We start from the raw sequence: 55,908 nt of genomic DNA on the forward strand, positions 1-55,908 counted from the left end.
GCCCCTGAACAAGCTCCTGAATAACAAGAACGGTGAAGCGCATGACAGGCGACAGCCTTGAATTTTCGTTCGGCAGCTGGCTGAACGCACCTGCCCACAGTGCCTGGTTGATGGACGAAGGACGGCGCCTGCTGGCGTTCGCCAGGGCCGCCAGGCTCGATGAAGGATTCGGCAATCTCGACGGCCAGGGGCGCCTGCCGGCCCACGCCATGGCCGAGACCATGAATACCGCCCGCATGACCCACTGTTTTGCCATGGCCCATGTCCAGGGCATTCCCGGCTGCCTGCCGCTGGTCGAGCACGGTGTCGCCGCGCTCTGGGGGCCGCTGCGCGATGCGACCTTCGGTGGCTGGTACGCGGTACCGGAACATCGCGATGGCAACAGTGGCAAGGCCGCCTACCTGCATGCCTTCGTCGCGCTCGCCGCCAGTTCGGCGGTGGTCGCCGGCAGCCAGCAGGCCCCGGCCCTGCTGGCCGAGGCGATCCGGGTGATCGACACGCATTTCTGGAGTGAGGAGGAGGGCGCACTGCGCGAGTCCTTCGCCCGCGACTGGAGCAACGAGGAAGCCTATCGCGGCGCCAACAGCAACATGCACGGCACCGAGGCCTTCCTCGCCCTGGCCGACGTGACGGGCGACAGTCGCTGGCTGGACCGCGCCCTGCGGATCGTCGAGCGACTGATTCACCGGCAGGCGGCGGACAACGGTTTTGCGGTCATCGAACACTTCGACCGGCATTGGCAGCCGTTGCGCGAGTACAATCGGGACAATCCGGCGGACGGTTTCCGCCCCTACGGCACCACCCCGGGACATGCCTTCGAGTGGTCGCGGCTGCTGCTGCATCTTGAAGCGGCCCGCCGCGCAGCCGGGCTGGCAACCCCGGACTGGCTGCTGGAGGACGCCCGCGGACTGTTCGCCGCCGCCTGTCGCCATGCCTGGGCGGCGGATGGCCGGCCGGGGGTGGTCTATACCCTGGACTGGGACAACCGCCCGGTGGTCAGCGAGCGCCTGCACTGGGTGCACTGCGAGGCCAGCGCGACCGCGGCGGCCCTGCTGCGGCGTACGGGAGAGCAGCAGTACGAAACCTGGTACCGACGTTTCTGGGACTTCAACGAGCTGCATTTCATCGACCGGCAGTATGGCAGCTGGCATCACGAACTGGACGATCACAACCGGCCCAGCGCGCGGATCTGGGGTGGCAAGCCCGACCTCTATCACGCCTACCAGGCACTCCTGTTACCCTGCCTGCCGTTGGCGCCAAGCCTGGCAAGCGCTCTGGCCCGGCACTTTGCGTCGAAAACCGCGGTCTGACTCATGTAACCAGACGGTGACATTTGCGCGTCCCTTCGTTACCTGCGAGGGCACTCGCCTTTACTAGAATCCGATGCAGCGCAAGCACCAGACTTGCATGCATAACAACAAGAAAGGTACTTCAGATGAATTCGATTTCTCGCCTCGCCGCAATGATTTCCCTCGCCTCGTTGTTCCCCCTCAGTGCACTGGCTGCCGACTCCAAAGGGAGTGTGGAAGTGGTGCACTGGTGGACGTCCGGTGGGGAAAAAGCGGCTGTCGATGTGCTCAAGGCCCAGGTCGAAAAAGACGGCTTCACCTGGAAGGACGGGGCTGTCGCCGGCGGTGGCGGTGCCACGGCCATGACCGTGCTGAAAAGCCGTGCCGTAGCCGGCAACCCGCCTGGCGTCGCGCAGATCAAGGGGCCCGACATCCAGGAGTGGGCCTCCACCGGGCTGCTCGACACCGACGTCCTCAAGGACGTGGCCAAGGAAGAGAAGTGGGACAGCCTGCTCGACAAGAAAGTCTCCGATACCGTGAAGTACGACGGTGACTACGTCGCCGTGCCGGTGAACATCCACCGCGTCAACTGGCTGTGGATCAACCCCGAGGTCTTCAAGAAGGCCGGTATCGCCAAGGCGCCGACCACGCTCCAGGAATTCTACGCAGCCGGCGACAAGCTCAAGGCGGCGGGTTTCATCCCATTGGCCCACGGTGGCCAGCCTTGGCAGGACAGCACTGTGTTCGAAGCGGTGGTGCTCTCGGTGATGGGGGTCGATGGCTACAAGAAAGCCCTGGTCGACCTGGACAACGCTGCCCTGACCGGTCCTGAAATGGTCAAGGCCCTGACCGAGCTGAAGAAAGTCGCGACCTACATGGACGCCGACGGCAAGGGCCAGGACTGGAACCTGGAAGCGGCCAAGGTCATCAACGGCAAGGCCGGCATGCAGATCATGGGTGACTGGGCCAAGAGCGAATGGACCGCGGCCAAGAAAGTCGCCGGCAAGGACTACGAGTGCGTAGCCTTCCCGGGCACCGACAAGGCCTTCACCTACAACATCGATTCCCTGGCGGTGTTCAAGCAGAAGGACAAGGGCACTGCGGCCGGCCAGCAGGACATCGCCAAGGTGGTGCTGGGCGAAAACTTCCAGAAGGTCTTCAGCATCAACAAGGGTTCGATCCCGGTGCGCAACGACATGCTGGGCGACATGGCCAAGTATGGCTTCGACTCCTGCGCGCAGACCGCTGCCAAGGACTTCCTGGCCGATGCCAAGACCGGCGGCCTGCAGCCGAGCATGGCGCACAACATGGCGACCACGCTGGCTGTTCAGGGCGCGTTCTTTGATGTGGTGACCAACTACATCAACGACCCGAAAGCCGATCCGGCCGACGCGGCGAAGAAGCTCGGCGCAGCGGTCAAGTCCGCCAAGTAACCCGTAGGCAAGCCCTCCCCGTAGGAGCGCGGCTTGCCCGCGAAAGCGGTCTGTCAGCCTGTTCATCCGTTGACTGATACACCGCTTTCGCGGGCAAGCCACGCTCCTACAGGGGGCGCTGAAGCAGTTCCTTTTTTCCTGTAGTGGATTTTCCCATGAGCTCTGTTGCTGTGTTCAGCAAGGCCTCGCCGTTCGATTTCCTGCAGCGCTGGCTACCCAAACTGGTGCTGGCGCCGAGCATGTTCATCGTGCTGGTGGGCTTCTACGGCTACATCCTGTGGACGTTCGTGCTGTCGTTCACCAACTCGACTTTCCTGCCGACCTACAAGTGGGTCGGCCTGGCGCAATACGCGCGGTTGTTCGACAACGACCGCTGGTGGGTGGCGAGCAAGAACCTGGCGCTGTTCGGCGGCCTGTTCATCGCCATCACCCTGGCGATCGGCGTGATGCTGGCGGTGTTCCTCGACCAGCGGATCCGTCGCGAAGGCTTCATCCGTACCATCTACCTGTACCCGATGGCTTTGTCGATGATCGTCACCGGTACCGCCTGGAAATGGCTGCTCAACCCGGGCATGGGCCTGGACAAGCTGCTGCGTGACTGGGGCTGGGAAGGCTTCCGCCTGGACTGGCTGATCGATCCCGATCGCGTCGTCTACTGCCTGGTGATCGCCGCGGTCTGGCAGGCCTCGGGCTTCATCATGGCGATGTTCCTCGCCGGCCTGCGGGGCGTCGACCAGTCGATCATCCGTGCCGCCCAGATCGATGGCGCGAGCATGCCGAAGATCTACTGGAAGGTGGTGCTGCCCAGCCTGCGCCCGGTGTTCTTCAGCGCGGTGATGATCCTGGCGCATATCGCGATCAAGAGCTTCGACCTGGTGGCGGCGATGACCGCGGGCGGTCCCGGCTACTCGTCCGACCTGCCGGCGATGTTCATGTACTCCTTCACCTTCAGTCGCGGCCAGATGGGCATGGGCTCGGCCAGTGCGATTCTGATGCTCGGTGCGATTCTCGCGATCATCGTGCCTTACCTGTACTCCGAGCTTAGGACCAAGCGTCATGACTAGTCTCACCGACAAACCTTCCATCAGCCTGAGCCGCATCGCCATCCACGCGGTGCTGATCATCGCCGTGCTGCTGTACCTGGTGCCGCTGGTGGTGATGCTGCTGACCAGCTTCAAGTCGCCGGACGACATCAGCACCGGCAACCTGCTGAGCTGGCCGACGGTGTTTACCGACATCGGCTGGATCAAGGCCTGGGCCACGGTCAACGGCTACTTCTGGAACTCGATCAAGATCACCGTTCCGGCGGTGCTGATCTCCACCGCCATCGGTGCGCTGAACGGCTACGTGCTGTCGATGTGGCGCTTTCGCGGTTCGCAGCTGTTCTTCGGGCTGCTGCTGTTCGGCTGCTTCCTGCCGTTCCAGACCGTGCTGCTGCCGGCCTCTTTCACCCTCGGCAAGATGGGCCTGGCCAGCACCACCACCGGCCTGGTGTTCGTGCACGTGGTCTATGGCCTGGCCTTCACCACGCTGTTCTTCCGCAACTACTACGTGAGCATCCCCGATGCGCTGGTCAAGGCGGCACGCCTGGATGGCGCGGGGTTCTTCACCATCTTCCGGCGGATCATCCTGCCGATGTCGACCCCGATCATCATGGTCTGCCTGATCTGGCAGTTCACCCAGATCTGGAACGACTTCCTGTTCGGCGTGGTGTTCTCCAGCGGTGATTCGCAACCGATCACCGTGGCGCTGAACAACCTGGTCAACACCAGCACCGGGGTCAAGGAATACAACGTGGACATGGCGGCGGCGATGATCGCCGGGCTGCCGACGCTGCTGGTCTATGTGGTCGCAGGCAAGTATTTCGTGCGCGGGCTGACGGCCGGCGCAGTCAAGGGGTAATCATGGCAACGCTCGAACTTCGCAACGTAAACAAGACCTATGGCGCCGGCCTGCCGGACACCCTGAAGAACATCGAACTGTCGATCAAGGACGGTGAGTTCCTGATCCTCGTCGGCCCTTCGGGTTGCGGCAAGTCGACCCTGATGAACTGCATCGCCGGCCTGGAGAACATCACCGGCGGCGCGATCATGATCGGCGACCAGGACGTCAGTGGCATGAGCCCCAAGGATCGCGACATCGCCATGGTGTTCCAGTCCTATGCGCTGTACCCGACCATGAGCGTGCGCGAAAACATCGAATTCGGCCTGAAGATCCGCAAGATGAGCCAGTCGGCCATCGACGAGGAAGTCGCCCGGGTCGCCAAGCTGCTGCAGATCGAACACCTGCTCAACCGCAAGCCGGGCCAGCTCTCCGGTGGACAGCAGCAGCGCGTGGCGATGGGTCGGGCGCTGGCGCGGCGGCCGAAGATCTACCTGTTCGACGAACCGCTGTCGAACCTCGACGCCAAGCTGCGGGTCGAGATGCGCACCGAAATGAAACTGATGCACCAGCGCCTGAAGACCACCACGGTCTACGTCACCCACGACCAGATCGAGGCGATGACCCTGGGTGACAAGGTGGCAGTGATGAAGGACGGCATCATCCAGCAGTTCGGTACGCCGAAAGAGATCTACAACGACCCGGCCAACCAGTTCGTCGCCAGCTTCATCGGTTCGCCGCCGATGAACTTCATTCCGCTGCGCCTGCAGCGCAAGGACGGTCGCCTGGTGGCGCTGCTCGACAGTGGCCAGGCGCGCTGCGAACTGCCGCTGAACACCAGCCAGGCCGGCCTTGAGGATCGTGAAGTGGTACTGGGCCTGCGCCCCGAGCAGATCCTGCTGGCCAATGGCGATGCCGGTCTGCCGAGCATCCGCGCCGAGGTACAGGTCACCGAGCCGACCGGCCCGGACACCCTGGTGTTCGTCACCCTCAACGACAGCAAGGTCTGCTGCCGCCTGGCGCCGGATGTGGCGCCGCAGGTGGGCGAGACCCTGACCCTGCAGTTCGACCCGGCCAAGGTGTTGCTGTTCGACGCCGCGACCGGCGAACGCCTGGGCCAGGTGGTGCAGTCCCGGCCCCAGGCCAGTGGCGACAATGTGGCGCAATTCAAGGGCCGCTGAATTCAGGGCGGGCGGCTCGCCGCTCGTCGCGTTCGATGTAAACCACGTTCAATAAAGACTGTTAATAACAATAAAGACGAGGATGTAGGGATGAAAAAGAGGAACACCAACACCCGCTTGATCTGCCAGTTGTCAGCGGCGGCGGCCTTGGTCATGGCTGGCCATGCGGTGGCGGACGAGGCGTTCAGCGCCGACTCCAAGTGGATGACCGGCGACTGGGGGGGCGAACGTACCCGGCTCATCGAGCAGGGCATCGATATCAAGGCTGACTACGTCGGTGAAGTCGGTGGCAACCTGCATGGCGGCTACAACGACGACAAGACTGCACGTTACGCCGACCAGTTCGGCCTCGGCGTGGCGCTGGACCTGCAGAAACTGTGGGGCTGGGACAACACCCAGGCAAAGATCCAGCTGACCAACCGCAACGGCTACAACATTTCCAATGACCGGGTCGGTGACCCGCGTGCCGGCACCCTCAGTTCCTCCCAGGAAGTCTACGGCCGTGGCCACATGGTCCGCCTGACCCAACTGTGGATCCAGCACCAGTTCCTCGACGGCAAGCTCGACGTCAAGGCCGGTTACTTCGGCGAAGGCGAAGACTTCAACACCTTCCCCTGCGACTTCCAGAACCTGGCGTTCTGTGGCTCCCAGGTGGGCAACTGGGCAACCGGCATCTGGTACAACTGGCCGGTCAGCCAGGCGGCGCTGCGGGTCAAGTACCACATCACGCCTGAGCTGTATGCGCAGGTCGGCGCCTACAACCAGAACCCATCGCAGCTGGAGCATGGCAACGGCTTCAAGCTCAGCGGCAGCGGCACCAAGGGTACCGTGCTGCCGGTCGAACTGGTCTGGTCGCCGAAGCTGAACAACCTGCCGGGCGAATACCGGGTCGGCTACTACAAGAGCACCGCGCCGGCCAATGACGTGCGCGAGGACGTCAATGGTGCCGATGCCGCAACCACCGGCAACGCCTATCGCGTTCACGACAGCAAGCACGGCTACTGGTTCGTTGCGCAGCAGCAGCTGACCAGCCACAACGGCGACGCCTCCCGTGGCCTGAACATCGCCGCCAACGCGACCTTCCACGACAAGGACACCAACGTCGTCGACAACTATCAGTCGCTGATGCTGGTGTACAAGGGGCCGTTCGATGCACGTCCCAAGGATGACATCGGCTTCGGCGTCGCCCGTATCCATGTCAACGACGACGTGAAGAAAAACGCCGAGCTGGCCAACGCCGCCATCGGTGTCAGCGACTATGACAACCCGCTGTACTCGCCACTGCGCGAAACCGAGTACAACTACGAGCTCAACTACGGCATCCATGTCACCAACTGGCTGACCGTACGGCCCAACCTGCAGTACATCACCCATCCGGGTGGTGTGGATCAAGTCGACAACGCCCTGGTGGCCGGCCTGAAAATTCAGTCGGTCTTCTGAGGCGTCGGCTGATAAGCTCTCTCTCTATGTGCGCATCTTGCGGATGGTCACCCGACCGTCCGCTTTTTTTTGCGCATCAGGACGCGTTGGCTTCACGACGATAGAGATTCCAGGATTCGCGGCACATGCACGAGCAACCGCTACAACGTTTCTTCAAATCCCGGCGCGAACAGCCGGTGTTCCAGTGGGAGCGCTTCCAACAGCGTGAAGTGCTGGTGATCGACCATCCGCTGTGCCAGGCGGTGTTCAGTCGCCAGGGGGCGCAGTTGCTGCACTTCCAGCCGCGCGGGCAGAAGCCCTGGTTGTGGTGTGCGGCGAAGTGGCCGCAGGTCGGGGCGATTCGCGGCGGGGTGCCGGTGTGCTGGCCGTGGTATGGCCGCCATCCGAGCGAAAATGCCTGGCCGTCCCATGGCTGGGCGCGGCTGATCGACTGGAAGTTGCTGGAGAGCAGTTCCGACGAACAGGGGGTCAGCCTGCACTGGCGCCTGCAACTGTGCGACTGGCAGGTGGATCTGCAGGCGCGCCTTGGCGAAAGCATGGAGCTGCGCCTGAGCACCGAGCACCAGGACAGCGAACCTTGCCAGTTGAGTCATGCCTTGCACGCCTATTGGCGTATTGGCGACGTGGGTGAGGTAGCGCTGTCTGGGCTCGATGGCGCCGAGGGATACGACCATCTGAGTCGCCAGGTCTGCCGACAGCGCGGCGAGTTGCGGGTCGAGGGTGGCTGTCAGCGGGTGTTCCAGCACGAGGGCGAATTGCACCTCAAGGACCATGCCTGGCAGCGTGAGTTGTGCATCGATACCGGGGAGAGCGGCGATACCGTGGTCTGGCACCCGGGGCCGCGGCCGTTGCTCGGGGTGAGCTGGAACGAGGTGATGGGCTTCGTCTGTGTCGAAGCCGCCGGTGGCGGCACCGACAGCCTGTGCCTGGCCCCTGGGGAGCAGGCGCACCTGAGCCTGCAGGCGCGCGCGCAGGCTGTCGGTTCACATCGTCAGTCGTACTCGTCGCCCACCGGGTAACGGCTGGCGTTGAGGCTTTCCTTGATCTTGCGCAGGTGTGGCTGGAAGTCCACGCCGCGGCGCAGGGTCATGCCGGTGGCCAGCACGTCGAGCACGGTCAACTGGACGATCCGCGAAGTCATCGGCATGTAGATGTCGGTGTCCTCCGGCAACGGAATGTTCAGGCTCAGGGTGCTGGCCTTGGCCAGGGGCGAGCCGGCAGCGGTCAGCCCCAGGACCGAGGCGCCGTTGGCCCGGGCGATGCGTGCCACTTCCACCAGTTCCCGGGTGCGGCCGGTGTAGGAGATGATCACGAACAGTTCGCCGGTATGGGCCACCGAAGCGATCATGCGTTGCATCAGCACGTCGGCGTGGGCCGTGACCGCAATGTTGAAACGGAAGAACTTATGCAGGGCGTCCATGGCCACCGGTGCCGAAGCGCCGAGGCCGAAGAAGTGGATCTGCCGGGCCTGGGTCAACAGGTCGACGGCCCGGTTGACCTGCTCCGGGTCGAGCACTTTGCTGACGCTGTCGAGGGAGGCGATGGCGCTGGCGAAGATCTTCTGCGTGTAGGCCTCGGAATTGTCGTCGGCTTCCACCGCTCGGCTGACATAGGCCGCGCCGCTGGCCAGGCTCTGCGCCAGTTGCAGCTTGAGTTCCGGGTAGCCGCTGACGTCGAACGAACGACAGAAACGGTTGACCGTCGGTTCGCTGACCGATGCCGCCTGGGCAAGGGCGGCGATGCTGTAGCGGGTCGCCTGCTGCGGGTTGAGCAGGATGACTTCGGCGACCTTGCGCTCGGCCTTGTTCAGGTCTTCGAGGCGATTCTGGATCTGTTCCAGCAGATTTCGCACGCGGTCCATGTTGGTGTTCCTTGGTTCTGCAATGCATGGGAGAACGCGTTTTGGCAGTTCTCGGCGGTGGCCTATCCTACTGATGGCGCTTGTGGACCACCACTCGCAATCGTGATTTTGAAGAAATGTTGTGGTTATTACTACATTTTTTCCTTGAGTGATGCCTCGAAAAAAGGTATTTATCGTTTAACTTGATAAAAGAACAAACATCATGCCTTCGATAACGGTTGAACCGTGCACCTTTGCCTTGTTCGGCGCCCTGGGCGACCTCGCGCTGCGCAAGCTGTTTCCTGCCTTGTACCACCTGGATGGCGCCGGCCTGCTGCATGAGGACACGCGCATTCTCGCCCTGGCCCGTGAGCCGGGCAGCGTCGACGAGCACCTGGCGACCATCGCCAGCGAGCTGCGCGAGTTCGTCGAGGCGAAGGAGATCGATGAGGCGGTTGTCGAGCGTTTCCTCGGCCGCCTGAGCTACCTGCATGTGGACTTCCTCAAGCCCGACGACTATGTGGCCCTGGCCGATACCGTCGGGCGCAACGAGCAGCTGATCGCCTATTTCGCCACGCCGGCCGCGGTGTATGGCGCGATCTGCGAGAACCTGGCGAAGGTCGGCCTGGCCGACAACACCCGGGTGGTGCTGGAGAAGCCGATCGGCTCGGACCTGGAGTCGTCGCGCAAGGTCAACGACGCGGTGGCGCAGTTCTTCCCGGAGAACCGCACCTATCGCATCGACCACTACCTGGGCAAGGAGACGGTGCAGAACCTGATCGCCCTGCGTTTCGCCAACAGCCTGTTCGAGACCCAGTGGAACCAGAACTACATTTCCCACGTGGAAATCACCGTGGCCGAGAAGGTCGGGATCGAAGGCCGCTGGGGTTACTTCGACAAGGCCGGGCAACTGCGCGACATGATCCAGAACCACCTGCTGCAGCTGCTGTGCCTGATCGCCATGGACCCGCCGGCCGACCTGTCCGCCGACAGCATCCGCGACGAGAAGGTCAAGGTGCTCAAGGCCCTGGCGCCGATCAGCCCGGAAGGGCTGACCACCCAGGTGGTGCGTGGCCAGTACATCGCCGGGCACAGCGAAGGCCGCTCCGTGCCGGGCTACCTGGAAGAAGAGAATTCCAACACCCAGAGCGACACCGAAACCTTCGTCGCCCTGCGCGCCGACATCCGCAACTGGCGCTGGGCCGGCGTGCCGTTCTACCTGCGGACCGGCAAGCGCATGCCGCAGAAGCTGTCGCAGATCGTCATCCACTTCAAGGAACCGTCGCACTACATCTTCGCACCCGAGCAGCGCCTGCAGATCAGCAACAAGCTGATCATCCGCCTGCAGCCGGACGAAGGCATTTCCCTGCGGGTGATGACCAAGGACCAGGGCCTGGACAAGGGCATGCAACTGCGCAGCGGGCCGCTGCAACTGAATTTCTCCGACACCTATCACAGTGCGCGGATTCCGGATGCCTACGAACGTCTGCTGCTGGAAGTGATGCACGGCAACCAGAACCTGTTTGTCCGCAAGGACGAAATCGAGGCCGCGTGGAAGTGGTGCGACCAGTTGATCGCCGGCTGGAAAAAATCCGGCGATGCGCCCAAGCCCTACGCCGCCGGGTCTTGGGGACCGATGAGTTCCATTGCACTGATCACGCGGGATGGGAGGTCGTGGTATGGCGATATCTGAACTGAAACTGCCCAAGGGCGTGGTCGGGCACGAGTTCCGCACGCCGGTGCTGTTGGCCGAAGGCCAGGCCCTGGCCGTGGCGCAACAATTGCGTACGGCGATTGCCGCCCGTGGCGTGGCAACCCTGGTGGTTTCTGGCGGGCGCAGCCCGGTGGCGTTTTTCCAGCACCTGGCCAAACAGGATCTGGACTGGAGCAAGGTGGTGATCAGCCTGGCGGACGAGCGCTGGGTACCGGTCGAGCACGCCGACAGCAATGCCGGGCTGCTCAAGCGTTATCTGCTGCAGGGTGCGGCGGCCAAGGCGCGCTTCATCGGCCTGTACAACGCCGCGGCCAACCTCGACGAAGCGGCGCAGCAGGCCGACCAGTTCCTCGCCGAACTGCCGGACATCGACGTGCTGGTGCTCGGCATGGGCGATGACGGCCACACCGCGTCGCTGTTCCCGGACAGCCCGAACCTGCAGGCCGCCTTGCAGGTGGACGGCAGCCGGCGGGTCTGGCCGATGCTGGCACCGACCGTGCCGCATCAGCGGCTGAGCATGAGCCGGGCCTTGCTGGCTTCGGCGACCTTTACCGTATTGGCGATTTCCGGTCAGTCGAAACTGACCACCCTGAATGCCGCCCTGGCCGGCGATGACCTCGCCGCCATGCCGGTTCGTGCGTTTCTGCAACCCCCCCTAGAGATTTACTGGTGCCCATGAGCCAAGGATCAGCCGCTATGACAAAAAATGCCCCGACCGTCTCCATGGCAGACAAGGTCGCCCTGATCGATCAGTTGTGCACCCGTGCGCGGATCCTGCCGGTCATCACCATCGCCCGCGTGGAGGACGTGCTGCCACTGGCCGATGCCCTGGCCGCTGGCGGCCTGACCGCCCTGGAAGTGACCCTGCGCTCGCAGTTCGGCCTCAAGGCCATCGAGATCCTGCGGGAGCAGCGTCCGGAACTGGTGACCGGTGCCGGTACCGTGCTCGATCGCCAGATGCTGGCGGCAGCCGAGGCGGCGGGTTCGCAGTTCATCGTCACGCCGGGCATTACCCGTGATCTGCTGGAGGCTGGCGTCGACAGCCCGATCCCGCTGTTGCCGGGCATCAGCAGCGCCTCGGGGATCATGGAGGGCTACGCCCTGGGCTATCGCCGCTTCAAGCTGTTCCCGGCGGAAGTCAGCGGTGGCGTGGCAGCGATCAAGGCCCTGGGCGGGCCGTTTGGCGAAGTGAAATTCTGCCCGACCGGCGGCGTCGGTCCTGGCAACATCAAGAGCTACATGGCGCTGAAAAACGTCATGTGCGTCGGCGGCAGCTGGATGCTCGATCCGGAGTGGATCAAGAACGGTGACTGGGGGCGCATCCAGGAATGCACGGCCCAGGCCCTGGCTCTGCTGGACTGATTCACCCTTTACCGAATTCGTTGTGTGTTCTACGGCTTTACGGTGCGCTTGGTCGGCGCACCGTTTTTTTTTGCCTTGGGAAAGTGGCGGGGCTGTTCGCGGATGAGTCCGGCTCCCAGTGGCCAACCCGGTGTCGAGTGTACGCCGGTGGGCGTCGGACTCATCCGCGAACGGGCTTCACACCGACCCCAGGTCAGCCACTCAGTTCGGCCAGCGCCCTGATCAACTGACCCATCTCCTGCGGCGAAGTGGTAAAGCCCGGAGTAATCCGGATACAGGGCCCGCAGGCCGACCCGCTGCGCATCACGGTGAACAGGTTGTATTCCTTGAGCAACCGCTCGACCATCACCTGCTGGTTCGCCTGGCGGGTGAAGCGCAGCGAGGTGATCGCGCCATACAGCCGCGGATCGTCCGGGGTCAGCACCTCGATGCCGGGCAGCTGGCGTGCCTCGCTCACCCACAGGTCGCGCAGGTAGGCCAGGCGCGCACCCTTGGCCGCGGCGCCGCCGATTTCCCGATGCTCGGCGAGCACCGTCGGCAGGGTCATCAGTGCCGGAATGTTCGCTGTGCTGTGGGGCGTGCGCGAGCGTACGTCGGTGATGGGGAAGTGCGTTTCGCCCATGTCCGGGTCGATGTCGCCCAGGCGCTCGGGGGCGATGTAGAGCACCCCCAGGCTCAGTGGCGCGCCGATCCATTTCTGCAGGTTGAAGCCGGCGAACGCCACACCCAGTTCCTGCAGGTCGAAGTCGAGCTGCCCCAGGGCATGGGCGCCGTCGAGAATCACATCGACCCCATGCTCGGTGGCCGCTTCGACGATGGCCTTGACCGGCATCACCAGCCCGGTGCGGTGGGTGACATGGGTCAGCGCCATCAGCTTCAGGCGCGGGTAGCGGGCGAACGCCTCGCGATAGCTCGCGAGCAGGCTGTCGTAGCTGGCCGGATGCGTGTGCCCGATACGGACCACCTGCACGCCACGATGGCGCTCCAGCCAGTTCAGCGCGCCCTTGACCGTCTCGTATTCCAGGTCGCTGTACAGCACCTGGTCGCCTGGCTGCAGGCGGTTGTAGTTGCGGATCAGCACCTGCAGGGAATCGGTGGCGTTCTGGCTGAAGGTGATCGCCTGTTCGCTGACGCCCATGAGCTCGGCCAGCTCGGCGCGAATCGCCGCGCCCCCGGTCCTGTCGAAATGCTGGCGGACATGCACCGAGTTGCTGCGGTTGATGAAGTCGATATTGCGCTGGTACTCCTCGACCACCCGGCGGGTCATGCGGCCGAAGTAGCCGTTCTCCAGGTTGATCGGGCCCGGCTCGACGTCGTAGCGCCGGGCCACTGCCTGCCAGAAGTGTTCGTCGCGGGCGTTGTCTTGATTCCTTGGCATGCGTGCACTTTCCTTCGGGGGCGGGTTTCAGTGACGGGGTTTGGGCTTGCCGTGTTTGGCGCGCAGCGGGTCGAGCAGGTCGCCGAGGCCGTTGTGGTCGATCTCGTGCATCAGCGCCAGCAGGCCCCCGAGTTCGCCGTGGGGAAAGCCTTCACGGGCGAACCAGTTCAGATAGGGGCCGGGCAAGTCGGCGAGGATGCGTCCCTTGTACTTGCCGAAGGGCATCTCGCGCGTGACCAGCAGTTCGAGTTTTTCAGGGTTCATGCGGGCTTGCCTCAGGTGTTCAAGCAACGGGAAAAATACCGGCATTCTGCATGCAGGCCAATTGACAGATCATGCAAATAGCAGTGATACAGATTTTTCAGTTGTTTATAACTTGTTGAAAATAAAAGATAAAAATCCAGCTTCAAGGCTGGCATGCGCTCTGCAATGTACAACTCAACTTCCACCACCAGAAGGAATTGAGTCATGACCGACGTGAACAAAGAAGCCATTTCGATCCTCAACCACCTGATCGAGGTCAGCAAGGATGGCCAGGAAGGCTTCAAGACCTGTGCCGAGGATATCAAGCACCCTGAACTGAAGGCGCTGTTCGTCAAACGCTCCAGCGAATGTGCCGCCGCGGCGGCAGAGTTGCAGGCTGAAGTGCGCAAGCTGGGCGGCGACCCGGAAACCACCACCAGCCTTTCCGGTGACCTGCACCGGCGCTGGGTCGATGTGAAGGCGCTGTTCACCGGCAAGGGTGAGGAAGCGGTGCTCAATGAGGCCGAGCGCGGTGAGGACCATGCCAAGAAGGCCTATCGCGAGGCGCTGGAGAAGCTGGTCAAGCACAACATGCTGGGGCTGCGTGATCTGGTCGATCGCCAGTACCAGGGTGTGTTGCGCAACCATGACCAGGTCAAGGCGCTGCGCAACATCGCTCGCGCGAGCTGAGTGTCTGCCTGAATGAAAAACGCCGGCTCAGCCGGCGTTTTTTCATGGGTTCCCGGTAACGTTGAAGGGCTGTAGGCCGACCCTGGTATTCGCGGGCGGCCCGCGAAGGGGCCGGTCAGACGCCGCCGATGGTGATCGGTGGCGGGCTGGTCAGGGTTACGGTCTGCTGTTTACGCGGCGCCAGGATCTCCGCCTCCCCGTCCACCACCAGCTCATCGCGCTGGTTGAACACACGGGTGGCGATACGCACGCGGAACTTCGGCAGCTTCTCGAGGATTTCCAGGCGTACGGTCAGGGTGTCGCCGATTTTCACCGGCTTCTGGAAGCTCATCTGCTGGCCCAGGTAGATGGTGCCCGGCCCGGGCAGTTCGCAGGCGACCGCCGCGCTGATCAGCGCGCCGCTGAACATGCCGTGGGCGATGCGCTCCTTGAACATGCTGGCGGCGGCGAACTCGGCGTCCAGATGCACCGGGTTGTGGTCGCCGGACATCGCGGCGAACAGCTGGATATCACGTTCTTCCACGGTCTTGCTGTAGCTGGCGGTCTGGCCGACTTCGAGTGCCTCGTAAGGCGTGTTGGTCACCTGGGTCATCTGATACCTGTCCTTTGAAGAGATTCTTAAAATCAAACCATTGATTTTAAACGTTGGAAATTATTCGGCATGCCCCGGCCGACGATGCGCCAGGGTCTGTTCCAGCCACTGCAGCACGTCGGCGGTCACTTCGTCGCGGTTGGTTTCATTGAACAGTTCATGCCGCGCCTGTGGGTAGACGCTCAATTGCAGGTTCTGGCTACCTGCATTGCGCAATGCATCGGCAAGATCCTTCAGGCGCCTGCCTTCGCTCACCGGGTCATGTTCGCCGCCGATCACCAGCAAGGGCAGGCCGGGATCGATCTGCGCCAGGTTGCTGGCCTTGCTGATCTGCTGCAGGCCACCCAGCATGTCGATCCACATCTGGTTGGTGCAACGGAAGCCACAGAGCGGGTCGGCGACGTACTTGTCGACCTCCTCCGGGTCGCGGCTGAGCCAGTCGAAGGCCGTGCGATTGGGCTTGAAGGCCTTGTTGAAGGAGCCGAACGACAGCCAGTCGATCAATGCGCTGCGGCCGGTCGGTCCCTGGCGCCAGCGTTCGAAACGGGCGATGGCGCGGGCGGCGCGATAGAGCGCCACGGGCTGGAAGTTCGAGCCGCTGAGGATCGCCCCCTGCAGGCTGGCGCTGTGGTGCAGCAGGTAGGCCTGGGCAATATAGCTGCCCATGCTGTGGCCGAGCAGGATGATCGGCTTGCCCGGATATTCTTCGCCGATGCGCTGGTTGAGGCTGGCCAGGTCACTGACCACGGTACTCCAGCCATCCCGGTCGGCGTAGTGTCCGAGCACGCCCTGTTCGGCGGTTTTGCCATGCCCGCGCTGGTCGGGGGCATACAGGCCATACCCGGCCTCGCACAGCGCTTGGGCCAGGCGTGCATAACGCCCGCTGTGCTCGGCCATGCCATGGGACAGCATCACCAGCGCCACGGGCTCGCCCTGGGGCAGCCAACGATTGACGTAGAGGCGGCTGTGGTCACTCACGCTCAGCCAGAAAGTGTCATGGATCATGGCGGTTCCTTTGCACGGGACGAAACGGGGCAGGTGATGGAATACACAGTCGCCCCATTGTATAGCGCATCCTCGGTCAGGAAGCAGACCAAGCTGCACATTGGCGGCAAGATTCATGATGTTAATGAGTGTGTCCGGCATATTTGCCTGATTCCCCATTGCTGCTACCGTCCGCTAAGCAGCGCTTTTTCGCTTTGGCGAAGCGACTCCGGATAGGCTCAGGCAAGAGGACAAGAACAATGCAACCTGATTTCTGGAATGACAAACGCCCGGCCGGCGTACCCCTGGACATCGACGTGGGGCCTTCAGGTCGGTGGTCGAGGTTTTCGAGCGTTCCTGCAAGAAATTCGCCGATCGCCCGGCCTTCAGCAGCCTGGGCGTGACCCTCACCTACGCCGAGCTGGAGCGCTACAGCGCGGCCTTTGCAGGTTACCTGCAAGCCAACACCGACTTGCGTCCGGGCGACCGCATCGCGGTCCAGTTGCCCAACGTCCTGCATTACCCGATCGCCGTGTTCGGCGCCATGCGCGCCGGGCTGATCGTGGTCAATACCAATCCGCTGTACACCGTGCGCGAGATGCGCCACCAGTTCAAGGACTCCGGTGCCCGTGCACTGGTCTACCTGAACCTGTTCGGTGCGCGGGTCCAGGAAGTGCTGCCCGATACCGGCATCGAGTTCCTCATCGAGGCGAAGATGGGCGACCTGATGTCGCCGGCCAAGGGCTGGCTGACCAACCTGGTGGTCGACAAGGTCAAGAAGCTGGTGCCGCCCTACCAGTTGCCCCAGGCCATCTCGTTCAAGAGCGCCTTGCACATGGGCCGCGGCCAGAGCATCCGGCCGCTGCAGGTCGGCCTCGACGATATCGCGGTGTTGCAGTACACCGGCGGCACCACGGGCCTGGCCAAGGGCGCGATGCTTACCCACGGCAACCTGGTGGCGAACATGCAGCAGGCGCGGGCCTGCATGTCCCAGACGGGCACCGACGGCCATCCGCTGCTCAAGGAAGGCCAGGAGGTGATCATTGCGCCGCTGCCGCTGTACCACATCTATGCCTTCACCGCGAACTGCATGTGCATGATGGTCACTGGCAACCACAACGTGCTGATCGGCAATCCGCGGGACATCGGCGGCTTCGTCAAGGAGCTGAAGAAGTGGCGATTTTCCGCATTGCTGGGGCTCAACACGCTGTTCGTCGCGCTGATGGAGCATCCGGAGTTCAAGAACCTGGATTTCTCCGCACTCAAGCTCACCAATTCCGGCGGCACCGCACTGGTCAAGGCCACGGCCGAGCGTTGGCAGAAGGCCACGGGCTGCCGCATCACCGAGGGCTACGGGCTCACCGAAACCTCACCGGTGGCCTGCACCAACCCCTATGGCGAGCTTGGCCGCCTGGGCACGGTCGGCCTGCCGCTGCCGGGCACGGCGCTGAAGGTCATCGATGACAACGGTGTCGAGCAACCGCTGGGGCAGCCTGGCGAGCTGTGCATCAAGGGCCCGCAGGTGATGAAGGGTTACTGGCAGCAGCCACAGGCGACGGCCGAGGTGCTCGATGACGAGGGCTGGTTCAAGACCGGCGATATTGCGGTGATCGACCCGGATGGGTTTGTCCGCATCGTCGACCGCAAGAAGGACATGATCATCGTCTCCGGTTTCAACGTGTACCCCAATGAAATCGAGGACGTGGTGATGGCTCACCCGAAAGTCGCCAACTGCGCGGTGATCGGCGTACCGGACGAGCGTTCCGGCGAGGCGGTGAAGCTGTTCGTGGTGGCGCGGGAGGCCGGGGTCAGCGTCGAGGAGCTCAAGGCCTACTGCAAGGAGAACTTCACCGGCTACAAGGTACCCAAGCACATCGTGCTGCGTGATTCGTTGCCGATGACGCCGGTGGGCAAGATTCTGCGGCGGGAGTTGCGCGATATCGCCTAGCGGGAAACAGCGGCGGTCTTGCGGGCCCATTCGCGGGCAAGCCACGCTCCTACAGTTCAGTGTCATCCATCAATGGAACGTACGACATTGAACTGTAGGAACGCGGCTTGCCCGCGAAGCTTTTTTGCTCCTGAAAACCCCGCTCTAGAGCGGAAAATCAGAAATATAGAATTTTTGCTCTAAAATGACTGATTGGTATTCTTGAGTCATGTTTATGACTGTAGGGGCCGTGTTTGGCTCTAGTCGACCCTCGGCAAAGCTGCTACTCTCGGCGCGCTTTGTGACTTCTCGGCGTAGGTTAGGCTGTGTACGAAATTGCTTGAAACGCAGGTTAGGCAAGGCAAAAAGCGGCGAGGAACGCCCGGGGTCGCGCCCGACTTGACTGGTTGTCAATGAGTATTCCGAGCCGGTTTTTAACGCAGCATAACCAAGTTTCAAACGATTTCGTACATAGCCTAAAGCCAGATCACTCAATAACAAACATAGACAAATAATAATCGCATCAAATGCGGTGCTGAATTCGCGTTGCTGAGGAGTGGGCTTCCATGATCGAAGACTTTTGGAAGGATAAGTACCCAGCGGGGATTGCTGCCGAAATCAATCCCGATGAGTACCCGAATGTTCAGACGGTATTGAAACAGTCTTGCCAACGATTCGCCAGCAAGCCGGCCTTTAGCAACCTCGGCAAGACGCTCACCTATGGCGAGCTGTACGAGCTGTCCGGGGCTTTTGCCGCCTACCTGCAACAGCACACGGACCTGCAGCCGGGCGACCGCATCGCCCTGCAGTTGCCGAACCTGCTGCAATACCCGATCGCCGTATTCGGTGCCATTCGCGCCGGCCTGATCGTGGTCAACACCAACCCGCTGTACACCGCGCGGGAAATGGAACACCAGTTCAACGACTCCGGCGCCAAGGCCCTGGTGTGCCTGGCAAACATGGCGCACCTGGCCGAGGCGGTGGTGCCCAAGACCGGCGTACGGCATGTGATCATTACCGAAGTGGCCGACATGCTGTCACCGCTCAAGCGTCTGCTGATCAACAGCGTCGTCAAGTACGTGAAGAAGATGGTGCCGGCCTATCACCTGCCCAAGGCTGTCAGGTTCAACGACGTGCTGAGCAAGGGCCTGGGCCAGCCGGTCAAGGAAGCTAACCCGGCGAGCAGCGACGTGGCCGTGTTGCAGTACACCGGTGGTACCACCGGCGTGGCCAAGGGAGCGATGCTGACCCACCGCAACCTGGTCTCGAACATGCTGCAGTGCAGGGCACTGATGGGTTCGGAGCTCAAGGAAGGCTGCGAGATCGTCATCACGCCGTTGCCGCTGTATCACATCTACGCCTTCACCTTTCACTGCATGGCGGTGATGCTGCTGGGCAACCACAACATCCTGATCACCAACCCGCGCGACCTGCCGGCGATGGTCAAGGAACTGTCGAAGTGGAAGTTCAGCGCCTTTGTCGGCCTCAACACCCTGTTCGTTTCGCTGTGCAACAACGAGGCGTTCCGCAAGCTGGACTTCTCCGCGCTCAAGGTCACCCTGTCCGGTGGCATGGCGTTGCAACTGGCGGCGTCCGAGCGTTGGAAGGCGGTGACCGGCTGCTCCATCTGCGAAGGCTACGGCATGACCGAGACCAGCCCGGTGGCCTCGGTGAACCCGAGCCAGAAGATCCAGCAGGGCACCATCGGCATCCCGATGCCGTCGACCCTGTGCAAGGTGGTCGACGACGCCGGCGTCGAGCTGCCGCTGGGTGAGGTCGGGGAGCTGTGCATCAAGGGCCCGCAGGTGATGAAGGGCTACTGGCAGCGCCAGGATGCCACCGACGAGATCCTCGACAGCGAAGGCTGGCTGAAGACCGGCGACATCGCGATCATCCAGCCGGATGGCTACATGCGGATCGTCGACCGCAAGAAGGACATGATCCTGGTGTCGGGCTTCAACGTCTATCCGAACGAGCTGGAAGACGTGCTGGCGACCCTGCCGGGCGTGCTGCAATGCGCGGCCATCGGCGTGCCGGACGAGAAATCGGGCGAAGTGATCAAGATCTTCATCGTCGCCAAGCCGGGCGTGACCCTGACCAAGGACCAGGTGATGGAGCACATGCGCGCCAATGTCACCGGCTACAAGGTGCCCAGGTTCGTCGAGTTCCGCGATGCCCTGCCGACCACCAACGTCGGCAAGATACTGCGCCGCGAACTGCGTGACGAGGAACTGAAGAAGCTCGGTCTGAAGAAGACCGCCTGAGGCCCAGGCCAAAAAAATACAAAGCCCCGCATTGCGGGGCTTTGTCGTTTGCAGCGGTTGGTTTACTGCTGGAACTGCGCAAAACTCACGCCGGTACCGTTCGGCCGCACGTCCTGGAGGAAGGCGTCCTTGTCCGCGCTCAGTTCCAGGCTCACGGTCGGCTTGCGCTTGCCGGCATTGCGCACCACCAGGCCTTCAAGCTTCTCGCGCAGGAACACTGTCGGTACCTTCAGGTGCAGCAACTGGTCGGTGCTGGGCGTGTGCAGCAGCAGATGCACCCATTCGTACTGGCCGATAGCCAGGCGCCCCAGCGGGATGTCGAACCACCAGATGTTCCGGTTGCGGCTCAGTTCGGTGAAGTGGCAATTGTTCGTGCCCAACACCGCACCGCCCAGTTCCTGGTTCCTGCGGGCAATAGCCTGCTTTTTATCGAGTTTCATCACTTTCCTACCGTTATCGATCTTCAGCGCCGGAGCCTGAATCTGCCGCCTATTCTCGGGGGTTGGCGGACAAACATAAAGGTAAACCTGACTGCTCTGATGAAAGAACCGACGAAAAAAAATGAAACTCCTGGCGAAATCCTCGGGTCAACCTTGTGTAGCGACACTGATACCCCGCATTTCCCCATGGAGAAATATCATGAGCAGCACTGGCGATAAGATCAAAGGCACAGCGAACGAAGCGGTTGGTAACGTCAAGCAAGGCATCGGCAAGGCCACCGACAATGATCGGTTGCGGGCCGAAGGCAAGGCCCAGGAGTTGAAGGGCCAGGCCCAGAAGGCCAAGGGCAACGTCAAGGAAACGATCAAGAAGGGCATCGACCGGGCCTGAAACCCTGACCGATGAGTGACCGAGCGGCCATCCCTGGATGGCCGTTCTGCTGTTCCGGCAGGCTGGTGTCAAACCCGGAAATTGTTTACCGCTTGCCAACTGCGCTACCGTGAGTGAAAAACCGCCCTTGAGTCGCCTGCTGACTGACTCCGTGATTGCGGCGAAAGGAGACGCTATGATTTTTCCGGACTTGCGTGGTCTGCCCCTGCATCGCGTGCTGATACGCACGGTCCAGGAGTTCGTCGACGACGAGATGTCGACCTATGCTTCGGCACTGGCCTATCAGATGCTGTTTTCGCTGTTCCCCTTCCTGCTGTTCCTGATCGCCCTGATCGGTTTCCTGCACCTGCCGGACTTCTTCAGCTGGTTGCGCATGCAATCGGAACTGGTGTTGCCGCCCCAGGCGCTGGACCAGGTCAACCCGGTGATCGACCAGTTGCAGCAATCCAAGGGGGCCTGTTGTCGGTGGGTATCGTCATCGCCCTGTGGACCGCCTCGGCAGGTGTACGGTTGATGATGAGCGCGATGAATGCCGCCTACGACGTGAACGAAGGCCGGCCGATCTGGAAGCGCCTGCCGTTGTCGGTCTTCTATACCGTGGGCATCGCCGGCATGTTGCTGGCGGCCGCCGCGCTGATGGTCCTCGGGCCGCAGGTGATGAGCTGGCTGGCCGGGCAGATCGGCATGGAGGAGTTCGTCGTGACCCTCTGGACCGTCCTGCGCTGGCCGGTGATCGTGCTGCTGCTGATGTTCGCCGTGGCGTTGATGTACTACGTGATGCCGGATGTGAAGCAGAAGTTCGTGTTCATCACCCCCGGCTCGGTACTGGCGGTGGTGGTATGGATCATCGCCTCGCTGGGCTTCGGCTACTACGTGAAAACCTTTGCCGACTACAACGCGATGTATGGCAGTATCGGTGCGATCATCGTGTTGCTGCTGTACTTCTACATCTCGGCGGCAGTGTTGCTGCTGGGGGCGGAAATGAATGCGGTGATCGAGCACATGTCGGCCGAAGGCAAGAATCCCGGCGAGAAGGATTTTCATGAGCAGGCCGATCGGACGACGGTGCTCGGCCACGTGCATGAGCACTCCCCCAAACCGACTACTGACGAAAGCTGATCATGATCCGTGAAATCCTGAAAATGGGCGATCCGCGCCTGTTGCGTGTAGCGCCGCCGGTTCCCCCGGAAATGTTCGACAGCGCCGAGCTGTGGCAACTGATCGACGACATGTTCCAGACCATGGAGCACGTCGGCGGAGTCGGCCTGGCCGCGCCGCAGATCGGAGTCGACCTGCAACTGGTGATCTTCGGCTTCGAGCACAGCGAGCGTTACCCGGACGCCGAGGCGGTGCCGCAGACGATCCTGATCAATCCGCTGATCACCCCGCTGGGGCCGGAAGTGGAAGAAGGCTGGGAAGGCTGCCTGTCGGTGCCGGGCCTGCGCGGCGCGGTGGACCGTTACCGGCGTATCCGCTATGAAGGCTTCACCCCCAAGGGCGAGCCGCTGGTGCGGGTCGCCGAGGGCTTTCATGCGCGGGTGGTGCAGCACGAGTGCGATCACCTGATCGGCCGCCTGTATCCGTCGCGGATCACCGACTTCAGCAAGTTCGGGTTTACCCAGGTGCTGTTCCCCGAGCTCGACCCGGCTGCCGACGACTGAGTGGCTGACCGGCCACTAGCGGGCCGCCACCTTGTCCGGTTTGACGAAGCGCAGGGTCAGGCGGTCCGATTCACCGATGGCCTGGTATCTGGCCTTGTCCTGTTCACCCAGGCGTAGGGTAGGAGGCAGGGTCCAGACACCGTCGGGATAATCCTTGGTGTCCCTGGGGTTGGCGTTGATCTCGCTTTGCCCATCCAGCACGAACCCGGCATCGCTCGCCAGTTTCACCACGTAGGCGGTGGGCAGGTAGCCGCTGCGCTTGATGCTTTCCAGATCCGCGCCATCCTTCGCGCGATGGTCCACCACCCCCAGCACGCCACCCGGCTTGAGCACCTGGAAGAAGGCCGAGAACATCGCCGGCGCGTCATCGGCCATGACCCAGTTGTGCACGTTGCGGAAGGTCAGTACCCGGTCGGCCGAGTTCGGCTTGCCGAGCACCGGCGCCTGGGGATCGAACTCGACGAGGCTGGCCCGCACGTATTGGCTCGGATCCCTGGCGAACTTCTGCTTCAGGCTGTCGGCCGAGCGTCTGGCGTACTCGCTGCTCGACGGCGCCTGCACGGCGGCGATGTACTGGCCCTGGCCGCGCAGCAGCGGCGCGAGCACTTCGCTGTACCAGCCGCCGCCGGGGGTGATTTCGATCACCGTCTGGTTGGCCTGCAGACCAAAGAACTGCAAGGTCTGGCGGGGATGGCGATAGACATCGCGCACGCTGTTTTCCGGCGCACGCCAGCTGCCCGCCAGGACCTTGGCATATTGGGCATCGGTGATGGTCGTGTCGGTGCTTGCCGCCTGGCCGAGAGCGGGAGCGAGCAGGGCGGTGAGGGATAAGGCCACGAGGGTACGGTTCATGATCATCCTGTCAGGAACGGGTGGAAACCGAGGCTATCACGGGGTTACCGGCGGCTGATCACACATTTTCCGCAGTCGAGCTAACCGATGGTTCTATACCCAGGGCAATCAGCGGCTTGCTGCGCGAGTAGCGGGCCAGTCGGTCGGCGAGGGCCTGGGGCAGTTGGCGGGTGGGGCTGAAACCGAGTTTCCCGTAGAAGTCGCGCAGGTCCGGATGGCAGAACAGCCAGGTGCGGCCGGTGAGTGTGGCCAGGGCATGGGCGACCAGTTGCCCGGCGATGCCCTGGCCGCGCCGTTGTGGGTCGACGAACAGGCCGGTCAGCCAGAAACCGTCGGCGACTGCGGTTAGCGAAAGCCCGGCGATGATTCCACCGTCGCGGGCCACCCACAGTTGCCCTTCGCCGTTGGCGCGCATGGAGGAACCATGGGCCCGGTAGAACTTGTCGAGCAGGGGGCGCAGCGAGGGGGATAGTAGGGCGTAGTCGAGGTTTGGCATGGGGCTTGTCGGTTGAGGCGGAAAGCCGATTATAGGGGCAGGGGCGGACATGTCCCGGTCACTTCGGGTTCTAAGCTGATAACCAATCGATCTGCAAGATTTTGCCGGCTCGTCGCACACCAGCAGATGAAGCCGAAGTGTGTCCTTCGGCCTGTCCCATGCGAAGCCGATCGATGCCCAACTACCTCGACCCCGTTCACCGCGAAGAAATTCTCTCCCTGTCGCGCTCCTTCACCGGCCGTAGCGAATGGCCGACCTGGTTGTTGCTGGCGCTTGTCTACGGCGGCTGGTTCGCCGTCGTACTCGGCAGTGCCCGGTTGGGCCTGTGGCCGAGCACTGCCTTGCTGATTGTCCTGGTTACGCTCTGGCTGTCGCTGCAGCATGAATTGCTGCACGGCCATCCGACCCGTCTGGACTGGTTGAACAAGCTGCTGGGCTACGCGCCGTTTGCCGTCTGGTATCCCTACACCCTCTACCGCGACAGCCACCTGCTCCACCATCGCGATGAAGACCTGACCCTGCCGGGTATCGACCCGGAGAGCCGTTACCTGCGCCAGCAGGACTGGCAACGCTGCTCGCTGTTCGAGCGGAGCCTGTTCCGGCTGAACAAGACGGTCCTTGGTCGGCTGCTGATCGGCGCCCCGCTGGCCCTGTTCGGCCTGCTGCGCGAAGAGGGCCGGCGCTTGTGCCGGGGCGAGCGCAAGGCCTGGCTGATGTGGTCGGCCCATGGCCTGCTGACGCTGCTGATGCTGGCCTTCGTCGTCCGCTACAGCATCATTGCGGTCTGGCAATACCTGCTGCTGATCAGCATCCCGGCATTGTCGCTGGCGATGGTGCGTTCCTACTATGAACATCGGCCCCATGCCGCTCCCGAGCAGCGCACGGTGATCAACGAGGCCGGCTGGCCCTGGAGCTGGCTGTTCCTGCACAACAACCTGCACCTGCTGCACCATGATCTGCCCGGGCTGCCCTGGTATTTCCTGCCGCGGGTCTACCGGGCCCGGCGCGAACAGTGGCTGGCGCGCAGCGGTGGCTTTCTGGTGAAAGGCTATGGCGAACTGCTGCGCCAGCATGGGCTGAAAGCCATCGACAGCCCGCAACATCCGTTCGCCTGAGGAGGCCCCATGACCGCTGGTTACGCCGAACTGCTGATGTACGTGGCTCCGGAGGCCGTGCAACAGGCCAACGAACAATGGCTCGGGCGCATTCTCGACAAGCTCGGGGCGAGTCGCCGCCCGGCTGGCGGTTTGGACCTCATGGCGCTGTGGCTGGCACCGGACCTGCTGCTGACCCAGACCTGCGGTTACCCGCTGATGACCCGGCTACGCGGCCAGGTGAGTGTCGTCGGTCGCCCGCATTACCGGTTGCCGGATGCGGCCGACGGTCAGCATTGCAGCCTCCTGCTGGCTCGTGCGGACAATCCGCGCTCGGCGTTGGCGGAGTTTTTCGGCAGCCGTGGGGTGATCAATGACGATGGCTCCAACAGCGGCATGAACCTGTTGCGCCATAGCCTGGCGGCGTTGCACAGGGATGGGCGCTTCTTCGCCAGTGTCGGGCGCAGCGGCGCCCACCGCGAAAGCCTGCGCTGGCTGCGGGAAGACCTGGCTGACCTGGCCGCGGTGGACAGCGTGACCTTCGCCTATCTGGCCCGCTTCGCCCCGCAGGAGGTCGCCGGCTTGCGGGTGGTGGCGCGCAGTGCGTTGAGTCCCTGCCTGCCGTATATCGGCGTGGCGGGGTTGGCAGAGGGGGAGGTGGCGCGGATTCGCGAAGCGATGAACCAGGCGTTGCGGGAACTGCCCGAGGTTGGCGAGGTGCTGGGGTTGCGCGAAGTGTTGCCGGCCTGCGAGTCGGACTACCAGGTGTTGCTCGACTATCGCGATGAGGCTGAGCGTTCGGGGTTTCGCCTGGACCTTCCCGAGCAGGGCGGTGTGAGCGTTCGCGGATGAACCGGAGCGCTTGCTTCCATCAGGGGGCGTTTGTTATTTTTGTTATATAAAAATATTTTTTAAGTATTATTAAAGAATAAGCAGGGTTGGTAGCATCCCGCCACCGGACCACCGGACATATAGCGCAACTCTTTTTCCAGGAGCCACTATGTCCGGCGCCGACACACCTCACAGCGACTACGTGGGCGGATTGTTCCGCAGCCATTACGACTGGCTCTGCGGCCGCCTGCGCCGTCATCTCGACTCCAGCGCCAGTGCCGAAGACATCGCCGCCGACACCTTCGTCCAACTGCTGGTGGCCGCCAATGGCCTGCCGATTCGCCAGCCCCGCGCCCTTTTGACCACCATCGCGCAGCGGCTGATGTACCAGCTCTGGCGCCGCCGCGATCTGGAGCGGGCCTATCTCGATGCCTTGCAACAGGACGCCGAAGTACCGGTGCCATCGCCCGAGGACCTGGCGCAGATGCTCGAGGCGCTGGAGCGCATCGACCGTCTGCTCGGCGGGTTGCCGGACAAGGTCAAGGCGACCTTCCTGCTCTCTCAGGTCAATGGCCTGACCTATCCCGAGATCGCCGCCGAACTGGGTATTTCCCAGCGCTCGGTCAGCGATTACATGGCTCGCGCGCTCAACCGCTGCCTGCGGGCGAGGCTCGATTGAGATGAGCCAGGAACAGGAATCCGACCCGTTGATCGACGAGGCCGTGCGCTGGATCGTCCAGTTGCGCTCCGGCCATGCCAGCGAGGCCGACCGGCGCGCCTATCAGCAATGGCGCAGCCAGGACCCGCGCCACGAACAACTCTGCACGCAGTTGGAAACCCGTCTGGGGGTATTCCAGATCCCCATCGACCAGGGCATCCGAGGAGAACTGCTGCAACGGGCACTGACGGTCCCAACCGGTCGGCGCCGGCTGCTGCAGGGCGCATTGCTGGGCGTCGGGGCGTTGGTGGGTACCGGCCTGCTGCTGGGAGGGAGCGCAGCGTCGCTGGCCGAACTGACCGCCGACCTGCGCACCGGCACCGCCGAACGGCGCAGCCTCGAACTACCCGACGGCAGCGAACTGCAGCTCAACGCCCGCAGTGCCGCGGATATCGATTTCGACCGCCAGCAGCGGCGCATCCGCCTGCTCGATGGCGAGCTGCTGGCCAGGGTCGCCACCGATGCCGGGCGACCCTTTGTCATCCAGGCGCCGCAAGCGCGGGTGCAGGCCTACGGCAATCGCTTGCTGCTCCGTGAGCGCGACGGCCTGGGGCATGTCGTCGCCCTGGGTGGAACCGTGGACATCTTCGGTCCGGCCGGTGAGCGCCTGCAATTGCCGGGTGGTCACGAGGTGTCCTATGACCGCTACCGCTTCGGTTCGGTACGCCCCAGCCCCAAGGGTGCCACGGCCTGGGTCGACGGTCTGCTGGAAGTGCGCGATGCCCCTCTCGGCGAGGTGATCGACGCCCTGCGGCCCTGGCGGGCCGGGGTGCTGCGTCTCGATCCGGCGATTGCGCCGCTGCGGGTCAGCGGCCTGTTCCGGCTGGACCGGCCGGAACAGACCCTCGACACCCTGGCCCGCACGCTGCCGATCCGCGTCGCCCGCCATACCGATCTGTGGGTGACCTTGGGCCCGGCCTAGCGGCCTGGTTCTAAGGCCATAACCAAAGGGTCTGCAAGTTTTTCTCCGGTCACTGCACATCACTCCCGTAAGCGCTGCCGAGGGAGCAGCGTGGTTCGATTCCATGGGGGGAGTCATCTTGCGTTCGTTCAACACCACGACATCGTTGCGTCATCCGTTTCGCAGCCTGGCCCTGGGCCCGCTCGCCAGCCTATTGCTGGCCGCCGGGGCCCAGGCGGCCGAGGACAGCCGGCAGGTCTATCACATCGCGCCGGGTCCGCTGGACGAGGTGTTGCTGAACATCAGCCGGCAAAGCGGCCAGGTGATTTCCTTCACGCCGCAGTTGAGCAACTACTCCTCGGCCCGGGTCGACGGTTCTCTGTCGGCCCGGCAGGCGGTCAGCGCAGCGTTGCTGGGGACCGGCCTGCAACTGCAGGTCAGCCCGGACGGTGCGTTCATCATCCAGGAAGGTGGCAAGCCGGCCCAGACCGGTGCTGCGTCCAACGACAAGAGCCATGAGCGCGAGGCGGCTGCACCGACCCTCGACCGGGTGATCGCCCTCGGTACCCGCCGCAGCGATGCCACGGCGCTGACCAGTGCCGCGCCGGTGGACGTGATCAGCAGCACGGAACTCAAACAGACCGGCGCCACCAGTCTCAACCAGGCGCTGTTCCAGTTGCTGCCCTCGTTCAACTACCCGCAGAACCAGAGCGCGACCCGTGGGCAGAATCCCAAGGGCGCCTCGCTGCGCGGCCTGGCGCCGGACCAGACGCTGGTGCTGATCAACGGCAAGCGCCGGCATGCCTCGGCGGTGGTGAACATTTCCGGTGGCGTGCCGTTCATTGGCGCCCAGCCGGTGGACCTCGACATGATCCCGCTCAGCGCCATCGACCATATCGAAGTGCTGCGTGACGGCGCCTCGGCGCAATATGGTTCCGACGCGGTGGCCGGGGTGATCAACATCGTGCTCAAGGAGCGCGACAGCGGCGGCCAGCTCAATACCCAGGTCGGCAAGTACGCCCAGGGTGACGGCCTGAGCAAGACCGCCGACGGCTGGTACGGCCTCGGCCTGCCGGGAGACGGTTTCCTGACCCTGAGCTTCAACAGCCTGAACAACCGACCCGACGATATCGGCGACAAGTATGTGGCCGATGGTCGCGAGCAGGACCCGCGCTGGGGCGGTGCCGGACGCAACAAGTACAACCTGGTGGCGAATGCCGAGATCGGCCTGGACGACCAATGGCGGCTTTACAGCTTCGCCACCTTCGGCCAGGACACCTCGGTCAACAACACGCCACCGCTGCTGGCGGGCAACCCGAACAACGTCGCGGCGATCTACCCCAACGGCACTATCCCGAAGTATCGCTACCGCTACGAGGATGGTGCGCTGACCGTCGGCAGCCGCTACGAGGACGCCAGCCTCGGCCGCTTCGACCTCAGTGCCACCTATGGCCGCGACACCCATGACGAACTCGCTTTCAACACCGTCAACCCGAGTTTCGGCGCCAACAGCCCGACCAAGTTCGAGGTGGCGACGCTGATCAACGAGCAGACCAACCTGGGCCTCGATTACGCCAAGGATCTGGATGTCGACTGGTCGAGTCATCCGCTGACCCTGTCTGCCGGCATCGCCTATCGCAACGAGCGCTATCGGCTGGAGGCGGGCGATGCCTCTTCCTACTCGTTTGGCGGAATCAACGGCGTGCAGGTCGGCGCGGTGCAGGCTTCGGGGCTGACCCCGGACGATGCCGGAACCTACAGTCGCGATGTCGGCGGGGTGTACTTCGGCCTGGAGAACCAGCTCACCGACCAATTGCAGTTCGGCCTGGCCGGGCGCACCGAGCACTACTCGGACTTCGGTTCGGCCACCACCGGCAAGGTCTCGGCGCGTTACGACTTCACCCCGCAGGTCGGTCTGCGGGCGACCCTCAACAATGCCTATCGCGCCCCGACCCTGGGCCAGATCGGTACCTCCTGGACCACCACGACCAACGTCGACAGCAATGGCAACCCGGTGCTGACGCGCATGCTGCCGGCCGACAATCCGGCCGCCCGCGCCCTCGGTGCCCAGCCGCTGAAACCGGAGAAGTCCACCAACTTCTCCCTGGGACTGGTGCTGCGGCCAAGCGAGCAGGCCTCGCTGACCATCGATGCCTACCAGATCAGCATCCGTGATCGGCTGCTCTACAGCGGCGGCATTTCCGGACCGCGGGCCGAGCAGATTCTCCAGGCCGCCGGCTACGGCCAGTACACCTGGGCGCAGTTCATGACCAATGCCGCCGACACCCGTACCCGTGGCGTCGATATCGTCGGCAAGTACAACCTCGACCTGCAGCGCTACGGCGCTCTGAGCCTGAGCGCCGGCTATACCAGGGCCCGGACCATCATCGAGCGGGTCAACGAGAACCCCTACGGTTTCGACGTGTTGACCCGCGAGGCCCGTGGCTTCCTCGAACATGGCTATCCGCAGGATAAGCTGGTACTCGGCGCGACCCACCGTTACGGCCCGTGGACCATCGCCCTGAACGAGACCCGTTATGGCGAATACCGCAAATACGCGGCCTCCGCCGCCAACGCCCGATACGACCAGACCTTCTCCGCGCAATGGACCACCGACCTGGACGTGAATTACGCGTTCACCCGGCAACTGCGGGTGTCGGTCGGTGCCAACAACCTGTTCGGCAGTACGCCGGATGACTTCAACAGGCAACTGCGCCAGACGCCGGGCCAGCAGTACAGCTACCTGTCGCCGGCGGCGCCGGAGGGAACCTTCTACTACACGCGCCTGAGTTATGACTTCTGAAGTGTGCTCTGTGGGAGCGGGCCTGCCCGCGAAGCTGTTGTTGGCCAGAAGGGCCCGTTCGCGGGCAGAGCCGCTCCCACACCGAACATTCCACCCGGCTGTTTTGCTTGAACCCACCACATGAAAACCAGACCACCACGAGGTGACCATGACATCTATCAAGACCCTGCTCGGCAGCTCGCTGCTGGCTCTGAGCCTGCTGGCCCAACAGGCCCCCGCCGCCGACCAGCCGCCCCCCATCCATTTCGGTGACATCACCTGGGAAAGCGGCAGCCTGATCACCGAGGTGCTGCGGCTGATCGTCGAGAAAGGCTACGGCTATCCGACCGACACCCTGCCCGGCAGTACCGTGAGCCTTGAGGCCGCCCTGGCGAAGAACGATATCCAGGTGATCGGTGAGGAATGGGCCGGTCGCAGCCCGGCCTGGGTCAAGGCCGAAAGCGAAGGCAAGGTGTTCGGCCTCGGCGATACCGTCAAGGGGGCCACCGAAGGCTGGTGGGTACCGGAATACGTGATCAAGGGTGACCCGGCGCGGGGTATCAGGCCGCTGGCGCCGGATCTCAGGTCGGTGGCCGACCTGCCACGCTACAAGGACGTGTTCGCCGACCCGGAAGACCCGTCCCGCGGCCGTTTCCTCAACAGCCCCACCGGCTGGACTTCGGAAATCGTCAACAGCCAGAAGATCAAGGCCTACGGCCTGAGCGACAGCTTCGTCAACTTCCGCACCGGTTCCGGCGCGGCGCTGGACGCCGAGGTCAGCTCCGCGGTCAAGCGCGGCAAGCCGGTGCTGTTCTACTACTGGTCGCCCACCCCGCTGCTGGGGCGCTTCAATCTGGTCAAGCTGGAGGAGCCACCCTTCGATGCCGAGGCCTGGAAGACCCTGGCCGATGCCAGCAACCCGCATCCACGTGGCACCCGCTCTCTGCCGGCGCATTTGGCGATTGGTGTTTCCGCCGCTTTCAAACAGCAGTACCCGGAGTTGGTCGAGGTGTTCGAGAAGGTCGACCTGCCCATCGACCTGCTCAACCGCACCCTGGCGCAGATGAGCGAGAAGCGCCTGGCGCCGCGGGCGGTAGCGACCACCTTCCTGCGTGAACAGCCGCAGGTCTGGAGCCAGTGGGTACCCGCTGCCGTTGCCGAACGCGTCAAGGGGGCCCTGTGATGCTCAAGCGAATCTGGCTGGCCTTGTCCCTGGTCCTGCTGAGCCAACTGGCCCAGGCTGCCGAGCCCGCTACCCTGCGGATCGGTTACCAGAAGAGTTCGGTGAGCATGGTCCTGGCCCGCGAGCACAAGCTGCTGGAAAAGGCCCTGCCCGGCACCCAGGTGCAATGGGTCGAATTCCCGGGCGGTCCGCAACTGATCGAAGCGCTCAACGGCGGTAGCCTGGATGTAGGCAACATTGGCGATATCCCGCCGATCTTCGCCCAGGTCGCCGGTATCGATTTCGTCTACATCGGCATCGAACCCACCGATGGCCAGACCGAGGCGATCATCGTGCCCAAGGCCAGCGACGTGCAGGACGTGGCGGGTCTCAAGGGCAAGCGTGTCGCGCTGCTCAAGGGCTCCAGCGCGCACAACCTGTTTCTCAAGAGCCTGGGCAAGGCCGGCCTCAAGCTCAGCGACGTGAGCCTGGTCTACCTGTCGCCGGCCGATGCCCGGGCGGCCTTCGAACAGGGCAAGCTGGATGCCTGGGTGATCTGGGACCCATACTACTCCGCGGCCCTGCTCGATGGCAGCGCGCGCCTGCTCAGCGACGGCCAGGGGCTCAACTCCGGCGGTTCGCTGTACATCGCCAGTGGCGCGTTCGCCCGCCATTACCCGCAAAGCATCGCGCCCATCCTCAAGGCCATCGGCCAGGGCCAGCAGGTGTCCTTCGACCAGCCTGATGCGAGCATCGACCTGATGACCCAGGCCCTCGGCCTGCAACGGCCGGTGGTCCAGCGTTACTTCGAGCATCGCTCGCGGGTACCGCTGCGCGCCATCGACCAGGCCACCGTCGATAACCAGCAGCGTACCGCCGACCTGTTTTTCGCCAATCACCTGGTGCCCAAGTCGATCAAGGTGCAGCAGAACGTGTTCAAGGCCGAATGAGCCCAGCAGAGGAAAACACCTTCCATGCAACCTGTTTACATCGACTTTCTCAACGGTCCGGACATCGACGCCCTGGACCTGGGCAATGACGAAATTCTCGACGCCATCGAAGCCAGCCTGGCGATCCAGGGCCGCGGCGAAGCGGTGATCGAACCGCGTACCCACCTGATTCCCGGTGGCGCGATCAAGGGGCACTTCAATATCCTGCGTGGTGTGCTGGGTGGCGATATCGGCTATGCCGGGGTCAAGGTGGTCGGCGATTTCGTCGACAACTATCGTCAGGGCCTGCCGTCGGAACTGGCGATCCTCAACCTGATGGACCCGGCCACCGGGGTGCCGAAGGCGATTCTCGATGCCTCGGCGATCACCGACATGCGCACCGGCGCGGTGACGGCCATCGGTGCCAAGTACCTGGCCCGTCCCGACAGCAAGGTGCTCGGGCACATCGGCGCACGGGGCACCGCCTACTGGAACGTGCGACTGCTCGATCACCTGTTCGACTTCGACGAGATCCGTGTGCATTCGCGTCGCGAGGAAAGCCGCGAGGCTTTCGCCGAACGCCTGCGTCGCGATCTTGGCAAGCCGGTGACGGTCACCCACGACTGGGAAAGCACGGTGCGCGGAGCCGATATCGTGGTCGAGGCCTCGCGCCTGGACCAGCCGCAACCGCTGTTGCGCACCGAGTGGATCAAGCCCGGCGCCTTCGTCGTGCCCTACGGCACCATGAGCGCGGTGGAGCTGTCGCTGACCGATATCATGGACAAGCTGGTGGTCGACGACTGGGGCCAGTGCAAAGGCGGTCTGTTCGGTGCGCTGCGAGCCCATGTCGAGGCGGGCAAGCTCAGTGAGCAGACCCTGCATGCGGAGTTGGGGCAGATCGTCGCCGGCTTGAAGAACGGTCGGCAGAACCCCGGGGAACGTATTCTGTTCTGGCATCGCGGGCTGAGCCTGAGCGATATCGCCCTGGGCCATGCGCTGTTGCGCAAGGCGGCCAGGCTGGGGATCGGCCAGCGGTTGCGTTTCGCATGACAGCCATCGAACTGGGTGAGCGACCGTTGTCTGTGCAGGACCTGCTACGGGTTGCCCGGGGTACCGCCGCACTGCGCCTGGGCGAGCCGGCGCGCCAGCGGATCGACCAGTCCCACCGCTTGTTGCTGGCCCGGGCCGAGGCGGGTGCGGCGATCTATGGCGTCACCACCGGCCTTGGCGCGGCGGTGGATCTGCGCCTGCCGACGGATGACCCGCGGCGGCAGCCACGCATTGCCTTGGGGCGTGCGGTCGGGGTCGGACGCCTGGCCAGTCGCGAGGAGGTTCGGGCTATCGCCGCGGCTCGCCTGGCCGGGTTGGCCGAGGGGCGTTCGGGCATTTCCCTGGCGACGGCAGAGGCACTGCTGGCGTTGCTCGACGCCGATATCTGCCCGGAGATTCCGTTGACCGGTTCGCTCGGCGAAAGCGACCTGGCACCGCTGGCGCACCTGAGTCTCGGGCTACTCGGCGAAGGCTGGGTGCAGTGGCGCGGGCAGCGCGTGCCGGCGGCGCAGGCACTGGCCGAATGCGGCCTGGCGGTGCCGGCGTTGTCCGGCAAGGATGGCCTGGCGCTGGTCTCGGCCAATGCGGCGAGCCTCGGACTCGGCAGCTTGCTGCTGGACGAGGCGGACCGGGCGCTGGACTCGTTGCTGGCGGCACTGGCGTTGTCCTGTGAGGGCTACCGGGCCAATCTCGGCCCGTTCCGGCCGCGGGCCGCGCAACTGCATCCGGTCAGTGGGCACGCCGCACAGGCGGCGTTGTTGCTGGCGCTGTTCGAAGGTGGTGAGCTGACGCAGCCACAGGCCGCGCGACGCTTGCAGGACCCACTGAGTTTTCGCTGTGCCGCGCAGGTTCATGGCGCTGCCCGGCAGGCCTGGCAACAGTTGCGCGACACACTGGCGACGGAGCTGGCGAGCGGTGCCGACAATCCGGCGTTGGTGGTCGAGGATGGACAGGTACTGGCCAATGGCAATTTCGACAGTACCCATCTGGCACTGGCAAGTGAGGGTCTGGGCCTGGCTTTCAGTCGCCTGGCGGCGTGCTCGGCGGAGCGCCTGGCGAAGTTGTTGTCGCCGGCCTCCAGCGAGCTGCCGCGCTTTCTGATCGAGACGCCGGGGCATGTCGGGCTGGCGGCGTTGCAGCGGACTTCGGCGGCGCTGCTGGCGCAGATCGGGCACCTGGCCAATCCGTTGCCGGCCGTGTGTATCGAGGTGGCGGATCGGGTGGAGGATTATGCCGGGCAGGCGTTGGCGGTGATCGACAAGACCCGCGAACTGGTGCGCCTGGTGCAAACCCAGGCGGCCATCGAACTGATCGCCGCCGCCCAGGCGGTGGACCTGCGTGGCGATGTGCGCCTGGGGCAGGGGACCGGCGGGATCCATCGGGCGGTGCGCAGCCAGGTGGCCCGGCTGGAGACGGACCGGCCGGGCGCCTGGGATGTGCAGGCATTGCTGGCGTTGATCGAGAGCCGGGGGTGGCCGGAGCTGCGCAGGTCGTGAGTCTTGTGTCGGTCGAATCGGCGCTATCGCCCGCAAGCGGAGCGCCGCCCGGCCCTCTCCCGCAAGGGGAATATCACGGCACCGACTCGACCTCCAGCGCCAGCTTGACGTTAGGCCGTTCGCCAATCCGTGTCATGAAGCGCACCAGGGCCGGCCAGGGCGCCAGGTCGATGGCGAAGAAACGGTTCCAGCGCATCACCGTGAACAGATAGGCATCCGCCACGCTGAAATCGCCTTCGAGCAGATAGTCCTGCTTCGCCAGGGTGTTTTCCAGCAAGTCGAAGCGCTGGAACAGCCGTGTGCGGAAGATCGCCTTGACCTCCTCGGGGATCGTCACGTTGAACAACGGCCCCATGGTCCCGTGGATCTCGCTGCCGAGAAAGTTCAGCCACTCCTGCAGGCGCACCCGTTGCCAACTGCCATGGGGTGGCGCCAGCCCGGCCTCGGGCCTGAGGTCGGCGAGAAACTGCAGGATGGCCGCCCCCTCGGTCAGCACCTCGCCGTTGTCCAGTTGCAGCGCCGCCACATAGCCCTTGGGGTTGATGCGGCGGAAATCGTCACCGTGCTCGGTGAGCTTGCTGCGGTTGTCGACCCGCACCCGTTCGAACGGCAAGCCGAGTTCGCGGAGCACGATATGAGGGGCCAGGGAGCAGGTTTCAGGAGCGTAGTACAACTTCATGGGCGATGGACTCCAGGGGGAAACACAGTGGCGACAGTCTCGTCTGCGTCTGCAGTCCGGGTAAAATCAATCCTTCAGAAACGTGCCATAAGGACAGCTACTGGAATGATGAATCTGGTGCACTGGCGTCTGCTGGTGGCGGTGCTCGACAGCGGCACCATCAGCCGCGCCGCCGAGCAGGTCGGCATGACCCAGTCGGCGGCCAGCCAGGCCCTGGCGGGGATGGAGGAAACGCTCGGCGTACAACTGTTCGTGCGTGAGGCGCGCCAGGCGGTGCCGACGGCGATCGGGTTGCAGGTGCTGGAGCAGGCGCGGCTGATGCTGGGGGCCCTGCAGAACATTCGCCAGCGGGTCGACAGTGCCCGCGGATTGACCGGAGGCACCATCCGCCTGGCGAGTTTTCCCATGGTCCTGAGCAGCTTGCTGCCACCCTTGCTGCAGCGTTTCCGCCAGCGCCATCCGGGCATTGAGGTGGTCGCGCTGGAGGTCAGCGACCATGAGGTCGAGGCCATGCTCGCTGCTGATCTGGTGGATGTCGGCGTGGTCCTCAACCCGGAGCCGGGGCGCGTGGCCCATGAGCTGGGGCGCGATCGCTGGGTCGCGGTGGTGCCCCTGGGGCACCGCCTGGCGGCCCGTGGCCCCGAGGGCCGGGTCAGCCTCGCGGAACTGGTGGCCGAACCCTTTGTGCTGGCGACCGGGGGTTGCACGGTCAACGCCCGCAGCCTCGCGGCCGAGGCCGGCCTGCCGCTCGCGGATGTACGGGTCGAAGTGCGGGAGTGGAGCAGCGCCTTCGCGCTGGTGCGCGAGGGGCTTGGCGTGAGCCTGGTGCCGGAACTGACGCTACCGAAGGAGCGCCGGGGGCTGCGGGTGCTGCCGCTGGAAGTACCGGTAGAGCGCCGGTTCGCCCTGGTGGCGTGCCCGACGACAAGCCAGGGCGCGGCCGTGACGGCGTTGTTCGAGATGCTGGAATGACTCCGCCGGGTTCATCAATCAGCTGCCCTGGCGGGTGAGCGAAAGCGGGCGTACGCTCCATCTGCGCCAGGCACCGCCACTGCAGGAACCGGACTGGTCCGCGAAGCTGTTGGCGGCCTCGGGGCCCTTCGCGGACAAGCCGGCCACCGCGGTCCGATCAGCTATTGCTGGTGAGGAACGCGCTGGCCACCTGCTTCTCGACCGGGTTGGGGCTGTTCTTCTCGGTCTGGGCGTTGAACTGTTCCTTGATGCGCTCGGCGATCTTGTTGTTGATCGCCTGCTGCTGCTCGGGCGGCAACTGCTTGAAGCTTTCCTCGGTCAGCCCCTGGTCCTTGAGCATCTGCTCGCGCAGGCGTTCGGCCGGCGATTTGCTCATGTAGTCCTTGAATTCCTTCATCGCGTCGCTGTCGGTACTGGTGGCAGACGGCGCGGTGCGGGTGGTCGGCGGCGTGGCGCTGAGGGTCGCGGCGGCGGCCACGTCCGGGATCTTGGCCTGCAGGTGCACGCGGGTCTTGGCGAACGCGGCATTGACGTTGTCGGCGACCTTTTCGGCGGCGTTCTGGCTGGTCGGGTTCGAGCTGAGGCCGGCGGCGGCCTGTGCGGTTGGCACGTAGCCGCTGGCCAGCATGTTGTTGGCGGCGGTGGTGGGGTCCAGATCCGAACGGTTGGTGGGTTGGATCACCGGATTGTTACGGGCATTGACCAACATGGGATAAATACCTGAGTGTTAAAAGACCCCAGGCACCGAGCAATTTGTATGCCGGCTGGTACAAAGCCCGGTTTTCCACGCCTTGGGCGATACACGCCTGCAGGCGCTGGCCGGAAAGCGGAGAAACCTTGCCGCCGGGTTTGCCGCTCTGGCATGTTGAACATTCACTTGCAGCCCTGGGCGATAGCGCGTTCAGTAGCCTGCATCCGACGCCGTGAACGATTATTTGGGAGATAACCGATGACCGAAGCGAACTATGTGAACACGCAGTTGCTGATCGATGGCCAGTGGTGCGATGCGCAAGACGGCAAGACGCTCGACGTGCTGAACCCGGCCACCGGCCTGGTGATCGGCCAGGTCGCCCGTGCCGACATCGCCGATCTGGATCGGGCCCTGGCGGCGCTGCAGCGCGGTTTCGACGTATGGCGCTGGGTGCCGGCCAACGAGCGGGCGGTGATCATGCGCAAGGCGGCGCAACTGGTTCGCGAGCGTGCCGAAGGCATCGCGCAACTGCTGACCCAGGAGCAGGGCAAGCCGCTTTCGGAGTCGCGGATCGAGGTCAACTCCGCTGCGGATATCATCGAGTGGTTCGCCGACGAGGGCCGACGTGTGTACGGTCGTGTCGTGCCCTCGCGTAACGTCGCGGTGCAGCAGACCGTGGTACGCGAACCGGTCGGCCCGGTCGCGGCCTTCACCCCGTGGAATTTCCCGGTCAACCAGGTGGTGCGCAAGCTCTGTGCCGCGCTGGCCACCGGCTGCTCCTTCCTGGTCAAGGCCCCCGAGGAGACGCCGGCGTCGCCGGCGGCCCTGCTGCGCGCGTTCGTCGATGCCGGCGTGCCGCCTGGCGTGGTCGGGCTGGTGTTCGGCGACCCGGCACAGATTTCCTCCTACCTGATCGCCCACCCGGTGGTGCGCAAGGTCACCTTCACCGGCTCGACGCCGGTGGGCAAGCACCTGGCGGCGCTGGCCGGGCAGCACATGAAGCGGGCGACGATGGAACTGGGCGGGCATGCCCCGGTGATCATCGCCGAGGATGCCGACGTGGAAGCGGCGGTCAAGGCCATGGCCGGTGCCAAGTTCCGCAACGCCGGGCAGGTGTGCATTTCGCCGACGCGGTTCCTGGTGCATAACAGCATCCGCGAGGAGTTCACCCGGGAGATGGTCCGTTATGCCCAGTCGCTCAAGGTCGGCAACGGCCTGGAGGCCGACACCACCCTCGGTGCGCTGGCCAACGGCCGTCGCCTGAGTGCCATGACCCAGGTGGTCGAGAGTGCGCTGGCCAGCGGTGCGCGCCTGGAGACCGGTGGCGAGCGGATCGGCAACAGCGGTAACTTCTTCGCGCCGACCATCCTGTCCGGTGTGCCGCTGGAGGCGGACGTGTTCAACAATGAACCGTTCGGCCCGGTGGCCGCGGTGCGGGGCTTCGACTCGCTCGACGAGGCCATCGCCGAAGCGAACCGGCTGCCCTACGGTCTGGCCGCCTACGCCTTCACCCGTTCGTTCGCCAATGTGCACCGGCTGACCCAGCGGGTCGAGGCCGGCATGCTGTGGATCAACCAGGCGATGACTCCCTGGGCGGAGATGCCGTTCGGCGGGGTGAAGGATTCGGGCTACGGCTCCGAAGGTGGACCCGAGGCGCTGGAACCCTACCTGGTGGCGAAGTCGGTCTACGTCAACTCGCTATGAATGGATGGCCATCCAGCTGGGTGGCCGCTCTCCACTGCCAGGGTTTCTCATCACCGGCTTCGGGTTGTTTGGGTGGGAACCCCGGGAACTGCCATCCAGCGGCTGGTAGCCCAGCACCCGACGGGTTTCGGCCAGGTCGAGGCGTTTGCCGTGATTGTCGGATATCCCGTGGGCAACCAGGTGCTGCACTCCTTGCACTTCGATGGCCCGTTGCAGCAATTGCACGGCGTCGCGCGGGCTGAGCCAAGTGCCCAGCTCGCGGGTATGCTGCCAGTCGTGATCGTCGGGGAGCCCGAAGACACCGAGGCGCAGGACGATGGTCGATAGGCCGTGCTGGCTGGCATACAGCGCGCATAGCGCTTCGCCATAGCATTTGCTGGCGCCGTACAGGCTCGCCGGCATTACCGGCATGTCCGGGGTGATCGGTCGATCCGGCGCATGGCCTTCGACGACCTGGGTGTTGCTGGCGAACACCAGCCGCTGGCAGCCGGCCTTCGCCGTGGCCTCCAGCAGGTAGGTGGTGGCGAGGATGTTGTTGGGCAGCAGCTCTTCGAAGGAGGCGTCCAGATGGGGGGAGCAGGCCAGGTGCACGACCACGTCGATGCCTTCGAGCAGCGACGGCAACGAGTCCTTTTCATCGAGGTCCAGCCGCACGAACCGGTGCTCTGCGATGGGGAAGTCCGGCAGGTGGCGATCGACGAGCAGGAACTCGTAACGGTCTTTGCTGGCGAGAAAAAACGTCTTGCCGATACGGCCGCAGGCGCCGGTGAGCAGGACTCTGGGCAGGTTCATGCGGGCTTCCTCGTCGGCGCTCCGGCCGGAATATGACCCATTGATGAACACTCACGTTAGCCCATCGCCCGTAACTTGCATGCCGCTCATCGGCTTTGTGCGAATGGGCCACCGAGATCCTAGCTGCTTTCGCGCACCATCAGTTCGAAGCCCATGTCCACCACCGGCTGGGGCACCGCATTGCCGGCCATCAGATGCAGCAACTGCTCCGCCGCCCGTTGGCCGATGGCTTCGCGTGGGGTGCGGATGCTGCTCAGGCGCGGGACCATGAAGGCCGACACCGGCAGGTCGTTGAAGCCCAGCACCGCCACCTGTTCCGGCACCTTGATGCCGCAGCGCATGGCTTCGAGCAGGGCGCCCTGGGCCAGGTCGTCGTTGCCGAAGAAGATCGCGTCGACCTGTGGATGGCTGTTCATCATTTGCAGGAACAGCTCGCCGCCCAGGCCCACCGAGGATGGGCGTGGGGTCAGCAGTTCCAGGTCCGGGTCATAGAGCCCGGCCCGTTGCAGGGCCTGGCGGAAGCCTTCGCCGCGCAGCAGGGTACGCTGGTCCAGCTGGGCGCCGATGTAGGCCAGGTGCCGGCGGCCCCGGGAGATCAGGTGCTCGGCGGCGGTGGCACCGGCGCTCTGTTGCGAGAAGCCGACGCAGTTCACGCCGGCGCCGGGATCGAGGTCCATCATGTAGACACATGGCACATTGCTGGCCTCGACCATCCGTCGGGCGCTTTCCGAGCGGTCGAAGCCGGTCAGCAGCAGCCCGCGGGGCTGATAGGCCAGATAGTTGCGCAGCAGGTTCTCTTCTTCGTCACGGGAATAGTGGCAGTTGCCGATCAGCACTTCGAAACCGCGCGGACGCAGTACCTTGTGTATCGCTTCGAGGGTGTCGATGAACAGCAGGTTGGACAGCGACGGCACCAGCACCACCACCGAATGGCTTTGTGCCGAGGCCAGGGCCCGGGCCGCCGGGTTGACCACGTAATTCAGCTCGTCAGCCGCCCGTTGGACCTTTTCCACCAGTTCCGTGGCCACTGTGCTGATACCGCGCAGCGCGCGGGACGCGGTGATCGGACTGACGCCGGCCAGGCGTGCGACTTCGTTGAGGGTGGGGCGTCCCGTGGTGCGGGCATTCTTGTCGTTCTTGGTGGAGGTCATCGGACGGCTTGCCAAACAAAATTCGAGGCACTAAGGTAGCGCTGTCTCGATGGGCCTGCAATTGGCTGGGCGTGGTTGGCCTGAACCCGCTCGGTAACACCTGCAAGCTGTAGCGCGGCAATCGATAAAAACGACAAGAAGACGTCGGCAACGAATGTTTTGTGCTTTGCTTTTGCAGTATCAAGAGCTCTGGCAAAGACAGCGCTGTCTTCGTGCTGAGGTGTTAGATGAGTCAACCCATCACTGCCCTGGTTATCATGGGTGTTTCCGGTTGTGGCAAGTCCAGCGTGGGTGAGGCTATCTGCCGGCTCGGCGCTGCCACCCTGATCGAAGGCGACAGCTTTCACCCTGCGGCGAACATCGCCAAGATGAGCGCCGGTATCCCCCTTACCGATGAAGACCGTGCCGGTTGGCTCGATACGCTGAGCGACGAGCTGCGTCGTGCCGTGGCGGCCGGCCAGCAGCCGGTGCTGACCTGTTCGGCGCTGAAGCTGCGCTACCGCGACCGCCTGCGTAGCGCCGTGCCGGGCCTGGGCTTCGTGTTTCTCGAACTGACTCCGACGGTCGCCGCCGAGCGGGTCAATCATCGCCCTGGCCATTTCATGCCCGGCACCCTGATCGACAGCCAGTTCGCCGCCCTCGAATCGCCGGTGGGCGAACCCTTGACCCTGGCGCTCGATGCGACGCGGGAGGTCGAGCAACTGGCCCAGTCGGCCAATCGCTGGTGGCGGGACAACGGCCTGGAACGGATTGCCTGATGCCGGGAGCGAAAATCCCGGCCGGAAAAGATAGCGCTGTCCCCAGGGCTGTCGAACATTCACGAACACCATAAGAACAACAACCAGGAGACACCTCATGTTTGGACTGTCCCACGAGACCTACCTGCTGCTCGATGCAGTGGTCACGATTATCGGGCTGATCGTGCTGATCACCCGCTTCAAGATACATCCCTTCATTGCCCTGATCATCGCCTCGGCCTTCCTCGGGCTGACCTCGGGCATGCCGGTGGACAAGATCATCAAGGCCTTCCAGGACGGCTTCGGCGGGGTGCTGGGCTTCGTCGGCATCATCCTCGCGCTGGGGACCATGCTCGGCAAGATGATGTCGGATTCGGGCGGTGCCGATCAGATCGCCCAGACCCTCATTCGCGCCTTCGGCAAGGAGCGGGTGCAATGGGCGATGATGTTCGCGGCGTTCCTGGTGGGCATTCCGCTGTTCTTCGAGATCGGCTTCGTGCTGCTGATTCCGCTGGTGTTCATCGTTGCCCGACGCACCGGTGTGTCGCTGATCAAGATCGGTATCCCGTTGCTGGCCGGCCTGTCCGCGGTACATGGCCTGGTGCCACCGCACCCGGGGCCGCTGCTGGCGATCGGGGTGTTCAACGCCGACATCGGCAAGACCATTCTCTACGGGCTGATCGTCGCCCTGCCGACCGCCATCGTTGCCGGTCCGATCTTCGGCACCTTCATTGCCCGGCACATTCCCGGCAATCCATCGCAGGAACTGGTGGACCAACTGGCCCGCGAGCCGGTGTCCAGCACCTTGCCCAGCTTCAGCGTGACCCTGTTGACCGTGCTGTTGCCGGTGTTCCTGATGCTGCTCAAGACCTTCGCCGACATTGTCCTGCCGGACGGACATTTCTTCCGCCTCTGGATGGACATGATCGGCCACCCGATCAGCGCCTTGCTGCTGGCCCTGCTGCTGGCGCTGTATACCTTCGGCAAACGCCAGGGCATGGATTCCAAACGGATCCTCAAGCTGCTGGATGCGAGCCTGGCGCCGACCGCGGCGATCATCCTGATCATCGGTGCCGGTGGTGGCTTCAAGCAGATGCTGGTGACCAGCGGCGTGGGCGATGTGATCGGCCATATCGCGGTGAATGCACAGATCTCGCCGATCCTGCTGGCCTGGCTGGTGGCGGCGGTGATCCGTGTGGCAACGGGCTCGGCCACGGTGGCGACGATCACCGGTGCCGGGATCGTGATGCCGGTGGTCGACCTGATTCCCGGCGTGAACCGTGAGCTGCTGGTGCTGGCGACGGGAGCGGGCTCGCTGATCCTGTCTCACGTCAACGATGCGGGGTTCTGGCTGGTCAAGCAGTACTTCAACATGACCGTGACCGAGACCTTCAAGACCTGGACGGCGATGGAAACCATCCTGTCGGTGGTGGGGCTGGTGTTCATCCTGCTGCTGTCGCTGGTGGTCTGATCTCGCTCCCACCTCTGCGTGGGAATGCCGCCAGTGACGCCACCGGGGCGGACGCCAAGCGTCATGGGAGGAGTTCCCACGCGGAGCGTGGGAACGAGCGGCAAGGAGGGCGGATCAGCCTTCGGCTTTCTTCACCAGGCCATCGGCGCGGAACATCGTGCGAATCCCGCGTACCGCCTGACGGATACGGTCCTGGTTCTCGATCAGGGCGAAGCGCACGTGGTCGTCACCGTACTCACCGAAACCCACGCCCGGCGAGACACAGACCTTGGCCTCGGCCAGCAGCTTCTTGGCGAACTCCAGCGACCCCAGGTGCGCATAGGCTTCGGGGATCTTCGCCCAGACATACATCGAGGCCTTGGGGTTCTCGACCATCCAGCCCAGTTCATGCAGGCCCTTGACCAGTACGTTGCGGCGTTGCCGGTACTGCTCGGCGATATCCCGCACGCACTGCTGGTCGCCTTCCAGCGCTGCAATGGCTGCCACCTGCAACGGGGTGAAGGTACCGTAGTCGTGGTAGCTCTTGATCCGCGCCAGGGCGCTGACCAGCTCGGGATTGCCGACCATGAAGCCGATCCGCCAGCCGGCCATGTTGTAGCTCTTGGACAGGGTGAAGAATTCCACCGCGATATCCTTGGCGCCCGGCACCTGCATGATCGACGGCGCCTTCCAGCCGTCGTAGACGATATCGGCGTAGGCCAGGTCGTGGATCACCAGCACGTCGTACTGCTTGGCCAGGGCGATCACCCGCTCGAAGAAGTCCAGCTCGACGCACTGGGCGGTGGGGTTCGACGGGAAACCGAGAATCATCATCTTCGGCTTGGGGATCGAGCCGCGAATGGCCTGTTCCAGCTCGGCGAAGAAATCGACACCCGGCACCAGCGGCACCGACCGTACCTGGGCACCGGCGATCACTGCGCCGTAGATATGGATCGGATAGCTCGGGTTGGGCACCAGCACGGTGTCGCCATGGTCGAGGGTGGCGAGCATCAGGTGGGCCAGGCCCTCTTTCGAGCCGATGGTGACGATGGCTTCGCTTTCCGGGTCGATCTCGACGTCGTAGCGGTCCTTGTACCAGTGGGAAATCGCCCGGCGCAGCCGTGGGATGCCCTTGGACGTGGAGTAGCCGTGGGTGTCTTCGCGCTGGGCGACGGTCACCAGTTTTTCGACGATATGCGGCGGAGTCGCGCCGTCGGGGTTACCCATGCTCAGGTCGATGATGTCCTCGCCACGGCGGCGGGCGGCCATCTTCAGCTCGGCAGTGATATTGAATACGTAGGGGGGAGTCGATCGATGCGCGCAAAGCGGCGCGGCGAACCTTGGTCTGCCATGTTGGCCTCTGAGACGTAAGCGCCCGGAACCGTCCGAGCGACGTTGGCCACTGCGGTGGCCTGCGCGGCAGAAGATAATGGCGCCGATGGCACTCTGTCCAGAGTCTTTTTTACTTCTATACTGCGACGCGGCTTCCTTTCTCTGACGGAGATCTGTACCCATGGATGATACCTCGCGCCATGTATTGGCACCGCCACGCTTCGAGCATGGCCACTTTCAATTGATCGCAGGACTGGGCGGGCGCTTCACCGCCGATAGCTCGGCAACCATCCCGGATCTTTGGGATGCCTTCGTACCGCATATCGGAAATGTGCCGGGCCAGTTGGGCGACGAGACCTACGGTATCTGCTGCAATCCCGATGGCAAGGGCGGCTTCGAGTACATTGCCGGCGTCGCGATCAGCAGGCTCGACGATCTGCCCGAACTCTATCGTTGGGTCGAACTGCAGCCCCAGTATTACGCGGTGTTCGAACACCATGGCCCGCTTGCGACCCTGAAACAGACCTTCGAGGCCATCTGGCAGCAGTGGTTGCCCAACTCCGGGCATACCGCAGCCGATGCGCCGGAGTTCGAGCGCTACAGCGCCGACTTCGATCCGCAGGCCGGTACCGGCAAGGTGGAGGTCTGGCTGCCGATCCGCCACTGACCTGCGCCTTCGCCCGGTTGATCTGCGCGGCGCTATTCCCGCTCCTTCTGCGTTCTGGTTTCGCGCCAGAAGTCGAGGTAGAAGGTGACGACGCCAAAGACACTGATGCCGATCAGCACCGTCAGACCAATCTGGAAATTGCTCATGGCTGGACTCCGCAAAACACCGCATCAGGCGGCGACCTGCAGAGAAATAGTGGAAAACCGGCGCGAATGATATCGACTATATGGAAGCTTTACGGGGCGCTCGCGCAATAATACGGCGCGGATATGAAACGCCCCGAAAGTGCTGCCCGCGACCGTCTGCCCCGATCGAGACCGCCGGTGCCGAGCCTCCGGGCATCCGTTGGAAGACCGGAGGCGGTGCCGGTTCAGCGTCCGTGACAGCGAATGACCGCCGAGTGGGTCGCATAACGCCCGGATATCAGGATCTTGCCGTCGGGTTGCAGTTCCAGATGGGAGAAGTAGCTGGTGTCCCCCGGAATGCGGTTGACGTGGCTGATGCCCCGGTCGCCAAAGCCACCATCCACTTCACCATTGCCCTGGTGACGCATCAGCCAGGTCTGGCCGCCATTGTCGACATGACCGACACTGAGGATCATGCCGTCTTCCTGGATGAGGGTTGCCAGACACGACCCGATGCCGGGGAAGGCGAGCGGGCTGCCGGCGTTGAATCCGGGGTCCAGCGTGCCCTCCGTGGTGCTGCGTACCAGCAGGGCGACATCCTCCGAGCGGTTGGCCGAGCCGGCTGCGACGATTTTCTGGTCTGGCTGTACGGCCACGGCGAAGAACGTCGCGTTGCCTTCGCTGATGGATTCGAATTCCAGATAGCCCGCCTCGCCGAAGCGGGTGTCCGGCAGGCCGGTGCTGCCGTAACGCATCAGTACGGCCCGGCGGCCGCGGCGCCCGGCGATCACCAGCCCGCCATCCGCCTGGAGCGCCAGTGCCTCGAAGGCGATGCCGGGTTCCCGCGCGGTGACCACGCCACAGGTTCCGAAACCGGGATCGTAGCTGCCGCTGCTGTCCAGGCGCACGATGACGTCTCTTTCCCCTTCGCCCGCGGCCTGACTCTTCAGCAGCAGGAGGATATGGCCGTCCGCCTGCAGGACGAGCCTGTGCCCACGGCCGGTCCACGGCGCCCGGTAGGGCAGCTGGACTTCGCCGTTGTCGCCAAAGGTCAGGTCCCGTTCGCCGGTGGGCGCAAGGCGTGTGCAAAAGGCCTGCTCACCATCGCGGAAGTTGCCGAGTATCACGAAGTTTTCCTGGTCGTCCTGCACCGCATGGATCAGTGCACGGCCCGCTCCGGGTAAAGGTGTAGCAAAATGACGATAATAAAAACCTTCGGGTTCGAAGTCGGCCAGCATTATATCGGTGGGCTCATCGTCATGAACGCCGATAAACAGATGTCGGCCATCGCGTTGTAATAGCGAAGTGCCGACGAAGCCGGGTCCCGCCTCCGAGAAGATCACGATGCCGTCCCGGTGTTCGCTGAACTCCAGATCCAGCGTGCCAGGCCGCTTCGGCAGCTGTGGGCCGCCGGTTGGCGAGGTGAATGGGGTGTCGTTCGAAGTCCGGTTTCTGATGTCCATTTATCATTGAGTCCTTTCAATTCATTAATTGATCGCCCCGCTGTTCTTTTAAAGCAGCAGGTGCGGATTCATTTAATGGCTGAACGGGAAGTTTGCCCAGTGCTCAAGTTTTACAGTTGATGAGTAACTGATCTCATATATATGGCCATGCTGATATTCAGGTAGGAAACAGCCTGAATGTGGCGGTGGGAAGATTCTACGGCAATGGCTGGCGTGCGGTTTTTTCAGGCCTTTGTCGATCTGCTCGTCTTTCGTTCGACTAACAGGTGTCCGTACCAGGTGCAGGGCATTTCGCCAAACCTGGAAAAACAGCCATAGTTGTTCGACCGTCCGTGGAGACTTCCCATGAAATACCTGTGCCTGATCTACAGCAACGAAGAGGTGCTGCACACCCATCCCGAAAGCCCCCGGGACCCGGAGTGCCTGGCCTACGCGCAGTCGATCCGCGACAGCGGACGCATGCTCGCGGCCGAGCCGCTGGAGCCGGTGCATACCGCGACCACCGTGCGCATGCGTGGCGGCAAGCTGTCGATCACCGACGGGCCGTTCGCCGAAACCAAGGAGCAATTGGCCGGTTTCTACCTGGTCGAGGCCCGTGATCTGAACGAGGCGTTAAAAATTGCCGGGAATATTCCGGCGGCCCGTGTCGGCAGTGTTGAAGTCCGCCCGGTTCGGGAGTTGAATCTCTGAAACGCCGCCGGGATGCCGAGCCCTATGCGGCGATCCATAACAATAAGGAAACAGGAGCCCCGTCATGAGCAGCCTGCCGCTTCAACCGATGCGCGCGGATTACGAGCTATCCATCAGCCGCTTGCTGGAGGCGCCACGCAACGAGGTGTTCCGGGCCTGGACCGAACCCGATCTGCTGGCCCGCTGGTGGGGGCCGCACGGCATGACCACGCCGATCTGCGAGATGCAGTTGTGGGTCGGCGGTCTGTTCCGCACCGTCATGCGGGCACCGGATGGCAGCGAGTATCCCTATCAGGGCGTGTTCCTGGAAATCGCCGCGCCCGAGCGGATCGTCTTCACCGATGCCTTCGCCCCCGGCTGGACGCCGACCGGCAAGCCGTTCATGACGGCGCGGATCACGCTGCAGGAAGCCCCGGGCGGCACCCTTTATACCGCCAGTGCGATGCACTGGAGCGCGGCCGAGCGCGACAGCCACGAGCAGATGGGTTTCCATCAGGGCTGGGGCGAAAGCCTCGACCGGCTGGCCTTGCTGCTCGCGCAGGGGCTGCCGGATTGAGCGAAATCACCCAGGGCATCAGGCAGCGGGTCGAGTCGGTCTATCGGCTGGAGTCGCGGCGGATTCTGGCGACGCTGATTCGTCTGCTCGGTGATTTCGACCTGGCGGAAGAGGCTTTGCACGAAGCGTTCTTCGTCGCTGTCGAGCGTTGGCAACGCGACGGCGTACCGGCCAATCCGCGAGCCTGGCTGGTTTCCACCGGGCGCTTCAAGGCCATCGATACCCTGCGTCGGCGGGCGCGTTTTGCCGCCTCCCAGGAGCGTCTGATCGCCCAGGCCGAACAGCTCGAACAGGCCGAATGGGAGGGCGAGGACCTGCAGGATGACCGGCTGCGCCTGATCTTCACCTGCTGCCACCCGGCGCTCTCGGCCGATGCCCAGGTGCCGCTGACATTGCGCGAAGTCTGCGACCTGACCACCGAGGAAATCGCCCGGGCGTTTCTCTCGACGCCCTCGACCATCGCCCAGCGGATCGTCAGGGCCAAGGCGAAGATCCGCGATGCGCAGATTCCCTACCAGGTACCGACCCTGGGCGAACTGCCCGAACGCCTGGATAGCGTGCTGCGGGTGATTTACCTGGTGTTCAATGAAGGTTATTCGGCCTCCCGGGGCGCCAGCGCGACTCGGGACGAACTGACTGGCGAGGCGATCCGCCTGGCGCGGCTGTTGCTGGAGTTGCTGCCGGACCCGGAAGTCATGGGGTTGCTGGGGCTGATGCTGTTGCACGAATCACGGCGTCAGGCACGGGTTTCGGCCAGTGGCGAACTGGTTCTGCTCGATGTCCAGGATCGCACGCTGTGGAATGCCGAACTGATCGCCGAGGGTTGCAACCTGGTCGAGAGGGCGCTGGCCTCCGGCCGATTCGGCCCTTATGGGCTGCAGGCGGCGATCGCGGCGGTACATGCCGAGGCGGCCAGCGCGGCGGACACCGACTGGGCACAGATTGTCGGGCTTTATGACCTGCTGCTACGGGCCGTGCCGTCGCCGGTGATCGAGCTGAACCGCGCGGTGGCGGTGGCCATGCGCGATGGGCCGCAGGCAGGGTTGCTGCTGCTGGAGCGGATACTTGGGCGCGGCGAGTTGCAGGATTATCACCTGGCGCATTCGGCGCGGGCGGAGTTCTATCGGCGGCTGGGGCGCCTGGAGGAGGCGCGCGAGGCCTATGGGCGGGCGCTGGAACTGACGCAGCAGGAGCCCGAGCAGCGCTTCATCCGCGGGCGCCTGGCGGCATTGGGGAAGTAGGGTTGCCGGGGCTGTTGGCGGCTGATCACTCCAGCATCTTTTCCAGCAACCAACTGCCGGCCGGCCCCGGCGGATGCAGGCGCGACCAGAGGGCATCGACCGCCACCGGCCTCGGCCAGCCGCGTACCTGCAGTTGCACCAGTGAGCCTGCGGCGAAACGCTCCACCAGCCAGCGTGGCAACGCTGCCCAGCCGACGCCACGCTGGGCCATCTCCAACAGCATCAGGTAGCTGGATGACGACCAGACCCGCCCCAGGGCACGGTCTTCGTAAGGATTGACGATACTGGTCAGGCGCAACTCACGGTGCTGGCGCAACGCGCTCTGATCAACCTTGGCCGGGCTGGCCAGGGGATGGCTACGATGGACGAACACGGCGAACTCGGTGCGCTCATCCACTGTGGCACTGCTCAGGTCCGGCGGGTAGCTGTCCTGCTTTTCGGCGAAGCCCACCTGGGCCCGGCCCTGTTGTACCAGTTCCACCACGTCGGCGCATTCGGCGATCAGGCACTCCAGCTCCAGGTCCGGATAACGTGCAGCGAACCCGCTGAGGGCGGCTTCGAAGCGATCGGACTGGTAGGTGTCGGAAATCACCACGGTCAGCTTCGGCTCCAGCCCTTGGGCCAACTGGCTGGCGGCCATTTCCAGTCGATTGCTGGCGGCGAGAATGTCTTCGGCCTTGAGCAGCATCACATGACCGGCCGCTGTCAGGCCGGGTTTGCGGGTGCTGCGGTCGAACAACTCCAGCCCGAGGTCGATCTCCAGGCCGGCTACCGCCGCGCTGATGGTCGACTGGCTTTTGCCCAGCTTGCGCGCGGCGGCGGAAAAGGAGCCGAGGGTGGCGGCCTGGACAAAGGCCTGGAGCACTTCATTGGAGGCCATGAACTATCGTCTTGCTCGATGGTAATTGACTTTTAGTATCTGTATTGGTGGCGATAATCACAAGCCTCGACATTCCGGGGGAGCCCGCCATGAATACCAGCAAGTCCCTTACCGAACGCGTTTTCCAGGCCATTGGCTTCGAATTGTTCGCGGTGCTGCTATGCACCCCACTGTTTGCCTGGGTGATGGCCAAGCCGTTGCTGGACATGGGCGTGGTGACGGTTGCCAACTGCCTGCTCGCCCTGGGTTGGAACGTGCTGTTCAATGGCCTGTTCGACCGGCTGCTCGAGCGCCTGGCCCTGGCGCAGAATGGCTGGACCCGGTTGTTGCACGCGGTGTTGTTCGAGGGTGGGCTGATCGTGGTGAGCGTACCGCTGATCGCCTGGTGGCTGGAGTTGAGTCTGCTGTCGGCGCTGTTGCTGGATATCGGCGTGCTGCTGTTTTTCCTGCCGTACACCTACGTCTACCACTGGGTCTACGACCTGCTGCGCGAGCGGCTGTTGCAGCGGCGCCTGGCCTGAGCGGTTCAGCGCGAGCTGATCTCGATGATGAAGTCGAGAAAGGCCCGGACCTTGGCCGGTGGCAGGTGCCGCGACGGGTACAGCGCATACAGCGGGAAGCGTTCGTCGGGCCAGTCGGGGAACAGTTCCACCAGCCGGCCCGACGCGAGCATCGGTTGCATGCCGAGGTCGAGCACCTGGGCGATCGCGTAGCCGGTCTCGCAGATGCTGTGCAGGGTGCCGACATCGTTGAGCACCAGCCGTGCGTTGTTGCGTACATCGAGCCGCTGACCGCCACGGTGGAATTCCCAGGGAAACGGCCGGCCGGTTTCCGGGTCGCGGAACGATACGCAGACATGCCGCTCATCCTCCATCTCCAGCGGTGTCAGCGGCCGGCCATGGCGCTTGAGATAGGCCGGCGCGGCACAGGTCAGCACCCGCACGTCGAGCAGCTTGCGCGCCACCAGCGACGAGGATGCCGGGTGGCCGAACCGCACCGCCAGGTCGAAGCCGTCGGCGACCACATCACCCAACTGGTCCCGGGTGTAGAGCTCCAGTTGCAACTGCCGATGGCGGCTCATGAATTCGCCCAGTGCCGGACCGAGTATCAGCCGGGAGAAATAGGGATCGATATTCACCCGCAGACGCCCGCGTACGCTGTTGGCACTGCCGCTGGCGTTGTGCGCGGCTTCTTCCAGACCGGCCAGCAGCGGTGCGATTTCCTCATAGAGGCGACTGCCTTCGTCGGTCAGTTTGACCGAACGGGTGGTGCGGTCGAACAGACGGATGCCCAGGCGCTTCTCCAGTCGCGCGATCGCCCGGCTGACGCCGGAGGGGGTCATGTCGAGGCTGTCGGCGGCCTTGGCGAAGCTGCCGCTGTCGACCACGGCACTGAGGACGCCCATGCCGCTGGCCAGGCTGGAATCGAAGCTCATTGATGATTTCCTGTCACTGATCCAATGACATCCATGCTATCGGAGAATGACTGTGCGCTGCGGATAATTCTTTCCACCGCGACAGACGTCGCTTCTCGCTGGAGGAAATTCTATGTATGCAGTCATGGGCACTACCGGTCAGGTCGGCGGCGCCATCGCCCGTCATTTGCTGGCGGCCGGGCAGCCGGTGCGGGCGCTGGTACGCAACGCGGCCAAGGGGCAGCCGTGGGCCGCGCAGGGTTGCCAGGTGGCAGTGGCCGAGGTCGATGATGTGCGGGCGATGGCCCAGGCGTTCAGTGCCGCTGAAGGTGTGTTCGTGATGCTGCCGCCGACTTTTGACCCGACCCCTGGCTTTCCGGAAGCCCGGCAATGGGTGGAAAACCTGCGTTCGGCGTTGGAGCGGGCGCGCCCGGCGAAGGTGGTGTGCCTGTCGACCGTCGGTGCACAGGCGAGCCGGCCGAATCTGCTCACTCAGTTGCAGATCCTCGAACAGGGCCTTGCCGGCCTGGATCTGCCGGTGACGTTCCTGCGTCCGGGCTGGTTCATGGAGAACGCGCTGTGGGACGTGCCGGCGGCCGTAGAAAGTGGGGTGATCCCCAGCTTCCTGCAACCGCTGGACAAGCCGGTGCCGATGGTCGCCACCGAGGATGTCGGTCGGCTGGCGGCGCAACTGCTGCTGGAGAACTGGAGCGGCCAGCGCATCGTCGAGCTGGAGGCGGCACAGCGGGTGACGCCGAATCAGATCGCCGCCGGCTTTGCCGAACTGCTGGGCAGGCCGGTGCGCATGGAGGTGGTCCCCCGGGAGAGCTGGCAGGCGCTGTTCAGCGCCCAGGGCATGAACAACCCGTTGCCGCGGATGCAGATGCTCGATGGTTTCAACGAGGGGTGGATCGAGTTTGCCGGGGCGTCGCGCAAGGGGCGGGTGGAGTTGCTGACGGTGCTCCGGGAGTTGCTGCAGCGCAGTGGTGTGGCTGGCTGACAGGCGTCGTTCTGAGGGCCCTTTCGCGGGCTTGCCCGCGAAAGGGCCCGCCGGCCCCATGCAGAACCTATAGGAACATCCCGCCCGAAGCCTCGATCCGCTGCCCATTGATCCACTGCCCACCGTCCCCGAGCAGCAGCGCGATCGCCCCGCCGATATCCTCCGGCAGGCCGGCCCGGCCGAGTGCGGTGACGCTGGCGACGAAGGCATTCAGTTGCTGGTTGTCACGCACCGAACCACCGCCGAAATCGGTCTCGATGGCGCCGGGGGCCAGCGAGTTCACGCTGATGCCCCGGGCTCCGAGTTCCTTGGCCTGGTAGCGGCTCAGCACCTCCATCGCGCCCTTCATCGCCGCGTAGGTGCCATAACCCGGCAGGCTGAAGCGGGCCAGGCCGCTGGAGATGTTGATGATGCGCCCACCATCGGCCATCAGCGGCAGCAGATGCTGGGTCAGGAAGAACGGGCCCTTGAAGTGGACATTCAACAACTGGTCGAACTGCTCTTCCTGGACGTCGACGAACAGTCCGTGCAGGCCGACGCCGGCATTGTTCACCAGGAAATCGAAACGCGGCTGGCCGAAGGTGCCTTCGAGTACCGCGGCCACGCGGTCGGCGAAGGTCCTGAAGCCGGCGACGACACCGACATCCAACTGCAGCATGGCGGCGCGTGCGCCGAGCCGTTCGACCTCGGCCGCCACGGCCTTGGCCTCGTCCGCCCGGCTGTGGTAGGTGCCGATGATGTCCACACCGCGGGCGGCGAGTTGCAGCGTGGTATTCCTGCCCAGGCCGCGGCTGGCGCCGGTGATCAGTGCGATCTTGCGAGTCATGTCGTATTCCTCGGGTGATGGGTGAGTGTTGGAGAAAGTTTATTTGTCCGTCTGGCAGGCGATAAACTGAGGGAAAACGGAAACACTGATCGCTCTGTCCGAACAATCGGAGTCGCCCTGCCATGAACAAGCTGGAGTTGCTGCGCACCTTCATCCGCGTCACCGAGCTGTCGAGCTTTACCCAGGCCAGCGAGAGCCTGGGGTTGCCCAGGTCGAGTGTTTCCGAGCATGTCCAAACCCTTGAGGACCTGCTGGGCACGCGCCTGTTGCAGCGCACCACGCGCAAGGTCCAGGCGACCCAGGACGGCCTGGTGCTGTACGAACGCAGCAAGGAACTGCTGTCCCAGGTGGATGAGCTGGAGGGGCTGTTCCGCCAGGATGCGAGCCTGCTCGGCGGGCGTATCCGCTTCGACATGCCCAGTGCCATGGCGCGACGGGTGGTGATGCCGCGTCTGCCGGAGTTCATGGCCCGGCATCCGCGGATCGAACTGGAGATCAGCAGCACCGATCGCCGGGTCGATCTGCTCAGCGAAGGCTTCGACTGCGTGCTGCGGGTCGGTGCGCAACCGGATCAGACGGTGGTGGCGCGGCCTGTGAGTTCGCTGCCGGTGGTCAATTGCGCCAGCCCCGCCTATCTGCAACGGCATGGCATGCCGTCGAGCCCGGAAGATCTCGTTGACCATCGGCTGATCCACTATGTCGGCGTACTGGGCTCGCGGTCTTCGGGCTTCGAGTACCTGCACGATGGCAAGCTGATCCAGGTCCCCATGGCCGGCAGCGTCACGGTCAACGGTATCGACTGTTACGAAGGTGCCTGCCTCGGCGGCCTGGGGCTGATCCAGGCGCCGTTGCTGGGGATGGCCCGGCACCTGGAACGCGGCGACCTGATCGAGGTATTGCCCGGGTTTCGGCCGGCGCCGCTGGACGTGTCGCTGCTGTATGCCGGGCAACGGCACCTGCCACGGCGGGTGCGGGTGTTCATGGACTGGCTGGTGCAGGTACTGCATGACGCCTGTGAGGGCGTGAAACGACAAACCCCACCTTGAGGGTGGGGTCTGCGGGTGGAGCCTGAAGGCGGGCTCAGAACAGCTGGGTGAACAGCCAGTACAGGCTGCCCGACAGCAGGATCGCCGCCGGCAGGGTCAGCACCCAGGCCATCGCCAGGTTGCGGATGGTCTTCATCTGCAGGCCGCCGCCATTGGCGACCATGGTCCCGGCCACCCCGAGGACAGCACATGGGTGGTCGATACCGGCAAGCCGTACATGTCCGCCGCGCCGATGGTCAGCATCGCGACCATTTCCGCCGAGGCGCCCTGGGCGTAGGTCAGGTGGCTCTTGCCGATCTTCTCGCCGACGGTGACCACGATCCGCTTCCAGCCGACCAGGGTGCCGAGGCCCAGGGCGATGGCCACGGCGATCTTCACCCACAACGGGATGAAGCGGGTGGCGCCGTCGATCTGTTGCTTGAACAGTTGCAGCTTGCCCTGGGTGTCGGCGTCGAAGTTGCCGACCTTGTTCTTGTCCATCAGGCGAATGGCTTCGGAACTCAGGTACATGTCGTTGCGCACGTTGCCCATGGCCTCGGCGGGTACCTTGGCCAGTGAGCCATAGCCTTTCACCTCCTCACCGATCCGGCCGGTCAGGGCGGCCAGGGCCGGCACCAGGTCCGGCTTTACCTGTTGGGTGCGGATGTATTCGGTGAGCACCGGACGCGGATCGGCCGGGGCGGGTTGCGGGACGGCCTTGACCAGGGCGGTCTGGGTCACTTCGGCCACGGCGGCGAACTGCAGGGCCTGTTCGGCCGGCATGGTGCGGTTCAGCGCGTAGGCCATCGGCAGGGTACCGACCAGGATCAGCATGATCAGGCCCATGCCTTTCTGCCCGTCGTTGGAACCATGGGCAAAGGACACGCCGGTGCAGGTCAGGATCAGCAGGCCACGGATCCACCACGGTGGTGGCTCGTTGCCCTTGGGCGCCTTGTACAGCGCGCGGTTTTTCACGAACAGGCGCAGCGCCACCAGCAGCAGGGCGGCCAGGGCGAAACCGATGAGCGGGGAGAACAGCAGTGCGTAGCCGATCTTGGTCACCTGGCTCCAGTCCACGCCACTGGTGCCGTCGCGGCCATGCATCAGGGCGTTGGCCACGCCGACGCCGATGATCGAGCCGATCAGGGTATGGGACGACGAGGCCGGCAGGCCCAGCCACCAGGTACCGAGGTTCCACAGGATGGCGGCGATCAGCAGGGCGAAGATCATCGCGAAGCCGGAGGACGAACCCACTTGCAGGATCAGCTCCACCGGCAGCAGGGCAATGATGCCGAAGGCCACCGCACCGCTGGACAGCAGCACGCCGAGGAAGTTGAAGCAGCCGGACCAGACCACGGCGAAGTGCGGCGGCAGCGAGTGGGTGTAGATCACGGTGGCCACGGCGTTGGCGGTGTCGTGGAACCCGTTGACGAATTCGAAGCCCAGGGCGATCAGCAGGGCGACGCCGAGCAGCAGGAAGGGCGTCCAGGTG

At 64.0% G+C, this 55,908-nt stretch carries 50 protein-coding genes and 4 pseudogenes (1 of these 54 running past the window's edge); 36 read left to right on the forward strand and 18 right to left on the reverse strand.

What is annotated here, in order from left to right; genetic code table 11:
• Positions 1-41: 41 nt before the first annotated feature.
• The 7 genes from ACM62G_RS18450 to ACM62G_RS18480 all read left to right on the forward strand — a co-directional run bounded on the left by ACM62G_RS18450 (position 42) and on the right by ACM62G_RS18480 (position 8,243).
• Positions 42-1,310, forward strand: a complete 1,269-nt coding sequence (locus tag ACM62G_RS18450) for an AGE family epimerase/isomerase (protein ID WP_419735308.1) — start codon at positions 42-44, stop codon at positions 1,308-1,310.
• Between the two features lie 125 nt (positions 1,311-1,435).
• On the forward strand, positions 1,436-2,722 hold the full coding sequence (locus ACM62G_RS18455) for an ABC transporter substrate-binding protein (RefSeq protein WP_273820275.1): 1,287 nt from the start codon (positions 1,436-1,438) through the stop codon (positions 2,720-2,722).
• A gap of 155 nt (positions 2,723-2,877) precedes the next feature.
• Complete coding sequence (locus ACM62G_RS18460; RefSeq protein WP_026145004.1) at positions 2,878-3,786, forward strand: carbohydrate ABC transporter permease; 909 nt, start codon at positions 2,878-2,880, stop codon at positions 3,784-3,786.
• A complete protein-coding gene (locus ACM62G_RS18465; protein ID WP_054057566.1) occupies positions 3,779-4,624 on the forward strand; it encodes a carbohydrate ABC transporter permease in 846 nt (281 codons plus the stop codon). The genes ACM62G_RS18460 and ACM62G_RS18465 overlap by 8 nt, the downstream gene beginning before the upstream one ends.
• Before the next feature lie 2 nt (positions 4,625-4,626).
• Positions 4,627-5,784, forward strand: a complete 1,158-nt coding sequence (locus ACM62G_RS18470) for an ABC transporter ATP-binding protein (protein WP_273820280.1) — start codon at positions 4,627-4,629, stop codon at positions 5,782-5,784.
• A gap of 90 nt (positions 5,785-5,874) precedes the next feature.
• Positions 5,875-7,224, forward strand: a complete 1,350-nt coding sequence (locus ACM62G_RS18475; protein WP_419735309.1) for a carbohydrate porin — start codon at positions 5,875-5,877, stop codon at positions 7,222-7,224.
• A 125-nt stretch (positions 7,225-7,349) separates the two neighbouring features.
• Positions 7,350-8,243, forward strand: coding sequence for a D-hexose-6-phosphate mutarotase (locus tag ACM62G_RS18480; protein WP_054057563.1), 894 nt, complete (start codon positions 7,350-7,352; stop codon positions 8,241-8,243).
• Here the strand turns inward: ACM62G_RS18480 and ACM62G_RS18485 are convergent.
• The gene (locus ACM62G_RS18485) at positions 8,216-9,076 is read right to left on the reverse strand and encodes a MurR/RpiR family transcriptional regulator (protein ID WP_192842675.1); all 861 of its coding nucleotides are present in this window, start codon (positions 9,074-9,076) and stop codon (positions 8,216-8,218) included. The genes ACM62G_RS18480 and ACM62G_RS18485 overlap by 28 nt on opposite strands.
• 211 nt (positions 9,077-9,287) lie before the next feature.
• On the opposite strand from ACM62G_RS18485, the gene zwf reads away from it, so the two are divergent.
• Genes zwf through ACM62G_RS18500 form a run of 3 tightly spaced genes read left to right on the forward strand, consistent with a single transcriptional unit; the run spans position 9,288 to position 12,140 of the window.
• Positions 9,288-10,757 (forward strand): glucose-6-phosphate dehydrogenase, encoded by a 1,470-nt coding sequence (gene zwf, locus ACM62G_RS18490; RefSeq protein WP_054057561.1) that lies wholly within the window; start codon positions 9,288-9,290, stop codon positions 10,755-10,757.
• Complete coding sequence (gene pgl / locus ACM62G_RS18495; RefSeq protein WP_273820285.1) at positions 10,744-11,457, forward strand: 6-phosphogluconolactonase; 714 nt, start codon at positions 10,744-10,746, stop codon at positions 11,455-11,457. Before zwf ends, pgl begins: the two co-directional genes overlap by 14 nt.
• Positions 11,458-11,474: 17 nt before the next feature.
• On the forward strand, positions 11,475-12,140 hold the full coding sequence (locus ACM62G_RS18500; protein WP_273820287.1) for a bifunctional 4-hydroxy-2-oxoglutarate aldolase/2-dehydro-3-deoxy-phosphogluconate aldolase: 666 nt from the start codon (positions 11,475-11,477) through the stop codon (positions 12,138-12,140).
• Positions 12,141-12,333: 193 nt separating this feature from the next.
• Here the strand turns inward: ACM62G_RS18500 and ACM62G_RS18505 are convergent, their stop codons facing one another.
• Positions 12,334-13,518, reverse strand: a complete 1,185-nt coding sequence (locus ACM62G_RS18505) for an aminotransferase class V-fold PLP-dependent enzyme (RefSeq protein WP_054057558.1) — start codon at positions 13,516-13,518, stop codon at positions 12,334-12,336.
• 27 nt (positions 13,519-13,545) lie between these two features.
• On the reverse strand, positions 13,546-13,782 hold the full coding sequence (locus ACM62G_RS18510; protein WP_054057557.1) for a DUF3820 family protein: 237 nt from the start codon (positions 13,780-13,782) through the stop codon (positions 13,546-13,548).
• 204 nt (positions 13,783-13,986) lie between these two features.
• Between ACM62G_RS18510 and ACM62G_RS18515 the strand changes: the two genes are divergently transcribed.
• Positions 13,987-14,451: a PA2169 family four-helix-bundle protein gene (locus tag ACM62G_RS18515; protein ID WP_054057556.1), complete on the forward strand. Its 465-nt coding sequence runs from the start codon at positions 13,987-13,989 to the stop codon at positions 14,449-14,451.
• A gap of 115 nt (positions 14,452-14,566) precedes the next feature.
• On the opposite strand, the gene ACM62G_RS18520 is transcribed toward ACM62G_RS18515, so the two are convergent.
• Positions 14,567-15,043: a MaoC family dehydratase gene (locus tag ACM62G_RS18520; RefSeq protein WP_017905299.1), complete on the reverse strand. Its 477-nt coding sequence runs from the start codon at positions 15,041-15,043 to the stop codon at positions 14,567-14,569.
• Positions 15,044-15,103: 60 nt separating this feature from the next.
• Entirely contained in the window at positions 15,104-16,048 is a 945-nt protein-coding gene (locus ACM62G_RS18525; RefSeq protein ID WP_054061616.1) for an alpha/beta hydrolase, read from the reverse strand.
• Positions 16,049-16,287: 239 nt separating this feature from the next.
• On the opposite strand from ACM62G_RS18525, the pseudogene fadD2 reads away from it, so the two are divergent.
• Positions 16,288-17,975: pseudogene (gene fadD2, locus ACM62G_RS18530) on the forward strand (long-chain-fatty-acid--CoA ligase FadD2).
• Positions 17,976-18,520: 545 nt separating this feature from the next.
• Positions 18,521-20,218, forward strand: coding sequence for a long-chain-fatty-acid--CoA ligase FadD1 (fadD1, locus tag ACM62G_RS18535; RefSeq protein ID WP_273820297.1), 1,698 nt, complete (start codon positions 18,521-18,523; stop codon positions 20,216-20,218).
• 62 nt (positions 20,219-20,280) lie between these two features.
• Here fadD1 and ACM62G_RS18540 read toward each other — a convergent pair whose 3' ends face one another.
• Positions 20,281-20,658 carry a hypothetical protein gene (locus ACM62G_RS18540; RefSeq protein ID WP_054057552.1) on the reverse strand — a complete coding sequence of 126 codons (378 nt, stop codon included), beginning with the start codon at positions 20,656-20,658 and terminating at the stop codon, positions 20,281-20,283.
• A 199-nt stretch (positions 20,659-20,857) separates the two neighbouring features.
• Between ACM62G_RS18540 and ACM62G_RS18545 the strand changes: the two genes are divergently transcribed.
• From ACM62G_RS18545 to def, 3 genes and pseudogenes are all read left to right on the forward strand, one after another.
• Positions 20,858-21,049 carry a CsbD family protein gene (locus ACM62G_RS18545; RefSeq protein ID WP_054057551.1) on the forward strand — a complete coding sequence of 64 codons (192 nt, stop codon included), beginning with the start codon at positions 20,858-20,860 and terminating at the stop codon, positions 21,047-21,049.
• Between the two features lie 175 nt (positions 21,050-21,224).
• Positions 21,225-22,168, forward strand: a pseudogene (locus ACM62G_RS18550) (YihY/virulence factor BrkB family protein).
• A 2-nt stretch (positions 22,169-22,170) separates the two neighbouring features.
• The gene (gene def / locus ACM62G_RS18555) at positions 22,171-22,710 is read left to right on the forward strand and encodes a peptide deformylase (protein WP_054061614.1); all 540 of its coding nucleotides are present in this window, start codon (positions 22,171-22,173) and stop codon (positions 22,708-22,710) included.
• A 15-nt stretch (positions 22,711-22,725) separates the two neighbouring features.
• Here def and ACM62G_RS18560 read toward each other — a convergent pair whose 3' ends face one another.
• Both ACM62G_RS18560 and ACM62G_RS18565 read right to left on the reverse strand, forming a co-directional pair.
• Positions 22,726-23,562 (reverse strand): class I SAM-dependent methyltransferase, encoded by an 837-nt coding sequence (locus ACM62G_RS18560; RefSeq protein WP_054057548.1) that lies wholly within the window; start codon positions 23,560-23,562, stop codon positions 22,726-22,728.
• Positions 23,563-23,620: 58 nt separating this feature from the next.
• Positions 23,621-24,058, reverse strand: coding sequence for a GNAT family N-acetyltransferase (locus ACM62G_RS18565; protein ID WP_054057547.1), 438 nt, complete (start codon positions 24,056-24,058; stop codon positions 23,621-23,623).
• Between the two features lie 173 nt (positions 24,059-24,231).
• Here ACM62G_RS18565 and ACM62G_RS18570 point away from each other — a divergent pair, with 173 nt between their 5' ends.
• The 9 genes from ACM62G_RS18570 (at position 24,232) to ACM62G_RS18610 (ending at position 35,021) form a co-directional block, all read left to right on the forward strand.
• Positions 24,232-25,173 (forward strand): fatty acid desaturase, encoded by a 942-nt coding sequence (locus ACM62G_RS18570; RefSeq protein ID WP_419735310.1) that lies wholly within the window; start codon positions 24,232-24,234, stop codon positions 25,171-25,173.
• A gap of 9 nt (positions 25,174-25,182) precedes the next feature.
• Positions 25,183-26,004: a phosphate/phosphite/phosphonate ABC transporter substrate-binding protein gene (locus ACM62G_RS18575; RefSeq protein ID WP_419735311.1), complete on the forward strand. Its 822-nt coding sequence runs from the start codon at positions 25,183-25,185 to the stop codon at positions 26,002-26,004.
• A 148-nt stretch (positions 26,005-26,152) separates the two neighbouring features.
• Complete coding sequence (locus ACM62G_RS18580; protein ID WP_273820310.1) at positions 26,153-26,662, forward strand: sigma-70 family RNA polymerase sigma factor; 510 nt, start codon at positions 26,153-26,155, stop codon at positions 26,660-26,662.
• Position 26,663: 1 nt separating this feature from the next.
• Positions 26,664-27,623, forward strand: a complete 960-nt coding sequence (locus tag ACM62G_RS18585; protein ID WP_419735312.1) for a FecR domain-containing protein — start codon at positions 26,664-26,666, stop codon at positions 27,621-27,623.
• A 103-nt stretch (positions 27,624-27,726) separates the two neighbouring features.
• Complete coding sequence (locus tag ACM62G_RS18590; RefSeq protein ID WP_419735313.1) at positions 27,727-30,405, forward strand: TonB-dependent receptor plug domain-containing protein; 2,679 nt, start codon at positions 27,727-27,729, stop codon at positions 30,403-30,405.
• Between the two features lie 148 nt (positions 30,406-30,553).
• Positions 30,554-31,567 carry an ABC transporter substrate-binding protein gene (locus ACM62G_RS18595; RefSeq protein WP_054057543.1) on the forward strand — a complete coding sequence of 338 codons (1,014 nt, stop codon included), beginning with the start codon at positions 30,554-30,556 and terminating at the stop codon, positions 31,565-31,567.
• Entirely contained in the window at positions 31,567-32,496 is a 930-nt protein-coding gene (locus ACM62G_RS18600) for an aliphatic sulfonate ABC transporter substrate-binding protein (protein WP_273820313.1), read from the forward strand. The genes ACM62G_RS18595 and ACM62G_RS18600 overlap by 1 nt, the downstream gene beginning before the upstream one ends.
• Positions 32,497-32,520: 24 nt before the next feature.
• Entirely contained in the window at positions 32,521-33,525 is a 1,005-nt protein-coding gene (locus tag ACM62G_RS18605; protein WP_273820315.1) for an ornithine cyclodeaminase family protein, read from the forward strand.
• Positions 33,522-35,021, forward strand: a complete 1,500-nt coding sequence (locus tag ACM62G_RS18610; RefSeq protein WP_419735314.1) for an aromatic amino acid lyase — start codon at positions 33,522-33,524, stop codon at positions 35,019-35,021. Before ACM62G_RS18605 ends, ACM62G_RS18610 begins: the two co-directional genes overlap by 4 nt.
• Before the next feature lie 73 nt (positions 35,022-35,094).
• Here ACM62G_RS18610 and gstA read toward each other — a convergent pair whose 3' ends face one another.
• On the reverse strand, positions 35,095-35,700 hold the full coding sequence (gene gstA, locus ACM62G_RS18615; protein ID WP_273820319.1) for a glutathione transferase GstA: 606 nt from the start codon (positions 35,698-35,700) through the stop codon (positions 35,095-35,097).
• A gap of 105 nt (positions 35,701-35,805) precedes the next feature.
• Here gstA and ACM62G_RS18620 point away from each other — a divergent pair, with 105 nt between their 5' ends.
• On the forward strand, positions 35,806-36,672 hold the full coding sequence (locus ACM62G_RS18620) for a LysR family transcriptional regulator (RefSeq protein WP_419735315.1): 867 nt from the start codon (positions 35,806-35,808) through the stop codon (positions 36,670-36,672).
• Positions 36,673-36,829: 157 nt separating this feature from the next.
• On the opposite strand, the gene ACM62G_RS18625 is transcribed toward ACM62G_RS18620, so the two are convergent.
• A complete protein-coding gene (locus ACM62G_RS18625; protein WP_273820322.1) occupies positions 36,830-37,381 on the reverse strand; it encodes a hypothetical protein in 552 nt (183 codons plus the stop codon).
• A 240-nt stretch (positions 37,382-37,621) separates the two neighbouring features.
• Here ACM62G_RS18625 and ACM62G_RS18630 point away from each other — a divergent pair, with 240 nt between their 5' ends.
• Positions 37,622-39,067, forward strand: a complete 1,446-nt coding sequence (locus ACM62G_RS18630; RefSeq protein ID WP_273820324.1) for an NAD-dependent succinate-semialdehyde dehydrogenase — start codon at positions 37,622-37,624, stop codon at positions 39,065-39,067.
• Here the strand turns inward: ACM62G_RS18630 and ACM62G_RS18635 are convergent.
• A complete protein-coding gene (locus tag ACM62G_RS18635; protein ID WP_054061603.1) occupies positions 39,062-39,859 on the reverse strand; it encodes an NAD-dependent epimerase/dehydratase family protein in 798 nt (265 codons plus the stop codon). The genes ACM62G_RS18630 and ACM62G_RS18635 overlap by 6 nt on opposite strands.
• A gap of 119 nt (positions 39,860-39,978) precedes the next feature.
• Positions 39,979-41,010, reverse strand: a complete 1,032-nt coding sequence (locus ACM62G_RS18640; RefSeq protein WP_054056520.1) for a LacI family DNA-binding transcriptional regulator — start codon at positions 41,008-41,010, stop codon at positions 39,979-39,981.
• Positions 41,011-41,237: 227 nt separating this feature from the next.
• Here ACM62G_RS18640 and ACM62G_RS18645 point away from each other — a divergent pair, with 227 nt between their 5' ends.
• Both ACM62G_RS18645 and ACM62G_RS18650 read left to right on the forward strand, forming a co-directional pair.
• Positions 41,238-41,768, forward strand: a complete 531-nt coding sequence (locus ACM62G_RS18645; RefSeq protein ID WP_419735316.1) for a gluconokinase — start codon at positions 41,238-41,240, stop codon at positions 41,766-41,768.
• Between the two features lie 97 nt (positions 41,769-41,865).
• Complete coding sequence (locus tag ACM62G_RS18650) at positions 41,866-43,218, forward strand: GntP family permease (RefSeq protein WP_054056518.1); 1,353 nt, start codon at positions 41,866-41,868, stop codon at positions 43,216-43,218.
• A gap of 114 nt (positions 43,219-43,332) precedes the next feature.
• On the opposite strand, the pseudogene alaC reads toward ACM62G_RS18650, so the two are convergent.
• Positions 43,333-44,549: pseudogene (gene alaC, locus ACM62G_RS18655) on the reverse strand (alanine transaminase).
• Positions 44,550-44,710: 161 nt separating this feature from the next.
• Here alaC and ACM62G_RS18660 point away from each other — a divergent pair.
• Positions 44,711-45,196, forward strand: coding sequence for a GyrI-like domain-containing protein (locus ACM62G_RS18660; RefSeq protein WP_273820328.1), 486 nt, complete (start codon positions 44,711-44,713; stop codon positions 45,194-45,196).
• A 370-nt stretch (positions 45,197-45,566) separates the two neighbouring features.
• On the opposite strand, the gene ACM62G_RS18665 is transcribed toward ACM62G_RS18660, so the two are convergent.
• The gene (locus tag ACM62G_RS18665; protein WP_419735317.1) at positions 45,567-46,784 is read right to left on the reverse strand and encodes a hemolysin; all 1,218 of its coding nucleotides are present in this window, start codon (positions 46,782-46,784) and stop codon (positions 45,567-45,569) included.
• 345 nt (positions 46,785-47,129) lie between these two features.
• On the opposite strand from ACM62G_RS18665, the gene ACM62G_RS18670 reads away from it, so the two are divergent.
• From ACM62G_RS18670 to ACM62G_RS18680, 3 genes are all read left to right on the forward strand, one after another.
• Positions 47,130-47,474, forward strand: a complete 345-nt coding sequence (locus tag ACM62G_RS18670; protein WP_419735318.1) for a YciI family protein — start codon at positions 47,130-47,132, stop codon at positions 47,472-47,474.
• A 64-nt stretch (positions 47,475-47,538) separates the two neighbouring features.
• Complete coding sequence (locus tag ACM62G_RS18675; RefSeq protein ID WP_054056514.1) at positions 47,539-48,030, forward strand: SRPBCC family protein; 492 nt, start codon at positions 47,539-47,541, stop codon at positions 48,028-48,030.
• Between the two features lie 5 nt (positions 48,031-48,035).
• Positions 48,036-49,271 carry an RNA polymerase sigma factor gene (locus ACM62G_RS18680; RefSeq protein WP_054056524.1) on the forward strand — a complete coding sequence of 412 codons (1,236 nt, stop codon included), beginning with the start codon at positions 48,036-48,038 and terminating at the stop codon, positions 49,269-49,271.
• 25 nt (positions 49,272-49,296) lie between these two features.
• Here ACM62G_RS18680 and ACM62G_RS18685 read toward each other — a convergent pair whose 3' ends face one another.
• Positions 49,297-50,151, reverse strand: coding sequence for a LysR family transcriptional regulator (locus ACM62G_RS18685; RefSeq protein WP_419735319.1), 855 nt, complete (start codon positions 50,149-50,151; stop codon positions 49,297-49,299).
• A gap of 89 nt (positions 50,152-50,240) precedes the next feature.
• On the opposite strand from ACM62G_RS18685, the gene ACM62G_RS18690 reads away from it, so the two are divergent.
• Positions 50,241-50,672, forward strand: coding sequence for a multidrug/biocide efflux PACE transporter (locus ACM62G_RS18690; RefSeq protein WP_419735320.1), 432 nt, complete (start codon positions 50,241-50,243; stop codon positions 50,670-50,672).
• A 5-nt stretch (positions 50,673-50,677) separates the two neighbouring features.
• Here ACM62G_RS18690 and ACM62G_RS18695 read toward each other — a convergent pair whose 3' ends face one another.
• On the reverse strand, positions 50,678-51,586 hold the full coding sequence (locus tag ACM62G_RS18695) for a LysR substrate-binding domain-containing protein (protein ID WP_419735321.1): 909 nt from the start codon (positions 51,584-51,586) through the stop codon (positions 50,678-50,680).
• Positions 51,587-51,698: 112 nt separating this feature from the next.
• On the opposite strand from ACM62G_RS18695, the gene ACM62G_RS18700 reads away from it, so the two are divergent.
• Positions 51,699-52,565, forward strand: coding sequence for an NmrA family NAD(P)-binding protein (locus ACM62G_RS18700; RefSeq protein WP_419735322.1), 867 nt, complete (start codon positions 51,699-51,701; stop codon positions 52,563-52,565).
• A gap of 67 nt (positions 52,566-52,632) precedes the next feature.
• Here the strand turns inward: ACM62G_RS18700 and ACM62G_RS18705 are convergent, their stop codons facing one another.
• Positions 52,633-53,391 (reverse strand): SDR family NAD(P)-dependent oxidoreductase, encoded by a 759-nt coding sequence (locus ACM62G_RS18705; RefSeq protein ID WP_419735323.1) that lies wholly within the window; start codon positions 53,389-53,391, stop codon positions 52,633-52,635.
• Between the two features lie 122 nt (positions 53,392-53,513).
• Between ACM62G_RS18705 and ACM62G_RS18710 the strand changes: the two genes are divergently transcribed.
• Positions 53,514-54,437 carry a LysR family transcriptional regulator gene (locus ACM62G_RS18710; protein WP_419735324.1) on the forward strand — a complete coding sequence of 308 codons (924 nt, stop codon included), beginning with the start codon at positions 53,514-53,516 and terminating at the stop codon, positions 54,435-54,437.
• 34 nt (positions 54,438-54,471) lie between these two features.
• On the opposite strand, the pseudogene ACM62G_RS18715 reads toward ACM62G_RS18710, so the two are convergent.
• Positions 54,472-55,908 (reverse strand): annotated as a pseudogene (locus ACM62G_RS18715) (inorganic phosphate transporter); it runs 170 nt beyond the window's last position.

Source organism: Pseudomonas sp. COR18 (genome assembly GCF_048568395.1).
Classification (GTDB): domain Bacteria; phylum Pseudomonadota; class Gammaproteobacteria; order Pseudomonadales; family Pseudomonadaceae; genus Aquipseudomonas; species Aquipseudomonas fuscovaginae_B.

Bases quoted from the DNA above. Each gene is read 5' to 3' on its own strand.
- ACM62G_RS18450 (WP_419735308.1), top strand. From the start codon at position 42: ATGACAGGCGACAGCCTTGAATTTTCGTTCGGCAGCTGGCTGAACGCA.
- ACM62G_RS18455 (WP_273820275.1), top strand. From the start codon at position 1,436: ATGAATTCGATTTCTCGCCTCGCCGCAATGATTTCCCTCGCCTCGTTG.
- ACM62G_RS18460 (WP_026145004.1), top strand. From the start codon at position 2,878: ATGAGCTCTGTTGCTGTGTTCAGCAAGGCCTCGCCGTTCGATTTCCTG.
- ACM62G_RS18465 (WP_054057566.1), top strand. From the start codon at position 3,779: ATGACTAGTCTCACCGACAAACCTTCCATCAGCCTGAGCCGCATCGCC.
- ACM62G_RS18470 (WP_273820280.1), top strand. From the start codon at position 4,627: ATGGCAACGCTCGAACTTCGCAACGTAAACAAGACCTATGGCGCCGGC.
- ACM62G_RS18475 (WP_419735309.1), top strand. From the start codon at position 5,875: ATGAAAAAGAGGAACACCAACACCCGCTTGATCTGCCAGTTGTCAGCG.
- ACM62G_RS18480 (WP_054057563.1), top strand. From the start codon at position 7,350: ATGCACGAGCAACCGCTACAACGTTTCTTCAAATCCCGGCGCGAACAG.
- zwf (WP_054057561.1), top strand. From the start codon at position 9,288: ATGCCTTCGATAACGGTTGAACCGTGCACCTTTGCCTTGTTCGGCGCC.
- pgl (WP_273820285.1), top strand. From the start codon at position 10,744: ATGGCGATATCTGAACTGAAACTGCCCAAGGGCGTGGTCGGGCACGAG.
- ACM62G_RS18500 (WP_273820287.1), top strand. From the start codon at position 11,475: ATGACAAAAAATGCCCCGACCGTCTCCATGGCAGACAAGGTCGCCCTG.
- ACM62G_RS18505 (WP_054057558.1), bottom strand. From the start codon at position 13,518: ATGCCAAGGAATCAAGACAACGCCCGCGACGAACACTTCTGGCAGGCA.
- ACM62G_RS18510 (WP_054057557.1), bottom strand. From the start codon at position 13,782: ATGAACCCTGAAAAACTCGAACTGCTGGTCACGCGCGAGATGCCCTTC.
- ACM62G_RS18515 (WP_054057556.1), top strand. From the start codon at position 13,987: ATGACCGACGTGAACAAAGAAGCCATTTCGATCCTCAACCACCTGATC.
- ACM62G_RS18520 (WP_017905299.1), bottom strand. From the start codon at position 15,043: ATGACCCAGGTGACCAACACGCCTTACGAGGCACTCGAAGTCGGCCAG.
- ACM62G_RS18525 (WP_054061616.1), bottom strand. From the start codon at position 16,048: ATGATCCATGACACTTTCTGGCTGAGCGTGAGTGACCACAGCCGCCTC.
- fadD1 (WP_273820297.1), top strand. From the start codon at position 18,521: ATGATCGAAGACTTTTGGAAGGATAAGTACCCAGCGGGGATTGCTGCC.
- ACM62G_RS18540 (WP_054057552.1), bottom strand. From the start codon at position 20,658: ATGAAACTCGATAAAAAGCAGGCTATTGCCCGCAGGAACCAGGAACTG.
- ACM62G_RS18545 (WP_054057551.1), top strand. From the start codon at position 20,858: ATGAGCAGCACTGGCGATAAGATCAAAGGCACAGCGAACGAAGCGGTT.
- def (WP_054061614.1), top strand. From the start codon at position 22,171: ATGATCCGTGAAATCCTGAAAATGGGCGATCCGCGCCTGTTGCGTGTA.
- ACM62G_RS18560 (WP_054057548.1), bottom strand. From the start codon at position 23,562: ATGAACCGTACCCTCGTGGCCTTATCCCTCACCGCCCTGCTCGCTCCC.
- ACM62G_RS18565 (WP_054057547.1), bottom strand. From the start codon at position 24,058: ATGCCAAACCTCGACTACGCCCTACTATCCCCCTCGCTGCGCCCCCTG.
- ACM62G_RS18570 (WP_419735310.1), top strand. From the start codon at position 24,232: ATGCCCAACTACCTCGACCCCGTTCACCGCGAAGAAATTCTCTCCCTG.
- ACM62G_RS18575 (WP_419735311.1), top strand. From the start codon at position 25,183: ATGACCGCTGGTTACGCCGAACTGCTGATGTACGTGGCTCCGGAGGCC.
- ACM62G_RS18580 (WP_273820310.1), top strand. From the start codon at position 26,153: ATGTCCGGCGCCGACACACCTCACAGCGACTACGTGGGCGGATTGTTC.
- ACM62G_RS18585 (WP_419735312.1), top strand. From the start codon at position 26,664: ATGAGCCAGGAACAGGAATCCGACCCGTTGATCGACGAGGCCGTGCGC.
- ACM62G_RS18590 (WP_419735313.1), top strand. From the start codon at position 27,727: ATGGGGGGAGTCATCTTGCGTTCGTTCAACACCACGACATCGTTGCGT.
- ACM62G_RS18595 (WP_054057543.1), top strand. From the start codon at position 30,554: ATGACATCTATCAAGACCCTGCTCGGCAGCTCGCTGCTGGCTCTGAGC.
- ACM62G_RS18600 (WP_273820313.1), top strand. From the start codon at position 31,567: ATGCTCAAGCGAATCTGGCTGGCCTTGTCCCTGGTCCTGCTGAGCCAA.
- ACM62G_RS18605 (WP_273820315.1), top strand. From the start codon at position 32,521: ATGCAACCTGTTTACATCGACTTTCTCAACGGTCCGGACATCGACGCC.
- ACM62G_RS18610 (WP_419735314.1), top strand. From the start codon at position 33,522: ATGACAGCCATCGAACTGGGTGAGCGACCGTTGTCTGTGCAGGACCTG.
- gstA (WP_273820319.1), bottom strand. From the start codon at position 35,700: ATGAAGTTGTACTACGCTCCTGAAACCTGCTCCCTGGCCCCTCATATC.
- ACM62G_RS18620 (WP_419735315.1), top strand. From the start codon at position 35,806: ATGATGAATCTGGTGCACTGGCGTCTGCTGGTGGCGGTGCTCGACAGC.
- ACM62G_RS18625 (WP_273820322.1), bottom strand. From the start codon at position 37,381: ATGTTGGTCAATGCCCGTAACAATCCGGTGATCCAACCCACCAACCGT.
- ACM62G_RS18630 (WP_273820324.1), top strand. From the start codon at position 37,622: ATGACCGAAGCGAACTATGTGAACACGCAGTTGCTGATCGATGGCCAG.
- ACM62G_RS18635 (WP_054061603.1), bottom strand. From the start codon at position 39,859: ATGAACCTGCCCAGAGTCCTGCTCACCGGCGCCTGCGGCCGTATCGGC.
- ACM62G_RS18640 (WP_054056520.1), bottom strand. From the start codon at position 41,010: ATGACCTCCACCAAGAACGACAAGAATGCCCGCACCACGGGACGCCCC.
- ACM62G_RS18645 (WP_419735316.1), top strand. From the start codon at position 41,238: ATGAGTCAACCCATCACTGCCCTGGTTATCATGGGTGTTTCCGGTTGT.
- ACM62G_RS18650 (WP_054056518.1), top strand. From the start codon at position 41,866: ATGTTTGGACTGTCCCACGAGACCTACCTGCTGCTCGATGCAGTGGTC.
- ACM62G_RS18660 (WP_273820328.1), top strand. From the start codon at position 44,711: ATGGATGATACCTCGCGCCATGTATTGGCACCGCCACGCTTCGAGCAT.
- ACM62G_RS18665 (WP_419735317.1), bottom strand. From the start codon at position 46,784: ATGGACATCAGAAACCGGACTTCGAACGACACCCCATTCACCTCGCCA.
- ACM62G_RS18670 (WP_419735318.1), top strand. From the start codon at position 47,130: ATGAAATACCTGTGCCTGATCTACAGCAACGAAGAGGTGCTGCACACC.
- ACM62G_RS18675 (WP_054056514.1), top strand. From the start codon at position 47,539: ATGAGCAGCCTGCCGCTTCAACCGATGCGCGCGGATTACGAGCTATCC.
- ACM62G_RS18685 (WP_419735319.1), bottom strand. From the start codon at position 50,151: ATGGCCTCCAATGAAGTGCTCCAGGCCTTTGTCCAGGCCGCCACCCTC.
- ACM62G_RS18690 (WP_419735320.1), top strand. From the start codon at position 50,241: ATGAATACCAGCAAGTCCCTTACCGAACGCGTTTTCCAGGCCATTGGC.
- ACM62G_RS18695 (WP_419735321.1), bottom strand. From the start codon at position 51,586: ATGAGCTTCGATTCCAGCCTGGCCAGCGGCATGGGCGTCCTCAGTGCC.
- ACM62G_RS18700 (WP_419735322.1), top strand. From the start codon at position 51,699: ATGTATGCAGTCATGGGCACTACCGGTCAGGTCGGCGGCGCCATCGCC.
- ACM62G_RS18705 (WP_419735323.1), bottom strand. From the start codon at position 53,391: ATGACTCGCAAGATCGCACTGATCACCGGCGCCAGCCGCGGCCTGGGC.
- ACM62G_RS18710 (WP_419735324.1), top strand. From the start codon at position 53,514: ATGAACAAGCTGGAGTTGCTGCGCACCTTCATCCGCGTCACCGAGCTG.